39 protein-coding genes and 1 pseudogene (1 of these 40 cut by a window edge) are annotated in these 49906 nt (G+C 70.4%); 21 read left to right on the forward strand and 19 right to left on the reverse strand.

The window, feature by feature from the left end:
- The 9 genes from MMF93_RS33080 to MMF93_RS33125 all read left to right on the forward strand — a co-directional run.
- Positions 1-832, forward strand: partial view of a carbohydrate ABC transporter permease gene (locus tag MMF93_RS33080; RefSeq protein ID WP_242757084.1) — the 3' portion only. Its footprint begins 53 nt before the window's first position; 832 of the gene's 885 nt are visible here — the last part of the coding sequence; its start codon lies beyond the left edge, outside the window; it ends in the stop codon at positions 830-832.
- 179 nt (positions 833-1011) lie between these two features.
- Positions 1012-4008, forward strand: coding sequence for an alpha-mannosidase (locus tag MMF93_RS33085; RefSeq protein ID WP_242757889.1), 2997 nt, complete (start codon positions 1012-1014; stop codon positions 4006-4008).
- A 93-nt stretch (positions 4009-4101) separates the two neighbouring features.
- A complete protein-coding gene (locus MMF93_RS33090; RefSeq protein ID WP_242757086.1) occupies positions 4102-6033 on the forward strand; it encodes a glycoside hydrolase family 2 protein in 1932 nt (643 codons plus the stop codon).
- Positions 6030-7835 carry a sulfatase gene (locus tag MMF93_RS33095; RefSeq protein ID WP_242757088.1) on the forward strand — a complete coding sequence of 602 codons (1806 nt, stop codon included), beginning with the start codon at positions 6030-6032 and terminating at the stop codon, positions 7833-7835. Before MMF93_RS33090 ends, MMF93_RS33095 begins: the two co-directional genes overlap by 4 nt.
- Positions 7836-8827: 992 nt before the next feature.
- Entirely contained in the window at positions 8828-9568 is a 741-nt protein-coding gene (locus tag MMF93_RS33105) for an SDR family NAD(P)-dependent oxidoreductase (protein ID WP_242757090.1), read from the forward strand.
- Positions 9569-9638: 70 nt separating this feature from the next.
- Positions 9639-10949 carry an MFS transporter gene (locus MMF93_RS33110; RefSeq protein ID WP_242757092.1) on the forward strand — a complete coding sequence of 437 codons (1311 nt, stop codon included), beginning with the start codon at positions 9639-9641 and terminating at the stop codon, positions 10947-10949.
- Positions 10946-12145 (forward strand): C45 family autoproteolytic acyltransferase/hydrolase, encoded by a 1200-nt coding sequence (locus MMF93_RS33115; RefSeq protein WP_242757094.1) that lies wholly within the window; start codon positions 10946-10948, stop codon positions 12143-12145. Before MMF93_RS33110 ends, MMF93_RS33115 begins: the two co-directional genes overlap by 4 nt.
- On the forward strand, positions 12142-12978 hold the full coding sequence (locus tag MMF93_RS33120) for a polysaccharide deacetylase family protein (RefSeq protein WP_242757096.1): 837 nt from the start codon (positions 12142-12144) through the stop codon (positions 12976-12978). The genes MMF93_RS33115 and MMF93_RS33120 overlap by 4 nt, the downstream gene beginning before the upstream one ends.
- Positions 12975-13697, forward strand: coding sequence for an SDR family NAD(P)-dependent oxidoreductase (locus tag MMF93_RS33125; protein WP_242757098.1), 723 nt, complete (start codon positions 12975-12977; stop codon positions 13695-13697). Before MMF93_RS33120 ends, MMF93_RS33125 begins: the two co-directional genes overlap by 4 nt.
- Positions 13698-13725: 28 nt before the next feature.
- On the opposite strand, the gene MMF93_RS33130 is transcribed toward MMF93_RS33125, so the two are convergent.
- Entirely contained in the window at positions 13726-15423 is a 1698-nt protein-coding gene (locus MMF93_RS33130) for an ABC transporter substrate-binding protein (protein ID WP_242757100.1), read from the reverse strand.
- Between the two features lie 819 nt (positions 15424-16242).
- Between MMF93_RS33130 and MMF93_RS33135 the strand changes: the two genes are divergently transcribed.
- Entirely contained in the window at positions 16243-16389 is a 147-nt protein-coding gene (locus MMF93_RS33135; RefSeq protein ID WP_242757102.1) for a hypothetical protein, read from the forward strand.
- A 62-nt stretch (positions 16390-16451) separates the two neighbouring features.
- Here the strand turns inward: MMF93_RS33135 and MMF93_RS33140 are convergent, their stop codons facing one another.
- Both MMF93_RS33140 and MMF93_RS33145 read right to left on the reverse strand, forming a co-directional pair.
- The gene (locus MMF93_RS33140) at positions 16452-18530 is read right to left on the reverse strand and encodes a tetratricopeptide repeat protein (RefSeq protein ID WP_242757104.1); all 2079 of its coding nucleotides are present in this window, start codon (positions 18528-18530) and stop codon (positions 16452-16454) included.
- On the reverse strand, positions 18446-19447 hold the full coding sequence (locus MMF93_RS33145; RefSeq protein WP_242757106.1) for an ATP-binding protein: 1002 nt from the start codon (positions 19445-19447) through the stop codon (positions 18446-18448). Before MMF93_RS33145 ends, MMF93_RS33140 begins: the two co-directional genes overlap by 85 nt.
- A gap of 151 nt (positions 19448-19598) precedes the next feature.
- Here MMF93_RS33145 and MMF93_RS33150 point away from each other — a divergent pair, with 151 nt between their 5' ends.
- A complete protein-coding gene (locus tag MMF93_RS33150; RefSeq protein ID WP_242757108.1) occupies positions 19599-20219 on the forward strand; it encodes a hypothetical protein in 621 nt (206 codons plus the stop codon).
- A gap of 1235 nt (positions 20220-21454) precedes the next feature.
- On the opposite strand, the gene MMF93_RS33155 is transcribed toward MMF93_RS33150, so the two are convergent.
- From MMF93_RS33155 to MMF93_RS33165, 3 genes are all read right to left on the reverse strand, one after another.
- Positions 21455-22051 carry a hypothetical protein gene (locus MMF93_RS33155; protein WP_242757110.1) on the reverse strand — a complete coding sequence of 199 codons (597 nt, stop codon included), beginning with the start codon at positions 22049-22051 and terminating at the stop codon, positions 21455-21457.
- Between the two features lie 582 nt (positions 22052-22633).
- Positions 22634-23143 carry a hypothetical protein gene (locus MMF93_RS33160; RefSeq protein ID WP_242757112.1) on the reverse strand — a complete coding sequence of 170 codons (510 nt, stop codon included), beginning with the start codon at positions 23141-23143 and terminating at the stop codon, positions 22634-22636.
- 230 nt (positions 23144-23373) lie between these two features.
- Positions 23374-24021, reverse strand: a complete 648-nt coding sequence (locus tag MMF93_RS33165; RefSeq protein ID WP_242757114.1) for a transposase — start codon at positions 24019-24021, stop codon at positions 23374-23376.
- A 520-nt stretch (positions 24022-24541) separates the two neighbouring features.
- Between MMF93_RS33165 and MMF93_RS33170 the strand changes: the two genes are divergently transcribed.
- The 6 genes from MMF93_RS33170 to MMF93_RS33190 all read left to right on the forward strand — a co-directional run bounded on the left by MMF93_RS33170 (position 24542) and on the right by MMF93_RS33190 (position 31693).
- The gene (locus tag MMF93_RS33170; RefSeq protein ID WP_242757116.1) at positions 24542-24739 is read left to right on the forward strand and encodes a hypothetical protein; all 198 of its coding nucleotides are present in this window, start codon (positions 24542-24544) and stop codon (positions 24737-24739) included.
- A gap of 61 nt (positions 24740-24800) precedes the next feature.
- On the forward strand, positions 24801-25253 hold the full coding sequence (locus MMF93_RS33175) for a hypothetical protein (protein WP_242757118.1): 453 nt from the start codon (positions 24801-24803) through the stop codon (positions 25251-25253).
- A 98-nt stretch (positions 25254-25351) separates the two neighbouring features.
- Entirely contained in the window at positions 25352-26809 is a 1458-nt protein-coding gene (locus tag MMF93_RS33180; RefSeq protein WP_242757120.1) for a multicopper oxidase family protein, read from the forward strand.
- Between the two features lie 180 nt (positions 26810-26989).
- Positions 26990-27373 carry a class I SAM-dependent methyltransferase gene (locus tag MMF93_RS33565; RefSeq protein ID WP_341483320.1) on the forward strand — a complete coding sequence of 128 codons (384 nt, stop codon included), beginning with the start codon at positions 26990-26992 and terminating at the stop codon, positions 27371-27373.
- Positions 27370-28362 carry a class I SAM-dependent methyltransferase gene (locus MMF93_RS33185; RefSeq protein ID WP_341483321.1) on the forward strand — a complete coding sequence of 331 codons (993 nt, stop codon included), beginning with the start codon at positions 27370-27372 and terminating at the stop codon, positions 28360-28362. Before MMF93_RS33565 ends, MMF93_RS33185 begins: the two co-directional genes overlap by 4 nt.
- A 70-nt stretch (positions 28363-28432) precedes the next feature.
- Positions 28433-31693, forward strand: a complete 3261-nt coding sequence (locus tag MMF93_RS33190; protein ID WP_242748350.1) for an AfsR/SARP family transcriptional regulator — start codon at positions 28433-28435, stop codon at positions 31691-31693.
- Here MMF93_RS33190 and MMF93_RS33195 read toward each other — a convergent pair.
- Genes MMF93_RS33195 through MMF93_RS33205 form a run of 3 tightly spaced genes read right to left on the reverse strand, consistent with a single transcriptional unit; the run spans position 31659 to position 34569 of the window.
- The gene (locus MMF93_RS33195; RefSeq protein WP_242748348.1) at positions 31659-32807 is read right to left on the reverse strand and encodes a nucleotide disphospho-sugar-binding domain-containing protein; all 1149 of its coding nucleotides are present in this window, start codon (positions 32805-32807) and stop codon (positions 31659-31661) included. The two genes, MMF93_RS33190 and MMF93_RS33195, sit on opposite strands and share 35 nt — an antisense overlap.
- Before the next feature lie 11 nt (positions 32808-32818).
- Positions 32819-33640 (reverse strand): ABC transporter permease, encoded by an 822-nt coding sequence (locus tag MMF93_RS33200; RefSeq protein ID WP_242748346.1) that lies wholly within the window; start codon positions 33638-33640, stop codon positions 32819-32821.
- Positions 33637-34569 carry an ATP-binding cassette domain-containing protein gene (locus tag MMF93_RS33205; protein WP_242757122.1) on the reverse strand — a complete coding sequence of 311 codons (933 nt, stop codon included), beginning with the start codon at positions 34567-34569 and terminating at the stop codon, positions 33637-33639. Before MMF93_RS33205 ends, MMF93_RS33200 begins: the two co-directional genes overlap by 4 nt.
- Before the next feature lie 299 nt (positions 34570-34868).
- On the opposite strand from MMF93_RS33205, the gene MMF93_RS33210 reads away from it, so the two are divergent.
- Genes MMF93_RS33210 through rfbH form a run of 3 tightly spaced genes read left to right on the forward strand, consistent with a single transcriptional unit; the run spans position 34869 to position 38321 of the window.
- Positions 34869-36071, forward strand: coding sequence for a nucleotide disphospho-sugar-binding domain-containing protein (locus MMF93_RS33210; protein WP_242757124.1), 1203 nt, complete (start codon positions 34869-34871; stop codon positions 36069-36071).
- Positions 36068-37018 (forward strand): NAD-dependent epimerase/dehydratase family protein, encoded by a 951-nt coding sequence (locus MMF93_RS33215; protein ID WP_242757126.1) that lies wholly within the window; start codon positions 36068-36070, stop codon positions 37016-37018. The genes MMF93_RS33210 and MMF93_RS33215 overlap by 4 nt, the downstream gene beginning before the upstream one ends.
- Positions 37019-37022: 4 nt before the next feature.
- Complete coding sequence (gene rfbH, locus MMF93_RS33220; RefSeq protein ID WP_242757128.1) at positions 37023-38321, forward strand: lipopolysaccharide biosynthesis protein RfbH; 1299 nt, start codon at positions 37023-37025, stop codon at positions 38319-38321.
- Positions 38322-38437: 116 nt separating this feature from the next.
- Here the strand turns inward: rfbH and MMF93_RS33225 are convergent, their stop codons facing one another.
- The 6 genes from MMF93_RS33225 to MMF93_RS33250 are packed head-to-tail and all read right to left on the reverse strand — an operon-like array spanning position 38438 to position 44739.
- Positions 38438-39598 carry an acyl-CoA dehydrogenase family protein gene (locus tag MMF93_RS33225; RefSeq protein WP_242757130.1) on the reverse strand — a complete coding sequence of 387 codons (1161 nt, stop codon included), beginning with the start codon at positions 39596-39598 and terminating at the stop codon, positions 38438-38440.
- Complete coding sequence (locus MMF93_RS33230; RefSeq protein WP_242757132.1) at positions 39585-40112, reverse strand: flavin reductase family protein; 528 nt, start codon at positions 40110-40112, stop codon at positions 39585-39587. The genes MMF93_RS33225 and MMF93_RS33230 overlap by 14 nt, the downstream gene beginning before the upstream one ends.
- Entirely contained in the window at positions 40109-41110 is a 1002-nt protein-coding gene (locus MMF93_RS33235) for a Gfo/Idh/MocA family protein (RefSeq protein WP_242757134.1), read from the reverse strand. The genes MMF93_RS33230 and MMF93_RS33235 overlap by 4 nt, the downstream gene beginning before the upstream one ends.
- Positions 41107-42552, reverse strand: coding sequence for an NDP-hexose 2,3-dehydratase family protein (locus MMF93_RS33240; protein ID WP_242757136.1), 1446 nt, complete (start codon positions 42550-42552; stop codon positions 41107-41109). The genes MMF93_RS33235 and MMF93_RS33240 overlap by 4 nt, the downstream gene beginning before the upstream one ends.
- Before the next feature lie 3 nt (positions 42553-42555).
- Positions 42556-43770 (reverse strand): AMP-binding protein, encoded by a 1215-nt coding sequence (locus MMF93_RS33245; protein WP_242757138.1) that lies wholly within the window; start codon positions 43768-43770, stop codon positions 42556-42558.
- Between the two features lie 48 nt (positions 43771-43818).
- Complete coding sequence (locus tag MMF93_RS33250; protein WP_242757140.1) at positions 43819-44739, reverse strand: NADP-dependent oxidoreductase; 921 nt, start codon at positions 44737-44739, stop codon at positions 43819-43821.
- 83 nt (positions 44740-44822) lie between these two features.
- On the opposite strand from MMF93_RS33250, the gene MMF93_RS33255 reads away from it, so the two are divergent.
- Complete coding sequence (locus MMF93_RS33255) at positions 44823-45392, forward strand: TetR/AcrR family transcriptional regulator (protein WP_242757142.1); 570 nt, start codon at positions 44823-44825, stop codon at positions 45390-45392.
- 611 nt (positions 45393-46003) lie between these two features.
- On the opposite strand, the gene MMF93_RS33570 is transcribed toward MMF93_RS33255, so the two are convergent.
- From MMF93_RS33570 to MMF93_RS33265, 4 genes and pseudogenes are all read right to left on the reverse strand, one after another.
- Positions 46004-46261: a hypothetical protein gene (locus MMF93_RS33570; RefSeq protein WP_341483322.1), complete on the reverse strand. Its 258-nt coding sequence runs from the start codon at positions 46259-46261 to the stop codon at positions 46004-46006.
- Complete coding sequence (locus MMF93_RS33575; protein WP_341483323.1) at positions 46246-46599, reverse strand: hypothetical protein; 354 nt, start codon at positions 46597-46599, stop codon at positions 46246-46248. Before MMF93_RS33575 ends, MMF93_RS33570 begins: the two co-directional genes overlap by 16 nt.
- 460 nt (positions 46600-47059) lie before the next feature.
- Positions 47060-47268, reverse strand: a pseudogene (locus MMF93_RS33580) (hypothetical protein); the annotation flags it as partial.
- Positions 47269-47441: 173 nt separating this feature from the next.
- Positions 47442-48248 carry an LGFP repeat-containing protein gene (locus tag MMF93_RS33265; protein ID WP_242757144.1) on the reverse strand — a complete coding sequence of 269 codons (807 nt, stop codon included), beginning with the start codon at positions 48246-48248 and terminating at the stop codon, positions 47442-47444.
- Positions 48249-49906: the final 1658 nt, after the last annotated feature.

Below are 49906 nucleotides of genomic sequence, written 5' to 3' on the forward strand. Positions count from 1 at the left end.
GCGTCGCCGCAAGCCCATGTGGGCGGTGGTGCAGCGGGTGCTGCAGTACGCGCTGATGGTGCTGCTGGCGCTGTTCTGCGTCGTACCGTTCGCATGGGTGGCACTCACGGCCGTGGACGCCGACGGCGGGCCCACGGTCAGTCTTCCGGCATTCACCCTGGACAACTTCGTCCGGTTCTTCACCGACGGCGCCACCCCGCGGCTGTTCCTCAACAGCGTCATCGTCTCGTTCGCCGCGACCGCGCTGAATCTGGCCTGCGGTGTCCTCGGGGCCTACGCGCTCTCCCGCTACCGGTTCCGTGGCCGCAGAACCTTCATGTTCGCGATCCTGCTGATCCGGGTGATCCCGCCACCCGCGACGATCGTCGCCCTGTACCTGCTGATGGTCAGGATCGAACTGGACGACAGCTACCTCGGTTTGATCCTGGTCGAGGCGTCGGCGGCGCTGCCGATCACCCTGTGGCTGCTCAAAGGCACCATCGACGCCATTCCGTATCAGCTGGAAGAGGCGGCGTGGCTCGACGGCTGCAGCCGGTTCGGCACGATCCGGCGCATCATCCTGCCGCTGGTAGGGCCGGGGCTCGGCGCCGCCGCCATGCTGACGTTCATGGCCGTGTGGGGCGACTTCCTCACCCCGCTCGTGCTCTTGCAGTCGCCCGACCTCTACCCGCTCTCGATCGGCCTGTTCCGCTCGTTCACCGCCTTCAACCAGGTCGACTGGGGGGTCCTCGCCGCGAGCGCCGTCGTCTACATGGCACCGCCCGCCGTGCTGTACCTCTTCCTGCGGCGACACCTGATGCGCTCCAGCCTCGGCGGTGCCGTCAAGGCCTGACCCCACGCCACCAGCCCGTCACCTCACGGGGGCAGACCGCTCCCCTCTGCGCCTGAAGCAGCCTGAAGCACCCCTGCGGCACTCACGACCGAAATCACCGGCAGTACGAAGAAGGAGACGCTCTCTTGGCTGACGACAATCCGCACGGCCGGGTGCAGCTCGACGCCACCGCCTTGGCGATGCAGCGCGTCCGGCGGTTCACCAGGTTCCGGATCCGGCCCGCTGTCCACCGCGACACCCGTGAGGTCCGGATCGCCGCGTGGACGGTCGGGGGTGAGCCCGTGCCGTTCGCCGAGGCGGTCAAAGAGCGGTTCGCGCCCTTCACCCTCGGCCAGGCGTGGGGCAGGCCCTGGGACACCACCTGGTTCGAGGTCAGCGGCGAGGTACCGGGGGAGTGGGCCGGCGAGGAAACCGAACTCGTCGTCGATCTGGGGTTCACCGGAGATCAGCCCGGCTTCCAGGCCGAGGCGATGGTCTACCGCCCCGACGGAGAGATCGTCAAAGCGATCGAGCCCTACAATTCCTGGGTCCCCCTCCCCGAGGCCGGCCCCTTCAGGCTGCTGATCGAGGCCGCAGCGAACCCGATCGTGCAGGTGCCCTACGAGTACGAGCCCACGTCGATGGGCGACAAGGCCACCGCGGGCGAAGAGCCGCTGTACCGCCTCAAGCAGCTGTCGGTCGCCGTGCGTGAGCGGCAGGTGTGGGAGCTGCTGCAGGACGTTGCCGCCCTCGACGGACTGGTCGACGTCCTGCCGGAACAGGGCTCACGGCGCGCCGAGATCGTCGTTGCGCTGGAGCGGATGGTCGACGTCATGGACCCCGAGGACGTGGCGGGCACGGCGGCGCGCGGCCGCGAGGTCCTCGCCCCCGTACTGGCGGGCCGAGCCGCCGACAGCTCCCTCATCGTCTCCGCTGTCGGCCATGCCCACATCGACTGCGCCTGGCTGTGGCCGGTACGCGAGACCGTACGCAAGGTGGCGCGGACGTTCGCCAACGTGCTGGACCTGAGCGAGAGCCACCCGGAGTTCGTGTTCGCCGCCTCCTCGGCGCAGCAGTACGCCTGGCTCAAGGAACACCAGCCGGCTCTGTTCGAACGGGTCAGGGCGGCGGTGGCCGCGGGTGTCATCCGACCGGTCGGCGGCATGTGGGTCGAATCCGACACCAACATGCCCTCGGGTGAGGCGCTGGCCCGCCAGTTCGTACTCGGCAAACGCTTCTTCGCCGAGGAGTTCGGCGTGGACAGCGAGGAGGTCTGGCTGCCCGACTCCTTCGGGTACACCGCCGCGCTGCCGCAGATCGCCAGGGCGGCGGGCGCCCGCTACTTCCTCACCCAGAAACCGTCCTGGAACGAGACCAACGCGATGCCCCACTCCAGCTTCCTGTGGGAAGGCATCGACGGGTCCCGGCTGTTCACCCACTTCCCGCCCGCCGAGACCTACAACTCCGATCTCGGCGCCGCGGACCTCGCACGTACCGAGCGGACGTTCCGGCAGAAGGGCACGGCCCGGCACGTCCTCGGACTGTACGGGTGGGGTGACGGCGGTGGCGGCCCCACCAGGGAGATGCTGGCAGCGGCCCGGCGCAAGCACGACCTGGACGGATCGCCGCGCGTGCGGATGGACGACCCGGACAGCTTCTTCCGCACCGCCGAGGCCGAACTGCCCACGCCGCCCGTGTGGGTCGGCGAAATGTACCTCGAACTGCACCGCGGCACGCTCATCTCGCACGCGCGGAGCAAGCGGGGCAACCGGCGCAGCGAGGCCCTGCTGAGGGAGGCCGAGCTGTGGGCGGCGACGGCTGCTCTGCGCGGCAACGCCCCTTACCCGTACGACGAGCTGCGGCGGATCTGGGAGACGGTGCTGCTGCTCCAGTTCCACGACATCCTGCCGGGCACGTCGATCGCCTGGGTCCACCAGGACGCCGAGCGGGACTACGACCGGGTGGAGAGCGAGCTGCAGGCCCTGGTGACGAGCGCGCTCGACGCACTCGGCGGCACTGACAGCGGGGGAGAGGGGGAAGGCGGCGACGGCCGCGCACCCGTCGCCGCCAACGCGGGCCCCTACCCGCTGCACGGCGTACCGGCGGCGGGCATCGGCCCCGCCTCGCCGCCCCAGGCGGCCGCCCCCTATCAGGTGAACGACCGGTTCGTGCTCGACGACGGGGCGCTGCACGTCGAGATCGACGGGCGCGGCACTCTCGTCTCGGTCGTCGACACCGCCGCAGAACGGGAGCTGCTGCCGCAGGGCGTCGCGGGCGGAGTCCTGCAACTCTTCCGCGACACCCCGCGCGAGTGGGACGCGTGGGACATCAACGACGAGGACAAGCGCGACGGCCACGACCTCGTGGAACCGGTGTCCGTCGGCATCGCCGACGACGCGGTCGTGGTGCGGCACGAGCGCGGCGAGACGGCGATCGCCATGTGGGTGCGGCTGTCCGAAGGCAAGCTCACCTACAACTTCGACATCGACTGGCACGAGTCGCAGAAACTGCTCAAGCTCGCCTTTCCGCTGGACATCAGGACGGACCGGTCCACCTCGGAGATCCAGTTCGGTCACCTGCACCGGCCGGTCCACCAGAACACCTCCTGGGACACCGCCCGCTTCGAGACCGTCGCGCACCGGTGGGTCCATGTCGGCGAGCCAGGATACGGCGTCGCCCTCGCCAACGACGTCGTCTACGGACACGACATCCGCAACGCGCAGGCCCCCGCGGGCCGCCCGATGACGACGGTGCGGCTGTCCCTGCTGCGCGCGCCGCGCTATCCCGACCCGTCAGCGGACCAGGGGCGGCACACCTTCTCCGTCAGCCTGCGGCCCGGAGGGATCCCCGACGCCATCGCGGACGGGTACGCGCTGCAACTGCCCCTGCGCGCGGTGCGCGGCGCCGCGGCGCAGCCGTTGCTGGAGGTCTCCGACCCCGCTGTCGTGGTGGAGAGCGTCAAACTCGCCGAGGACCGCTCGGGTGACCTCGTCGTGCGCCTCTACGAGGCCCATGGCAATCGCTCCCGCGCCACCGTGCGCACCCGATTCTCCTGGCGCGAGGCTGTGGCCACCGACCTCCTGGAGCGTTCCGTGGACAGCGAGGCGCTCTGCGAGGCAACCCCCGAGGGCGGGGTCGCACTGGAGTTGCGCCCGTTCGAACTGCTCACCCTCCGGTTCCGCGACCCGGTGGCCTGAGAGCCGGCGGGTGGCGGCACCTGCCGGCAAACCGCCGACGAACTGAGACGAACTGAGACGAACTGAGACCAGCTGAGTGGAAAGGTGGCTCCCATGCCGGCTGACGATCGGACCGACCCGCCCCGGCCGGAGTATCCGCGGCCGCAGTTCCAGCGCGACCGCTGGCAGAACCTCAACGGCAGCTGGGAATTCGAGACCGACCGGTCCGACACCGGCCGGGAGCGCGGGCTGACCGGGCGGGAGCTGTCCGGCGAGATCGTGGTGCCCTTCGCCCCCGAGGCCCGGCTCTCGGGGGTCGACGAGCAGGACTTCCTGCGCGCCGTCTGGTACCGCCGCACCATCACCGTCCCACCGCAGTGGGCAGGCGACCGCGTGCTGCTGCACTTCGGCGCGGTCGATCACGACGCGACGGTGTGGGTGAACGGCACCGAGGTGGGCCGGCACCGCGGCGGCTTCTGCGGCTTCAGCTTCGACATCACCGACGCCGCACCCGCGGGAGAGCCGGTGCCTCTCGTGGTCCGGGCCCGCGACGACCCCGAGGCACCACAGGCCAGAGGAAAGCAGTCGGTGCGCTACACGCCCCGCGCGGCCACCTACAGGCGCACCACCGGCATCTGGCAGACCGTGTGGATGGAACCGGTGCCGCCAACCGCCATCCGCCGCCCCCGCATCACACCGAACGTGGCAGCAGGAGCGTTCGACGTGGAGGTGCCGCTCTCGGCGAACCTGCCCGGCGGCGTGGTCCACGTCCGCGTCAGTGACGGCGCGGGCGAGGCGGTCAGCGGCACCGTGCGCGCCGACCTCGACCTCACACCCCGGCTCAGCCTGGTGCTGCCAGCCGAGCGGGTCCGGCTCTGGTCGCCGGCCGACCCCCACCTCTACGGGCTCGTCGTCGAACTGCGCGACGCGGACGGACGTGTCGTCGATACGGTGGAGTCGTACGCAGGGCTGCGCAGCGTCGCCATCACCGGCAAGCAGATCAGGCTCAACGGCGATGTCGTCTTCCAACGACTGGTACTGGACCAGGGCTACTACCCCGACGGGCTGATGACCGCGCCCACCGACGCCGATCTCGTGCGCGACATCCAGCTCGGCCAGGCGGCCGGCTTCAACGGCGCACGACTGCACCAGAAGGTCTTCGAAGAGCGCTACCTCTACCACGCCGACCGGCTGGGCTACCTGGTGTGGGGCGAGTTCGGCGACTGGGGCTGCAACACGGGCGAGGGCCAGTCCACCAACCAGCAACCGGACGCGTCGTACGTCCAGGAATGGCTGGAGGTACTCGAGAGGGACCACTCCCACCCGGCGATCATCGGCTGGTGCCCGATGAACGAGACCTGGCAGGACTACGGCGACAGAATCACCGCACTGGATGACGTGATGCGCGCCATGTTCCTGGCCACCAAGGCCCACGACACCTCCCGGCCCGTCCTCGACACCTCCGGCTACGCACACCGGATCGCCGAGTCCGACGTGTTCGACAGCCACGACTACGAACAGGACCCGGAAGCCTTCGCCGCCGCGCACAGCGCACTCGCCGACGGCGAGCCCTACGTGAACCGGTCGGACACCACTGGTCAGTCCTGGTCCATCGGCTACCGGGGACAGCCCTTCTTCGTCAGCGAGTTCGGCGGCATCTGGTGGAACCCCGTCGAAGCCGGGCGGCCGCAGACGGCCACCGGATCCTGGGGCTATGGCGACCGCGTACGCAGCGTCGAGGAGTTCCACACCCGGTTCGACGGACTCGTCGGTGTGCTGCTCGGCCATCCGGACATGTTCGGCTACTGCTACACGCAGCTGACCGACGTCTTCCAGGAACAGAACGGAATCTACGGATTCGACAGATCGGAGAAGTTCGACATCCAGCGCATCCGCGCGGCTCAACTCCGCCGCGCGGCCATCGAAGCCGACGCAAGGCAGCAGCGCGCCGGCAACGACGCCTCCGACGGCAGGGACGGGCGACGCCCCGCGGAAGCGCCAGGCCCCACGGAAGGACCAGACCCGGCGGGAGGAGCACACGCATGAAAGCCGTCATGGTCATGTTCGACAGCCTGAACCGGCACATGCTGCCTCCCTACGGCGCGGACTGGATCCACGCCCCGAACTTCGCGCGCCTCGCCGCCCTGTCCACCACGTACGACAACTGCTACGTGGGGTCGATGCCCTGCATGCCGGCGCGCCGCGAACTGCACACGGGCAGACACAACTTCCTGCACCGGAGCTGGGGCCCGCTGGAACCGTTCGACGACTCCATGCCCGAGATGCTCAAGCAGCACGGTGTGTACACCCACCTGGTGAGCGACCACCAGCACTACTGGGAGGACGGCGGCGCCACCTACCACGGGCGCTACAACACCTGGGAGTTCTTCCGGGGCCAGGAGGGCGATGCCTGGAAAGGGCAGGTGGCCGACCCCGTGCCGCCCGAGGACCTGCACAGCAACCGCAACGATCTGTGGCGCCAGGACTGGATCAACCGCGCGCACATGGACACCGAGGACAAGCACCCGCAGACGCTCACCTTCGACGCGGGGCTGGAGTTCCTGCGCGCCAACCGGGACCAGGACAACTGGTTCGTGCAGATCGAGACCTTCGACCCACACGAGCCCTTCTTCACGCACAAGAGCTACAAAGACCTCTACCTGCACGACTACGAGGGCCCGCACTTCGACTGGCCCGACTACACCAAGGTCACCGAGACCGAAGAACAGGCCACCCACGCACGCTTCGAGTACGCGGCACTGCTGTCCATGTGCGACAACTCGCTGGGCCGAGTCCTGGACGCGATGGACGAGCACGGCCTGTGGGACGACACCCTGCTGATCGTCTGCACCGACCACGGGCTGTTGCTCGGCGAGAAGGGCTGGTGGGGCAAGCTCGTCCAGCCCTGGTACAACGAGCTGTCGAACATCCCCCTGTTCGTGTGGGACCCGCGGCGCCCCGCACACGCGGGCAGCCGCCATTCCGGCCTCGTCCAGACCATCGACATCGCCCCGACACTGCTGGAGTTGTTCGGCGTCGACCGCACCCCCGACATGCAGGGCCGCCCCCTGGGCGAAGCGACCGACGGCTCCCTCGGCGAGGTCCCGCTGCGTGAGTCCGCGGTCTTCGGCATGTTCGGCGGCCACGTCAACATCACCGACGGCCGCTGGGTCTACATGCGCTCCTGCCACGACGCGACGAACCAGCCCCTCTACGAACACACCCTGATGCCCACACACGGGCGGGGCCGCTTCACCCCCGCAGAACTGGCCGACGCGGAACTGGCGGAGCCCTTCGACTTCACCAAGGGCGTCCGAACACTGCGGGTCCCCGCCAGAACAGCACCCGGCTTCGACCCCTCACGGTTCGGAGCCCTGCTGTACGACCTGGCCGACGACCCCCAGCAGGAGCGGCCGGTCGTGGACGACGACGTGGAGCTGCGCATGATCCGCCTGCTGGTGGAGCAGCTTCGCGACGGCGACGCTCCACCGGACCAGTACGAGCGCCTCGGCCTGCCCCACACGCCGGGTGAGGTGACCACGGCACACCTTCAGCTCGCCGCGCACCGGGGGCAGCCACGGCAGTCGGCGGCGCTGGAGCACGCGCCGCGGGCCGACGAGTTCCCCGAGGGCAGACTCGGCCTGCGTACGCCGCTGGCCGTACTGCTGTCCGACCCGGTGGCCGTCGAAGCGGTGCGCCGTTTCGTGCCCGGCCTCACCGACTCCGAACTGCTGACGATCCGGGGTTCCACGTCGCTGCTCCAACTGGCCGCCGCCACCGGACAGCCCGGCCGCGACCAGCTGACCGGACTGGCGAACGAACTCGCGCGCCTCTTCCCCCGGAACTGAGACGACGAAGATGCGCGACGCGGTCTCCGGGCGGATTCCGTCCGTCGGAAGCGAGGGCAGGCGGCCACACATGGCCGCCTGCCACCACCGGCGCGAACGCCTTGGCCGCGAACCAGGCCCCGTACCTGGACACGGATGGAGGGGCACGAGTACGTGAAGGCTTACCGGCCTGGAAGCCGCCGCCGCCCGCACCTTCGCCTCCAGGGCCGGGCACACGGACACGCCCCCGCCCGAGCTCACCCACCTCTCCGTCCAGCCGCCCGCCGGCCGTTCGGCCAGGGGGCGGCGAGCAACACGGCGCTGGACGGGCAGGTGACCTGGCCGACTGGCGCACCGCACTTCTGACGGAGACAAGCTTGTCTTCGCCCCCCGCCGCCGACCCCCGGCTTGGCCGGCGTCGTGGCCGTTGGCGTCCATCGTGCCCATGACGCCGTCGTGCCCGATGATCTGGGCGCGGTAGTGGTCCTCGCCCTGTTCGGTGACCTTGGCCTTCCAGCCGCCCCAGCCATGCGCGCATCGCCATGGAGCCGTAGCCCTCGTCGCCGATGATGTGGTCGGGGCCGCCCGGTCCCAGCGGGGTAACCGGATCGTTTCCATCACGGCGGTGAACCAGGTCGAGTCGTTGGTGTTCCCGCCGGTGATGGTGCAGGCGGGCGATCGCCCCGGGGCGTCGCGGGCCAGGTGGATTCTGTGCTGGTCAGGCCGCCTCTGGACCGGCCGAGTCCAGGGCTGCGAAGCCCCCCTTTTCCGCGCTCCGGCCGCGTGCTGGTGGGCCCGGGTGTTCGTGGAGTCGACCGACACCAGCCATTCGATGTCCCCGACCGCGTCGGCCCGGGCCTGGGCGGCTCGAAGCATCCATGTGAGCGTTGCATTGCCCCTCCCCCCTCTCACCTGCCCTTGGTCTCCGCTGCACGCCCGCACATCGGTCAGATGACCGATGTTGTGCCCTCTGCCCGAACCTACTGTCCCCACCATCAGCAACAGCAGGAGAGATGAGCATGAAACTGGACGGCAAGATCGCGGTAGTGACGGGCGCGGCCGGGGGTATCGGTGCCGCCGCGGCCGAGCGGCTCTCGTGCCTCGGGGCCGTCGTGGTGCGGGCCGACGTCCAGTACGCGGAGGACGCCGAGCGGGCGGACCGGGCCTACCTCGACGTCACCGATCCCTCGTCGTGGGACCGGCTGCGTGAACACGTCCGCGCGGAGTTCGGGCCGGTCGACCTGCTCGTCAACAACGCGGGCGTCAGCGCGCGCGCCGACCTGCTCGGCACCAGCGACGAAGACTTCACGCGGGTGCTTCAAGTGAACGCCTTCGGCCCGTGGCGGGGCATCAAGACCTTCGCCGACGACCTGGCCAGGAGCCGAGGTGTCATCGTCAACGTGGGCTCGATTTACGGCGTCACCACCCCGCCCGCCGGGGACGGCACAGTCCCCTCCACGGTCGCGTACCAGATGAGCAAGGCCGCGGTGCACCAGCTCACCAAAGTGGCCGCCGTCGAGCTCGCCCCACGCGGCATCCGCGTCAACGCCCTGCTGCCCGGTGTCTTCCGCACGGCGCTCCTTGACGACCTGCCGCCCCAGGCCTTGCGGGCCCGCGTCGAGTGCGCCCCGCTGGCCCGGCCGGGCGAGACGGACGAGCTGGCACACGCCCTGACGTTCCTCGCCTGCCCCGAGTCCTCGTTCGTCACCGGCGTGCTGCTGCCCGTGGACGGCGGCTATCTCGCCGCCTCCTGACCTGCGACCAACGTGGCCTGCTCCGCGCCCCCACCGGACCCCTCAAGAGACTCCCCCGAGAAGAGAGACCATGAAGGCATCAACGACCGAGGCACCCGCCGCCGACACCGGCCCCAGGGCGGGTCTCAAGCTGCGGGCCGTCGTCTCCGGCAGCATCGGCAACCTGCTCGAGCAGTACGACAACCTCGTCTACGCCTACTCGACGGTGTATCTGAGCGCTGCGTTCTTCTCCGGCGGCGGCTCCGTGTCGTCGCTCCTGTCGACCTTCGCCGTGTTCGCCGTGGGTTTCCTCGCACGTCCGCTCGGCACGGTCTTCTTCGGGCACGTCGGCGACAAGCTGGGGCGTCGGCCCGCCTTGCTGGCCAGTGTGATCCTGATGGGCTCGGCGACCGTCCTGATCGGGCTGCTGCCCGGCTACGGGACCATCGGGGTCGCCGCCCCAGTCCTGCTGGTGGTGCTGAGGCTGTTCCAGGGGTTCGCCGTCGCCGGCGAGTGGGCCGGCTCCGCGGCCATGCTGGTGGAATACGCGACTCCGGGCACCCGCGGCAGGTTCGGCAGCCTCAACCAGGTCAGCACCGCCGCCGGGTTCCTGGTGGCCGCCGGTGTGGTGGCGCTGAACTCGCTGTTGTGGAGCGAGCAGGGCATGCAGGGCTTCGGCTGGCGGGTGCCGTTCCTTGTCGGCGCGGTGACCGCAGTCGTCGCGCTGCTGCTGCGATTCGGACTGGAGGACACCCCCGCGTTCCGTGAGCAGGAGGCCGCCGGGGAGACCAGCGCGAGCCCGCTGCGGCTTGCGCTGCGCACCCAGAAGAACGCCATGGCACGCGGCTTCTTCTTCACGGTGAGCTGGACCGTCGCCTACTTCTTCTTCCTGACGTATCTGCCGACACACCTGCGCGAAGAGGTCGGCATCGACCCCGGGGTTGTCGAGGCGTCGAACATCGTGGGCCTGGTTGTGCTGACGGTGGCCATCTTCGGGTTCGGCGTGCTGTCCGACCGGATCGGCCGCAAGCCGCTGCTGCTGATCGGCTCCGGGGGACTCGTGCTCCTGAGCTATCCCGCCCTGCTGGTGTTCCAGACCGGCAACACGGCAGGCGTCTTCCTCGGACAGATCCTCATCGGGCTCATCATCGCCGCGTTCTCCGGGCCGGGCCCTGCGGCGCTCGCCGAACTTTTCCCCACCAATGTCCGCTACTCGGCGCTGGGCATCGGCTACAACTTCTCGGTCATGGCCTTCGGCGGCACCGCTGGCTTCATCGCGACGCTGATCATCGACCGCACCGGCAATGCCGTCGCTGTGGCCCTGCTGCCGACGGTCGCCGCCCTCATCACCTTCGTCACCGTGTGCCGCATGCCCGAAACCTACCGAACCGAACTGAAATGAGAGATGCCACCGTGGTCACCACGTCCGCCCAGACTCCGCGGCTGATCGTCGTCCAGGGCAGCTATCGGCAGATGGGCGAGGCTCTCGGCCACGCCACCGCCGACCTCATCGCCCGCAGCCTTGACACGTACCTCGGCCGCTTCCGCGCCGACGCTGGGCTCAGTGACGCCGATATCGACCGCTGGGGACACACCTACCTGGACATCGCCGCGTCGTATTCCCCTCAGATCGCCGCGATGCTTGACGGCATGGCGAGCGGCTCGCGCCAGCCCGCCCACCGGCTCGCCGCGCTCAACGCGCGCACGGAGATGCTGTACGGCACCGGCTACCGCGACGAGGGCTGCACCTCCCTGTCGGTGCTGCCGAGCCACACTGGCGACGGGCACACCCTGCTCGCCCAGAACTGGGACTGGCACCCCGAGCAGGCGGAAGTCACCTTCCTCCTCGCCACCCGCGACGAGACCGGCTTCAGCGTGCTGTCGCTGGCCGAGGCGGGCATGCTCGCCAAGAGCGGTCTCAACTCCGCCGGGCTCGGAGTGTGCGCCAACCTCCTGGTGTCCGACCGGGACCGGGGCGGCGCCGGAGTCCCCTACCACTACCTCCTGCGCGGGGCGTTGCAAGCGCGGACGATGTCCGGCGCCCACAAGAAGCTGTTGCCCGTCCAACGGATCTCCTCTGGCAACGTACTCCTCGCCGACGGCAACGGCGGAGAAGCCGTCGACTTCGAACTGGCACCGGATGTCTTCGGCACACTGCTGCCCGAGAACGGCCTGATCACCCACGCCAACCACTTCGAGACACCGCTGCCGCTGCACGACAAGAAGGCGGCCACCAGCGCACTCACCACCCTGCGTTCCGTACGGGCCCGGCACCTGCTGGAACCGGCCCTCGAAGACCGCCGGATCGGCCTCACCGACATCGTCGCCACCCTGCGCGACGAGTGGTCGTCTCCGGACGGCATCTGCCGGCACCCCGACCCCGAGGCCCCGGAGGCCGAGCGCAGCGCGACCGTCTACTCAGTGGTCATGGACCTCACCGACCGGGTGCTGTGGATCGCGCCGGGCCCGCCGAGCCGGCACGGCTACGCCCGCTGGGAGCTGGACACATTGTTCGACGACCCCACCCCCGCCCCCCTGGAGTTCCTCCCCGAATCGCAGAACACCGCCACCGCACCGAGCGAGGAGATACCCGCATGAGCCGTGGAACCGTCTGCCTGACCTTCGACTTCGACGCCATCTCGCTGTGGATGGCGCGCGGCCAGACCACCCCGGGCCCGGTCTCCCGCGGCGAGTTCGGCGCCTACGCCATCGACCGCATCCTCGCCCTGCTGCACCGCACCGAGGTACCGACCACGTTCTTCATCCCCGGGCACACCCTGGAGACGTACCCCGCACAGAGCGCGGCCGTCGCCGAAGCCGGGCACGAGATCGCGTTGCACGGGTACGCCCATGAGCCGGTCTCGACGCTGGACCGGGACACCGAGCTGGCGGTCAACCACCGATCGGCGGCGTTGGTCGAGAGGCTGACCGGTGCCCCGCCCGCCGGACACCGCACCCCCAGCTTCGACTTCACCGAGCACACCGTCGACATCCTCACCGAGCTCGGCATCGTCTACGACTCGTCGCTGATGGGCACCGACTTCGAGCCCTACGTCGCCCGCACCAAAGACCGCTGCCCGGCCGACGGTCCTTTCGCGTTCGGCCAGGACTCGGCAGTGGTCGAGCTGCCGGTGTCCTGGACGCTGGACGACTACCCGCACCTGGAGTTCGTGCGCACGCCACCGCTGATGATGCCCGGCCTGCAGGACGCCGATGCGATGTTCGAGCGGTTCCTGCGCGATGTGCGCTACATGACCAAGGCCGTGCCCGACGGGGTGGCGACGGTGACGCTGCACCCGCAGGTCGTGGGCCGGGGCGCGCGGATGGCGGCCTTGGAGCGCTTCATCACGGGCTGCCGCGAACTGGACGTGACGTTCGAGCGCTGCGTCGACGTGGCACGCCGGGTGCGGCCCGCACTGGTCGGGGCGTGAGCGGTGTGACCAGCGCGGAGCGTTCGGTGCTGGTGATCGGCGCGAACGGAGGCATCGGCCGCGCTGTGGTGGACCGGCTCACGGCGGACGGCTGGTCGGTCACCGGCACGGATCTCCCGGAGGTCGACCTGTCCCGCGGGGGAGTGGTGGCGGAGCATGTAGCGCGGCTCTGGTCGCGGCAGGGTGGCTTCGACGCGCTGGTGCACGCGGCGGGGGTGTTCCCCGCCGCGCCCGTCGTCGAGAGCGACGAGGAACTGTTCGATCGGGTCATGGCCGTGAACACACGCTCGGCGCTGAGCGCGGGGACGGAGTTCGTGCGCCGATGCCGGGCCGAGGGGCGCCCCGGGACACTGCTGTTCGTGAGCAGCGGCGCCGCCGCCCGAGCCAGGCTCGGCACAGCCGTCTACGCCGCGTCCAAGGCGGCGCTCGACGCCCTTGTGCGCGGGATCGCGCTGGAGCACGGCCGCGACGGCATCCGCTGCTGCGCGGTGGCCCCCGGCTTCGTTGACGTGCGGTCGGCCGTCAACCCCGTCCCGCGTGCCTACGTGGACGCGCTGACGCAGGCCTCCGTACGCGGGCGGGTCGGGCGCCCCGGTGACATCGCCGCGGTCCTGTGCTGGCTGCTCGGCCCGGACGCCGGCTGGGTCAACGGGCGCACGGTTCCGGTCGACGGAGGCGACGGCGTCGGCACGCTCACAGCACCGAACTGGCTCAGCTGACCACTCCGGCTGAGCCGGTCGCTCCGGCTCAGCCGGCTAGGGGCGGCGCCAGTCGCTGGTGGGAGCCGCCGGTAATCCGGTAGATGAGGTGCGGATGCCCGCTGGCGGGGTCGCCCGTCTCGTCCGGATAACTGAGACCCCGCTGGCCCCGCCCCACGAACTTGTGGGCACCCGTCACACCGAACGATGCTGACGTGCGCAGCTGTTCACGTACGGCAACGAAGTCCCATGGCCGGCTGACACGGCTCCACGCCTGCGCCAGCACATTGACCATGTCGTAGTGCACGGCCGCGGCGGCGGGCCCCGGATCCGCGCCGAACGCGGCGCGGAACCGCTGCTCGAACGCGGTGCACAGCGGGCTGTCCACGTTACCGATCACCGTCGACCACAGCAGTCCCTCGCTGAGCCCACCCAACCGCCGGGAGAACTCCGGGGCGGCCGGGGACCACGCCGCGTGGAACGTGGCGCTCTCCCGCAGCCCGGCGGCGGCCTCCAGGAAGGCGCGCAGGGTCGGCTCCGGAAAGATCGACAGCGACACCAGGTCGGGATCCGCCAGCTCAAGGCGGGAGACGATGTCGGAGAAGTCCAGGGCCGCGTCGGCCACCGACTCCAAGAACACCAGTTCCCACCCGGCGTCGTCGGCCTGCCGCTGCACGCGCTCGACGACACCCGGGTCGAAGGTGCTCTCCCGCTGCAGCACGGCGAGCCGCCGACGCCGCGGCCGGAAAGCGCCACGGTCCTCCAGGTCCCCTACGGTGCGTAGCAGGCCCGGCACGTACGCCGACTCGGTGGAGCAGACCTGGAAGACCGCGCCCAGACCGGCCGGGTCGGCGCGCACCCTCTCGGACAGCGCCTGCCCGGTCATGCTGTGCAGCACCGGCGTACCGGACGCGTTGGCGGCGGCGAGCGCCGGCAAGGTGACCGGCAGCGGGAAGTTCCCGAACACGATGCCGTCCACTCCGCGCTCCATGAGATCCCTCACGGTGCTCAAGAGTTCGTCCGGCGCCACGGACACGGTCACATGCTCGAGCTCACGACCGGACACACCACCACGCGCCGAGATCTCTCCCACGGCCAGACGGGCGCCCCGCCGCATCGCCAGGACCTGGGTATCTGCCAGGGGGTCGGCCGGGTACACGGAGGCGAGGACCGCGGGCCGCCGCGCGGGCGGCCGGGACGTGGCCGGGCGCCGCGCCGGTTCCTCGTCATCGAGCACACCGAGCAGCGCCGGGGGCAGCACGAGGGCGGAGGTTGGCAAGGGGGAGACGTAAGCGTCCTCCGCGGCGATCAGCGTCGCCACGGACGCCCGGGTCCGTACTCCGAGCTTGGCGAAGACGTGCTCGAGGTGGGTGGCGACGGTACGCCGCGAACAGGACAGCACGGTGGCGATCTCCTGATTGCCCAGCCCTCCGGCAACGCAGGTGGCGACCTCCAATTCCCGGATGGTGAGCCCGAACGGTGCCTCGGTGTCGTGGACGTCGAGCCGCACCACGCCACGACCGGCATCCGGCACGTCGAGGCTGACACGGCGCACCGTGTTCCCGGTGATGTCCAGGTAGCGCAGGCTCAGGCCGGGCAGAACATGTGCCGCCCGCCGGGCGACGAGCACCAGATCGGGCCGCGAGGCGAAGAACTCAGGATCACTCCCACTGCCCTGCCCGTCCACCGGCTGCAACCACCGCCGGGACCCGGGCGAAGGAGCGGACGACTCCTCCAGCTTTCTCACCCTGGCCTCCTCTCCACACCCACGGACCGGCCCCGTGGAGACGTCCGCCGGCCGGACCCTCGATCCCTCGTGGTGCTGGGGCTGCCTCTGTCGCGAGCGCTCCCTGTGAGACGGGCGCCTATGGAGGCACCTGGCTCACAAGCGCCCGGAGGACGGCAGTACCCCTCAGGACAGCCACGCGACCACGTTGTGTAACCGACTCTACGTCGGGAAACGGTCGCTTGGGCTCCGAGATCGATGGCTGCTGCGCTGTACGAACGAGCACGAGAAATGGCGTCCGGGCAGCGATCCTACCGGCCGAAGCAGGGGAGGCAACCGACGAGGCCGGGACGGGTCCCAGACGGTGCTGACCTACATCGCCGACGGCAACGTCGAAACCTACGAAGCCCCCGGCGGCAAGACCAGTACCGCTGCGGCGAAGCGAACCGCCTGACCTCCTTGACGGCCTCGGGCGGCAAAACCGTCGACGGCACGAAGATCCGTACCGTCACCGACGCGGTAGAGGACCTCAAGCGCACCCACACCTACGACAGTGCGGGCCGCGGCGGCGAAGAAGCGGCAACAGCATACGGGCGTCGGTCACAGCGGCGCGGCGTGCCTGCCGCTCGTCGCGGCTGCGGTTCGGCTCCTTGGCGGGATTCTCCGGCCGTGACGCTGCGGTGGGACGTGCGCTCTTCCTGCTGGGCTGCTCGGCCCGGGGGCCGGGTGGGGAATGCAGGAGTCGGCGATCGGGCGCGCCCCGGTCGGCGTCGGCGAGCAGGAGGCGGTTCTGGTCGCGGGGCCGGTACGAGGAGGCATTGCGCGACCGCCGAGCCGCACGTGACCGGGCGCGTCGCTGCTGCCAACGGCGGGAACATCCGCGCGGGCGCGGGGAGCAGCGTCATCTGCTGGCTTGACGTCCACCCGGACTGCTCACGCCGCGCCGAGCCCGCCGACATCCTTAAGGCGCTCGGACTGCAGGACTGAGACGGCGCCTCGCGCGGTGAGGCGCACAGGCCGTGCGCCGGCGTCCGGGCCCGGACGCCCGCTCAGCCCACCTCGACCTGCTTGGTCTCGCCCGCGAACGTCAGGCCCATGGTGTTCCGGTAGCCGACGAACGGCGCGACCAGACCGAAGGCCATCCACCATGTTCCCCACGTGAAGTGGACGATGAGCACGCCGATGACGGTGAAGACCACCACCCCCTGCTTGCCGCTCACCCAGCACCCCGCCGCGAGGGTGCAGGCGACGAGCAGCCCCCACGGGCCGCCCACCACATAGGCGGTCACCAGCGCGGCGGCCCCGCACACCGAAAGGCAGCCCTTCACCTGCGCGTAGGCACCCTCCAGCATCGGTTCCGGTATCGACTCCGGCTTCGGGCCTGCCCCCGTACCCCGCCGCGACCGGCGGCTGACTGCGGCGTGCCCCGTACGTACGGAGGCGAGCAGGAGCGACCAGCCCGCCAGCGCCCACCATGGCGCGTCGTAGATCGTCGCGACCACCACACCGATGACGGTGACAACGGCCGCACATCCCGAACGTTTCTCAGAGACGACAGTGGTGACGTAGGACAGTTCCTCGGGCTCGTCCTCGGAATCGGGCGGCAGTTGGGCAACCCAGTCCCGCAGCGCAGCGGCCTCGTCGGCGGCGCCGCTGTCGGTCAGCGCCTCGACGGCCTCGTCGGCCGTACGCCGAGCGGCCGCCAGGCGGTTGACCGCCGCGAACGCCTTCGCGAGCGCCGCGAGCTCGGCGCCCTCCCGGTGCCGGTTGCCCAGGTCCCGCCAGACCTCCACGGCCTTCAGATGCACCTGATAGGCGGCGGTGAGCTTCGCGCGGTCGGACAGCAGCAGCCCCAGGCGGTGCAGCGCGTCGCCCTCGCCGTTCCTGTTGCCCGAGGAGCGGCAGTACTCGACCTGTTGCTGGAGTGCGGATGCGGCGTCCACGTCGTCGGCCATCGCCGTCACCGCGGCGGACAACTGCATCGTCAGCAGGTTCTCGGCCTCCGTGTCGCCGGTCTCCCGCAGGATTGCGACGGCGCGCTGACGGTACGCGGCTGCTTTGCGCTGCCGGCCCGTCTGCGCGTGGAGCAGCGCCAGTTGAGCGCACGCCCTGGCCTCCACCTCGGGATACCCCTCGTTCTTGGCCACCCGCGCGGTGTTCTCGACCCCCGACACGGCCAGGGCGTATCTCCCGTTGCGCGCGTGGAGCGCCGCCAGGGTCACGCCCAGGTGCAGTTCCGACTGGCGCTCGCCCGCGTCGGCGAACAGTGCGGCGCTCCGGCGAGCGGCGGACAGCGCCTCCTCCAGATCGTGCAGCGTGCTCGCGGCTTCCGCGAGGTCGTCGAGGACCTGCGCTTCCCGCAGCGGGAACTCCAGCGCGCGGAACTGCTCAGCGGACTCGCGCAACGTGGACACGGCCTGGCGGTGGCGTGCGGCTTGGACCAGGCACAGGCCGCGGGTGTGCAGCGCTTCGGCGACCTGTTCCGCGTCCGCGACGGCCCGCCAGATCTCGAGCGCGTCGTCGAGGGCGGACAGCCCCTCGCTGAACCGGGCGGCGGCCACCAGTGTGGTGCCGAGCCGCGCCAGCGCCTTGGCCCGGCGCCGGGTGTCCCCCAAGCGTGCCGCGGCCTCGGCCTCGTGCCGGCACAGCACGAGGCGCACGTCCAGGTCGCACTGCTCGGTGAGGAAGGCGCACACGGCCGCCGCCAGGTCGGCGGCGAGGCCGTCCAGGCCCGTCGCGACCGCGACGGGAACCGCTGCCACCAGCGTGACACGCTCGCTCTCGAACCACTCCGTGTCCCGGCGGCTTACGGCTTGCAGGTAGTACTCCAGCAGGCGCGTCAACGCGGCCGCCGGTGCGTCGGCCGGCCGTGGCATCGCGCGTTCCCGCAACTGCTGCCGCACGAGGTCGTGCATCTGCCAGTGGCCGTCGGCCTTGCTCAGCAGGTGCGCCTGGCGCAGCGCACGGAGCGACCCCCGCACCTCGGCCTCGGAACGGCCGTCCAGCGCCTGCGCGGCCTCAGTCTCCAGCCCCGGGCCGGGGTTCAGCGTGCATAACTGGGCGAGCCGCGCCGCCGAGGGATCGCGGGCGAGCAAGCGTCGCCAGGAGACGTCGACCGCTGCGGCCACCGACACCTCGCCGTGCCGCAACTCGCCCCCATGCGCAGTTCGTCCACCAGGGCCGTCAGGGGCAGGTCGGGCTCGTCGGCGAGGATCGCCGCGGCGATGCGGACCGCGAGTGGAAGCGCACCGCACATCGTCACCAGGCGGTCCGCGATACGGGGGCTCTCCGCGACGCGGGGGTCGTCCGGGAGGTCGGCCCGCAGGGCCCGCTCGAGCAGAGTCCGCGCCTCGGCCGCCGGCAGCGCCTTGAGGACGAGCGTGCTTCCGTTCGGCAGCGACAGCCGGTCGCGTGTGGTCACGAGAGCACGATGGGCGGCGTGGCGCGGCAGGAGGTCCCGTACCTGGTCGCCGCTGGAGGCGTTGTCCAGGACGAGCAGCACACGTCTTCCCTTCCGGCCCAGCCGATCCAGCGTCCGGTGGTAGACGGCGGCCTGCTCCGCCCGGTTCTCGGGAATGTCCTCCGCCTCCACGTCCAGAGCGCGCAGGAGCGGGGCGAACACGTCATGCGATGCGACCGTCCTGCCGTCTGGGTCGTAGCCGCGCAGGTCCACCAGGAGCGCGGCACCGGTGAACCACTCCCTCCGCACGGCGAGCGCCGCCGTGTGCCGGGCAAGGGCCGTCTTGCCCACTCCGCCCATGCCCGCGGACACCACCACCGCGCGGCCCTCGCCGTCCGGGTCCAGCCGCGCCAGCACCTCCTCCACCTGTGCGGCGCGCCCCACGAACAGGTCGGCGTGCGCCGAGCCCTGGGCGGCCACGGGTGTGACCATGGGCATCACCGGGGGGCCCGCCGAGTGGAAGTGCACGCCACCGTGGATCGTGTGCGCCTGCACCACGGGGCCGATGACGTTCCCCGAGACGACGTTCCCCGAGACGACGTCTTTCGCGTCGACATCGCCTGCGTCGTGCCGCTTCCCAGTCATGCGGATATCTTCTCGCCTCCGCGGGCGAACCGGACCCCTTTCCGCGCGACTCGGCACCTCCGCCGCCGCACCTCGCAACTCGGTACCTCCGGTGGCCCCTTCCGTTACGCCGGCACCCACGCCCCCGCCCGGCCCGGTCGAACAGGAGGTGATGCCCCCTACTCCCGAGCCGCCAGCACACCCGCCTCTGCCGCCGCAGCCCTCGGCGGTGCTGCACCGGCTCGTCGAGGCCGTGATGGCGCCGGGCTGGGTTCACCGGGACGGGACGGTGACCCCGGCTGGTCTGCTGGGCTGCCGTACCGGTCGCGGCGCGGCGACGGACCGGCTGGCGCTGTGGCTGCTGGTGCTGGAGGCCGACCGGGCCGGGCAGGTGCGGCTGTGCGGGGGCCGGGTCGATACGCACCGCGGCCGCGCAGCGGCGACGCTGGCTCGCCTGCTGGGCTGCAGGCCCGGGGGAGCCGAGGCGGTGGTGGGCCGGTTGGAGGTGGCTGGGCTGGTCGAGCGGCCTCGGCGTCGGACCGCCTCGGGCATGCACCACAGGGCCCGGCTGCTGGTGTCCGCGGTGGCGGCCGCGCACCGGTCTGTCACCGGCCGGGAGGACCGCCAGCCCGCGCCCAAGCCCTCTACCGCAGACCCCGACGGTACGGTCGGGCCGATTCAGCCCCCGACCCCGCGTGCGGAACCCCAGTTCAGCGCGGTGGCGGAGCAGGAGCAGCCCCGAGGTGCAGAGCCCGGCGATACGCCCCTCTTCACGCCCATCACTCTCCTGTAGCTGGGGGGAGCGAAGAGGGTGACGGTGTCGGTGGGTTTTCCGGCGTCTCGCCGTCGGGGCCCGCAAGTCGGCCGGAGCGCGCAGGCGCGCATGGGGGGGACAGCGCGCTGCCCCCCGTCGACTCGAGTAGCTCCACGACCTGCGTGTTCCTGGGTCAGGTCGCCAGGCATCTGCCACGCACCACCGAGATTCTCCGGCCGTTGCTTCCGGAGCCCAGCGCCCACCAGCGGGAACTGTTGGACCGGATGCTGGGCGGGCTGCGGCTGAGGGAGACGACGACGCCATGATCGCCGCGCGGCTTCGCCAGCCCTCGCCCCGCTGGCCACCGGCGACCCCGCACGGCCGTACCAGTTCCGGCGTGACGCCCTCTCCTGCGCGGTGAGCATCGGCCTGCCCGCCACCCCGGCGGCAAGACCCTCGTCTCCTGCGCTGTCGGCGGCTGCCCAGGCCGCACCTACGGCAAGGGTCACGGACCTGAGTTCCCGTTGCGACCAGTGCCAACTCGCCGCCCAGGATCACCTCGAAGCTGATCAGGCTTGCTCCGCCATCGAGGCCGCCCTGGCCGCACCACTCCCCGTGCAAATTGCCCCGCACAGCCTCAGGGCCTGGCACCGTGGCCGCAGCCAGAAAGGTCCCTGCCGCAGGCTGTCCGTGAACAGATCGACCTGATGGAGCAGATCGACCCCATCGCCGGGCGCACGGCCCGCCAGGCCGCCACCATCATGCACGCCTCCGTGAGAGAGGACGGTCCATGAACAGGAAGAAAGCAGATACCCTCTACGTGCCCTTAGCGGTGATAGCGCTCGTGGGGTGCGTGGTTACGAGCATTATCGCGGGCGATGCCCATACCTCGGTGAGAAACGCAGCGATAAGCTTCGGTGCGGTACTCGCAGGGTGCCTCGTGATCTACAAACTCACGACCGCTAAGCGGAAATAAGGATTTCGGTGTCGCCCAAACGCTCTTTAGTGGTTGGGCGACACCGAATGATGGCCATACGCACCAACGGTCGGACCGCGACCACGGCACCCCTGCCACGGGCATGCTTGCCCGCGTTGCCCAGGGCCTCGCCCGCTTCCTCGCCGCTGCTGTGCGCGGTCCGAGTCGAGGCCGCCGAAGTCCGTCGCGCACCGACTGCTGGCAGACAGCGACCAGCGGATGCTCGCAGCCTGTCTCCTCGGCGGAAATGCAGTCATCCACTGCACCCGCCCCTGGCCCGCCCGGGTGCGTCGGGGTCTCACTCGTGGGAGCTGATGAGGCCGCCGGTGGTGAGGACGATGGATATGCCGTTGGCGTCGAGGCCGGCGTCGTGGCCGTTGGCGTCGATGGTGCCCATGACGCCGTCGTTTCCGATGATCTGGGCGCGGTAGTGGTCTTCGTCCTGTTTGGTGACCTTGGCTTTCCAGTCGCCTTCGAGGTTGAAGGTGCCGGGCCCCTGCTGGCCGGCGTCCATCCACGAGGAGATGTGACCGCCCGGGGTGAGGGTGACGAACATGCCGTTGCCGTCCATCCCCGCATCACGGCCATTTGCGTCCAGTGTGGCGATGACGGCACCGTCGCTGACGATCTCGGCGCGGTAGTGCTGGGCACCGAGCTTGGAGATCTTGGCCTTGCTCCCGTCGACCAGCGTCTGGGTGCGAGCCGCAGAAGCGCTCTTGGACGTGAGGGAGGCGCTCTCGTGCTGCGCCTGGGACTGCGCGCTGGTGCCGGCCTTGTGGGAGCCGGACGCATCGTTGTCACTGCTCTGGCAGGCGGTCACAGAGAACGCCGCGGCGGCGGCCACCGCCACCAGAGTGGCGGAACGGACGGTGCGGCGGGTGCGACGGGTTGTCATGGCGGGAATCCCCCAAGGTCTCAAGGTACGGCCCCGGTCCCTGTCGTGACCGGGGCCGTCCGGGTCTGCTGTTGGCTACACAAGGTGAGATGGCAGTGAGGCGGATCTTGTTCACCGACTTGTGTCCGCACTTGGTAACAGCGAGACGACTGCCTGCCGCAACTGCCCACGACCCTGATGTGGCACCTGGCCTGGAAGCGGGAGGAGGCCCGGGGCCGCGGCGGGTGGAGCTGTCATGCCAGGACGCTACTGCGTTGCGATCGAGTGGCTGACGCCCTACGGCCGGGGGTCGTGCTGACGCTGACAGTTAATGACGAGTTGCACGGTGCTTGGCACTTCTCAGAGGGGGAGCGGCCCAAGGCCCCAGGGCCTACACGCACACCAGTGCGATGCCGAAGATCAAAGCGCCCGGGCAGCGCACCCCAGTGCGTGTAGTCCCTGGGAGGACGGCCGTTGGCCCCGGGCAGTGAAAGCCCCCGGGCCGCCCAAACAGCGCCGTTCCCGGATCCCTGCCGGCCTTCACGGTGGCGCTCCTGGCCAGGCCGTGCCCGCCGGGGGCTGCCCGATGAGAGGTCACCGCGCCTACTTCCCGATCTTTTCCCACTCTTTGACACGCGTGCAGCTCTCCAACCCCAAGCTCTGAGCGGAGGTTCCGGTCGCCTCGGCCTTCTCTTCGACGACGGCCGCGCTCATCGCCAACAGCAGGTCGTCCCCCTGCCGGGCATTGAGGTAGTCGGTGCGCATGGTCTTCAGGCTTTTCGCGTAGGCGTCGAGCGCGGACATCCAGCCCTTGAGGTCGAACCGCTCTGACTCGGGTGGCTGATAGTCCTGCACGTGCCGGCGCAGGTCTCGGATCAGCGCTGCCCGCTCACGCATCTTGTCCTCGTCAGCTGCGCTGATGCTTTGCCCGTAAGCCAGGTCCCCGTCCCCGGTGAAGCGCTCGGTGATCGTCTCGCACTTCTTGTTGGTGCTTTCGGTCAGCTCCTCTTTCGCCGACGACGAGCACCCCGTCACTACAGCGAGCGCCGCGCAACAGACGAGGAGCCACGAGAGGCCTTGCGAGCAGGTGCTCCACCGACTCCCCGTCACCACCGCGTCCAGCCTGCCACCCTGCCGCTTGCCCGTACACGCCTCTGGCATGCTTCCCCCACCCGTTCATCGGCCCCGTCATGGCAGGCGGGGCAGCGCCATCTGCCTCCAATTCAGTGCCTTTTCCGTTTGTTCGGCAACCGCCTCCCCACGCCGAACAACCTCAACGAGCTGGTGCGGCTAGTTCACTCCGAGGGGTTCTGGCTCAACTTCCGTGAAGCCGTCACTGTTCTTCACGACAACAGGGCTCGTTTCCGCAGTAGTCGGAAGCCAGCTCGGCCGAACATCTGCCGTTTGAGCATCTTGATGCGGTTGACGTGTCCTTCGACGACGCCGGAGTTCCAGGGCAGGGTGAGGCCGGCGATGACGGCGTCACAGTCACGGTCGATGCCTGCAGCGAGGGTGTGGAGGCTGGGCAGGTCGTCCTTGCGGACAGCGTCGAGCCAGTCCGGCAGCCGCTCGCCTTGTCGTTCGGTGAGCATGGTCGCGAAGGAGCGGACGTGACCGGTGAGGGCGTCGAGTTCGGGGCAGTTGGCCAGGACGGTCCTGAGTCGTAGTTGTTCGATCTCGGTGAGGGTTTCCGGGCGGCTGAGGATCCACCTGGTCACCACGCGGGGTGCCGGTGGCTTTGCTGTGACCGAACGGGGTGAGGTGCGCTTCTTCTTGATGGAGGCGCTGACGATGCCGTGGCTGCCCTTGTAGCCGAGCGGAATGATCTCTTCCCAGAGCTTCCAGGCGTTGGTGCAGCCCTCGTTCCATCGCTCGTCCAGGTGGGGCTTGTACTCGTCAAGGGCGGAGGTCCGGTTGTACTGCCACTGCCCGCGGAAGAGGTCTTCCGGCTTGGCGGCGTCGGCGAGGCTTTTGACGGTGTGATGGGTCATGCGCAGCTGACGGCCGATCGCGCGGCGGCCGTGTCCCGCTTCCAGCAGAGCGTGGACAGTTGCGTGCCGGGACCGGAGGCGGTTGGCGAACCGGTCGCTCTTCCACGGCGAGGCCGGCGGTTTCTGGGGCGGAGTGGCCTGATTCGTCTCCTTGACTGGTTCGGGGACCAGGACTCGCAGGCACTGACGGTGGCGGGCGACACCCCGTTCGGCGGCCTCACCGAGGTTGTGCCACAGATGCCACCGGTGCGCGACCTGGACGGCCTGGGGCGCCCCGGCCGCGCTGGGAACATCAGCGGGAGACCGCAGGTAAGAGCTATGTATTCGGCTGGACGAGATCCCGCTGTCGCTGGCAGCCCCGGAGGCCTGGCCACGCCCAAAGTCAGCGACCTTGCCGGTGCCGCTGGCAATGGCTCACGTGGATCCCTTCGCACGCCGGCGCTCCACCCACCCGGGGTCGGGCTCTTGAGAGCAGCCAACGAACGGGGCGAGGTCCCGGCGGACACCGACCCCCGTCGAGGTGATCGCCGCGCTCGGTGCGCCGCTCTCCTACCGGCTCCTCGTCACCCGCGGTGCCCTCGACGCCCGCCTCGTCCACGCCAGCGCCGAGGCGGCGTACCACGCCGCCCTGGCAGGGGTGTTCGTGCCCGCCGAGGACGCGTGGCACCCGTGCCGCTCCGTCTGCCCCGGGATTTACCTGATCCAAAGCCGTGCTTGAGGTCCAGCACATACTCTGAGCCCGTTCGCTCACATGTGAGGTCTAGAACAGGGGGTCCCGTATGCACACAGAACTCACCGACGAGGAGACCGCGGACCTGGCGGAGGGGGGAAGACGCCCAGGTCGCGGCCTGCGTGTTTATGCGTGGTTGTATGCGGGGGTGATGTATGTGGTGGCTGTGGTTTATTGTTTGCAGGCTGTTTTGGCGGGTCAGTTTCTGTCGGGTGTTTATGGTGCGTTGAGTTGGCATCAGTATGGGGCGACGTTTTCGGATGTGTTGCTTTTTTGTGGGGTGGTTGTGGGGGTGTTGTTGCGGTGGCGTGGTAGGGGCCGGGTGTGGCCGTTGTGGGTGGCTGTTGGTTTGTTGGTGGCGAATCAGGTGCAGAATGCTGCGGGTGCGGGCCGGTTGGTGTCGTTGCATGTTCCGTTGGGTGTGGCGATGATTGTGGTGGCGGTGTTGGTTGCGTTGCGTGTGCATCGTGTGGGGCAGCGGTCTGGTGGGGGGGAGGGGTGATGGGGGGTCGTGTCTCGCGTCGTTCTGTGGTGTTTGGTTCGGGTGCGGCTCTCGCGGCGGTGGGGGGTGGGGGGTTGTTGGCTTTCCGGTATCGGGGTGTGGATTCCACGGGCACGGTGGTGCGTAGTCAGGTGCCGTTGCCGGAGGCGTTTCGTAGGCCGTTGAGTACGCCGCCGGTGTTGAAGCCGGTGCGTTCGGGTGGTGGTACGGACCGGTATGAGATTGTGCAGAAGGAGGGTACGGCCGAGATTATCGAGGGGGTGCGTACCAGGGTCTGGGGGTACAACGGGATCATGCCCGGGCCGACACTGGTGTCCCGGCGTGGGCGCACGACCGTTGTCGAGCACCGTAACGAACTGCCCGTGCCTACTGTCGTCCATTTGCATGGTGGCCGTACTCCGCCTGAGCACGACGGGTATCCCACGGATGCGATCATGCCGGCGGGTGGTTTCCCGCATGGTGCGCACCACAAGGAGGGCGAGATCACCCAGGGCAGCCGCACTTACCGTTATGAGGTCGATCAGCGTGCGGCGACGCTGTGGTATCACGACCACCGTATGGATTTCACCGGCCCGAGTGTGTGGCGGGGGCTGGCTGGTGTGCACCTGGTTACCGATGGTGAGGAGCGGGCGTTGCCGCTGCCCGACGGGGACCGGGATGTGCCGCTGGTGGTGATGGACCGGGCGTTTGCGGATGATGGCCAGTTCCTCTATCCGAGTGTGGATGAGGGGTTGGTGAAGACGCCGGGTGTCACCTCGCCGCACGAGGCGGGTGTGATGGGTGATGTGATTTTGGTCAACGGGGTGCCGTGGCCCAGCCATGAGGTCGATGCCGTGCGTTATCGGCTGCGCCTGTTGAATGCGTCCAACGCCCGACGGTACCGGCTGCGGCTCGATCCGTTGCCTGAGGGTGGGGGTGAGCCGCTGGTGCAGGTGGGTTCGGATGGAGGTCTGCTGGCGCGGCCTGTGGCGCATCCGTATGTGGATATGGCGCCTGCCGAGCGTCAGGATGTGGTGGTTGATTTCTCCGGTTACCGGGTGGGGCAGAGGGTGCGGCTGGTCAACGACTTCGGTGAGGGCAGTACGAGCAGGGTGATGGAGTTTCGTATTGCCCGCAGGGCGAAGGACGAGAGTCATGTTCCCGCGCGGTTGTCGAGGATCGAGCCTCTTGATCCGGCGGGGGCTGTCCGGGAACGTGACATGGTCTTCCAGTCCCAGTCGATTGAGGGGCATCACGGCTGGACGATCAACGGGCGGCCGTTTTCCGTGGACCATGTGCATGCCTCGCCGGGTCTGGGGGATGTCGAGGTGTGGAACCTCTACGGCGATTTCCACCACCCGATCCACCTGCATCTGGTCCATTTTCAGGTGCTCAACCGAGGGACGGGGAAGCCGGGCCGGTTCGACGGGGGCTGGAAGGACACTTTGGACCTTCGTCCGGCGGAGCAGGCGCGGATCATCATGCGGTTCGACGGTTTCCGCGGCAAGTATGTCTTCCACTGCCACAACCTGGAGCACGAGGACATGATGATGATGGGCAACTTCCAAGTCCGCTGACCGGACCGGACCGGACCGGACCGGACCGGCCCGGCCCGGCGCGGTCCGGGCCGGGCCGGTCCGGGCCGCGTTCCGTGTGTGTCCGGGCCGCCCCCTGGGGGGTTTCCACCCTGCCTCGAGTGCCCCTCGTGGGGTGGCTTTTAGGTTCGTGGGGCCGCGGATGACGTGGCACTGCCGGCAGTGCCGGTACTGCTGGTGCTGCCGGTGCTGCCGGTGCTGCCGGCAGTGCTGGTACTGCTGGTACTGCTGGTACTGCCGGCAGTGCTGGTGCTGGCGGTGCTGGCGGCGGTGCCGGCCGACGGTCGACGACCTGGAGAAGCGATGACCATGACCGAGTGCCGCGTGTGCGGCAACCGCACGTTGCTGCCGATACTCGACCTGGGCAGTCAGGCACTGACCGGTGTTTTCCCGCGCAGCCGGCAGGAGCGTGTGGCGGCTGTGCCGCTGGAGTTGGTGCGCTGCTCGCCGGATGGGTGCGGTCTGGTCCAGTTGCGGCATACCGCTGATTTCGGGCTGATGTACGGCCAGGGGTATGGGTACCGCTCCGGCTGGGCGAGTTCATGATCGGGCATCTGGCGGCCAAGGCCGCCTGGCTGACCTCGCTGGTCGGGCCCGCTCGCGGGGATCTGGTGCTGGATATCGGCAGTAACGACGCGACGCTGCTGCGCGGCTATGCGAAGGACGGTCCGACGCTTGTGGGGATCGATCCGAGTGGTGACTATCTGCGCGAGTACTATCCGGCGCATGTGAGGCTGCTTTCGCAGTTTTTCACCCGGGAGGTCTTCGAGCGGGAGTTCGGCCCCCGCCGGGCGAAGATCGTCACGTCGGTGGCGATGTTCTACGATCTGCCCGATCCTTTGCGGTTCATGCAGGATGTGCACGACGTGCTCGATGAGGACGGGGTGTGGCTGCTGGAGCAGAGCTATATGCCGGCGATGCTGGAGGCGAACGCCTACGACGTCGTCTGTCATGAGCATCTGAAGTACTACGCGTTGCGCCAGATCGAGTGGATGGCGCAGCGGGTGGGGCTGACCGTGATCCGGGCCGAGGTCAACGACGTGTATGGCGGGAGCTTGTGTCTGGTTTTGGCCAAGAGGCCCGGCCGGTACGGCGTCGATGAGGCGGCGATCGGGCGGATCAGGGCCCGGGAGGCCGCGCTGGGTCTGGAGACGATGGCGCCGTTCGAGGCGTTCGCGCGGGCGGCTGTCGAGCGCCGGGACGCGTTGGTGGAGTTTCTTGACTCCTCTCGCAGGGCGGGCAAGCTCACGGTCGGCTACGGTGCCTCGACGAAGGGCAACGTGATCTTGCAGTACTGCGGTCTGAGTGAGCGGGACCTGCCGTGTATCGGGGAGGTCAACAAGGACAAGGACGGCAGTTTCACGCCCGGCACGGGTATTCCCGTCGTCTCCGAGGCTGAGGCCAAGTCCCATGCGCCCGACCAGTTGCTGGTGTTGCCCTGGATCTACCGTGAGGGTTTCATCGAGCGGGAAGAGGCGTATCTGCGTGGTGGTGGCAGGCTCGTCTTCCCCCTTCCCGAGATCACCACCGTGTAGCCGCCGGCCGGCGAAGACAGGGGCGGGCAAGGCGCCCGGTGCCCGGCCGGCGTGCGGCAGAATGAGGGCCATGCCAGCCGGTATCGCCGTCAGCGTCCTGGGTCCTTTCCAGGTGCGTTCTCCCTCCGGCCCTGTCGATGTGCGCGGTTCCCGGCTGCGGACACTGTGCGCGGTGCTCGCGCTGGGCGCCGGCCGTGAGGTCTCCCGGGCTCAGCTGCTGGAAGCCCTGTGGGATGAGGAGCCGCCCGCGGCCCCGGACAACGCCCTGCAGGCGCTGGTCTCCCGGCTGCGCAGGTCGCTGCCCGGGGTGGCCGTCGAGTCCGGGGCCGGCGGCTACCGTCTGGTGCTCGAGCGCGCGGCGGTCGATGCTTGGTGTTTCGAGGCGTTCGTGCAGGACGCCGCCTCGGCGCGTGGCGAGGGTGGGCGGCGGCTGGATCTGTTGCGTGAGGGTCTGGGCCTGTGGCGGGGCCCGGCCCTGTCGGGTCTGATACAAAGCCGCACGGTCCGCGCCCACGCCGCCCGCCTGGGCGAGTTGCGCTGGCGCGCCCTTGAGGACCGTATCGAGGCCGAACTGGAGGCGGGCGGCGGCGCCTCGCTGGTGGCCGAGCTGAGCGGACTCGTCTTTGAGGACCCCTACCGGGAACACACCCGCGCTTTGCTGATGCGGGCCCTGCAGGCGGCGGGCCGCCAGACCGACGCGCTGGCCGTCTACGACGACGCCCGAAAGCGGCTCTCCCAGGCGTTCGGTATCGACCCCTCGGCCGAGCTCCAGCAAACCTACCTGGAGGTACTGCGGGGCCAGGCCGTCTCCCCACCCACGCCGGCACCGCCGCCGGCGGCGGCACCCGTGGTCGCGGGCGGGGGCCGGCGGCGGCTGCCCACGCCGCTGACTCCCCTGGTGGGCCGGGAAGCGGACGTGTGCCGGGTGGGGGAACTGCTGGACCGTGCCCGGCTTGTCACCGTCGTCGGGCCGGGCGGTGTGGGCAAGACGCGGGTGGCGGTCGCCTCGGCGCGCCGCGTGGAGGAGGCGGGTGATCCGGTGTGGATGGTCGAACTGGCCGCCGTAGGCGACCCCTCGCACGTGCCGGGTACCGTCTTGCGCGCCACCGGGATCGGTGAGGGCGGACTGCTGGGGGCCGAGTTCGCGCAGGCGCCGCACGAGCTGGTGATGCGGCGGCTGACCGGTCTGCTCGGTGAGGGCCGCGGGCTTCTCGTCCTGGACAACTGCGAGCATCTGGTGGGCGCGGTCGCCCAGATCACGGCCGAAGTGCTGGCCGCCTGCCCCCGGCTGCGGGTACTGGCCGCCAGCCGCCAGCCGCTGGGTGTGCACGGCGAGCGGCTGCACCACCTGGGCGGGCTGCCGCTGCCCCCGCGCGATGGCTCACTGGCCGAGGCGGCCGCCGCGCCGGCCGTCCGGCTTTTCACCGACCGCGCCACGGCCGTGCGCCCGTCCTTCGTGCTGGATGGGGAGACCGCCGGGCCGGTCGTGGAGATCTGCCGGTCCCTGGACGGTCTGCCGCTGGCCCTGGAGCTGGCCGCCGCCCGGTTGCTGTCGCTGTCCGCCCAGGAGATCCGCAGCCGTCTGCATGACCGCTTCCGGCTCCTTGAGCCGCAGGGCGGCTCAGGCGAGCGCAGGCAGCGCACTCTGCGTACGGTCACGGACTGGAGCTGGGAGCTGCTCGAGCAGGCCGAGCAGACCCTCGCCCGCCGTCTGGCGGTCTTCGCCGGCCGTGTCGAACTGCCGCTCATCGAGCGGGTCTGCGCCGGCGCGCCGGGGGCGGCAGACCCCCCCGTCCCCGGCGAGCTGGAGCAGCTGCTGTCCTCACTGGTGGCCAAGTCCATCGTGTACACCGACCAGGCCGAGGGGCGCAGTGGCTACCGCATGCCGGAGACGGTGCGGCTGTATGCGGGCGAGCGGCTCACGGCGGCCGGCGAGGAGAGCGCGCTGCGCCAGCGGCACGCCGAGACGCTGCTGGAGATCGCGCAGGCCGCCGAGCCCCGCCTGCGCCGCGGGGAGCAGACACGGGAACTGGCGGCGCTCACCCTGCTGTGGGACGACTTCCATGCCGCCTTGCGCTGGTCGCTGGCCAAGGCGCCGCCCGAGCTGCCGCTGCGCCTGGTGGCCTCCCTGGAGTGGTTTTGGCTGCTGAGCGGCCGGCGTACGGAGGGGGCCGAGTGGACGCGGCGCGTGCTCGCCCGCACCGGCGGCACCAGGCCGGTGGAGCGGGCCATCGTCTGCGTGGTGGGAGGGCTGCAACAGGGGGCGCTGCTGGGCCGCGAGGAGGGCGTGGCCTACCTGTTCGAGGCGCTGGAGCTGGTGCAGCGGCTGCCCGCCTCCCAGACGGCCGAGCATCCCGTCCTGGTGGTGGCCGGCGTCCTGGGCTCGCTCGCGTCCGGCTCCCCCGAGCGGGTGGGTGAAGTGCTGCGCCGGCTGGCAGGGCACGCCGATCCGTGGCTTGCGGCACTGGCCCGTATGCTCCGTGCCCGGATGCTGGCCAACGCGGGGCAGCCGAGTGCGGCGCGGGGCGAACTCCTCGCCGCTTTGGAGGGTTTCCGCCAGGTCGGCGAACGTCTCGGCCTGGCCTACACGCTCTCGGCGCTGGCCGAGTCGGACAGCGCGCTGGGGGACCACGTCGGGGCGGTGAGCGCGCTGCGGGAGGCGTTGCAGGCGGTCACCGAGCTGGGCGACGCGCAGGACGCGCCGATGCTGCTGGTGCGGCTGGCCACCGAACACGCCAGGGTCGGCGCCTTCCGGTCCTGCGAGGGGTGCCTGACCGACGCCGAGAGGGAGGCCACGCGGCTGGGCCTGGGCGAGGTGCTGGGCGTGGTGCACCATGCGCGCGGTGACCTGCGGCGCGCCGAGGGCAGGCTGGAGGAGGCACGCGGCCTGCTGGACCGCGCCCTGGCGCAGGTGACGCGGCACGGCAGGGGGGTGGGCTACCGGCCGGCGGTGCTCGTCAGCCGGGGACACCTGGCCGTGGCCGAGGGCCGCACGCAGGCCGCGGCGGAGGCGTGCGCGGCGGCGGCACAGTTCGCGCGCACGGTCGGCGAGGCCGGGCTGCGGGCCCGGGTGCTGGTGCTTGCCGCGGACATGGCCCTGGGCCAAGACGAGCCCGAGCGGGCGGCGGCCCTGCTGCGCACGGCCTGCGAGGTGCGGGGCGAGGCTATGGAGACCGAGCCCGACGTACGGCGGATCACCGCGGCCGCCCGCAGCGCCCTGGGCGCCGAACGGTACGCGGCCACCGGCCCCCTCACGGTGGCCGCCGCCGAGGCGCTGGCCGCGTCAGGAGGGGGACTCAGCCGCTCACCGGCGCCTCCGCCAGCTCGGTGAGGAGCGGCACGATACGCGCGGGGGAGGGCAGGTCGCGCATCTCCTGCGCCACCTGGGCGGCGGCCTGGCGGTAGCCGGGCTCGGTGAGGACCTCTTCCACGGCGCGGCGCAGCCCGTCCGGCGACTCGTGCGAGAGCACCGCCGTAGGCTCCAGCACCAGGCCGGTGCCGCGCGCCGCGATCCGTTCGCCGACCGCCGCCCACGACGGGTTCGGCTGGGCCACCACCAGCTGCGGCACGCCCAGGGCGAGGCCGGTCAGGGCCGTGCCGGCGCCGCCGTGGTGCAGCAGGGCATCGCAGCCGCCCAGGAACAAATCCAGCGGCACCCGCCCGCAGGCGCGTACGGAGTCCGGGAGCGCGCTGTGGCCCTGCGGCACCGCGGTGACCAGCGACTCCAGGCCGGGCACCGACGCCAGCCGGTCGACCAGCGCCTTCCACACCGCCGGCTCGCACAGCATCGGCGTCTGCCCGCCGAAGGAGACACACAGCCTGTGCCGGCCTTCCCTGCGCTGCGCCCACCCGGGCGGCGAGCCGGCTCCGTTGAACGGCACGAAACCTACCGGCTGCGCCGCCGAAGCCTCCGGGCACTGGAGGCTGGGCGGGCAGGGGTCGAGCACCATCGCCGGTGCCGCCGGGCCGTCGGCGACGCCGCGGGCGGCGGCCACCGCGGCGAGCGCGTCGCGGGCCCGGGGGATCGACTGGGAGCTGATCCGGTCCGGTCCCCAGCGGTGCACTACCGCGGGGACGCGCAGCGCCGCGGCGATGATCAGGCCGCTGAACTCCAGCGGATCGACCAGGAGGAGGTCGGGCTTCCAGGCGCGGGCCGTCGCCAGGTGCGCGTCCAGGACGCCGTCGACCCGTTCTCGCCAGCGCTCCTCCAGCACGCCCCAGTCGGGGGCCGCGTTCGCCAGCCCGGAGGGCGCGGCCGACCGGCGCACGCGGCGGCCGGGCGGCTCGTTGACGGCGACGCCGGACAGCCCGGCGCACGCGGCCTCTTCCACCACCGCGGGCGGCCCGGCGACCAGCACCTGGTGGCCGGCGGCCCGCAGGGCCCAGGCGGTCGGGACCATGGACACAAAATGGCTCGGCACCAGGCCGACGATGAGCGTACGCATCCCCGGCTCCCTCAGCGCTCGCGGTGGTAGGCGCGCAGCGCCAGCGGAGCGAAGACGACCAGCAGGAGAGCGGAGGCGATCAGCGTCTTGGTCACCGGCTCGGCCACGGGTCCGGCGACCAGGAGGCCGCGGATGGAGTCGGCGAGCATCGAGACCGGGTTGTAGGTCACGATGGCCTGCAGCCAGCCCGGCATCGTCTCCACGCGCACGAACGCGTTGCTGATGAAGGTCAGCGGCAGCATCAGGCCGAAGGCCAGGGCCTGCACGTTCTCGGGGTTGGAGGCCAGCAGGCCGGCGAGGACCGAGGCCCAGGACAGTGCGAAGGTGAAGACGAGCAGCAAAAGGAACATCGGGATCAGCCGCGTCCAGCTCGTCTCGATGCGGAAGCTGAGCAGCATGCCGGCGGCCAGCAGCAAGACCACCGACCACACCAGCATCACGTAGTCGGCGGCGATCCGGCCGATCAGCGGCGCCGTCCGGGAGATCGGCAGGCTGCGGAACCGGTCGAAGAGCCCCTTGGTCACATCGGTGTTCGTCGCGATGGCGGTGCGCGCGGTCACCAGCACGGCGCTTTGCACGATCAGCCCCGGCACCACGAACTGCAGGTAGGCGTGGCGTGAGCCGGCCATCTGCCCGGCCAGTACGAAGGCGAACAGCACCACGAACATCACGGGCTGGATACCGACTTCGACCAGCTGCTCGGGATTGTGCTTGATCTGTACCAGCTGCCGCCAGGCCACCGTGGCGCTCTGCCGCATGGCGTGCCCCGGGCCCCGTCTGCCGCCTGTGCCCTGGGCGGGTGGCGCGCTGCGGGCTGTGGGGAGGGCCGTCATACCGTCGCTCCTGTCACTGTCAGCTGCTTGAAGACCTCATCGAGGCTGGGCTCCCTGATGGAGAGTTCGGCGACCTCGATGCCCGCGTCCTCCAGGGCGCGGGCGAGGCTGGAGAGCGCCCCGGTGTCGTGCACGCGGGTTTTGACGAGGCGGCCTTGCAGGGTGTGCTCGCCGGTGGTCTGCGTGACCACCTCGGCGGTGCGTGCCAGGTCGCTGCCGTGGAGGGGACGCACCTGCAGGGTGGGCCGGCCGACCTCCTGCTTGAGTGTCTGCGGGGTGCCTTGAGCGACCACGGATCCCTGGTTGAGGACGACGATGTCGTCGGCCAGCTGGTCGGCCTCCTCCAGGTACTGGGTGGTCAGCAAGACGGTCACCCCGCGGCCCACCTCGCCGCGGATGATCTCCCACAGCTCGTCACGGGCGTGGGGGTCCAGGCCGGTGGTCGGCTCGTCGAGGAAGATCACCTTGGGCCGGCCCACCAGGCAGGCCGCCAGGTCCAGCCTCCTGCGCATGCCGCCGGAGTACGTCTTGGCCGGACGGTCGGCGGCATCGGTGAGGCTGAAGCGGTCCAGCAGGCTGCGCGCCGTCTCGCGCGCCTGGGAGCGGGGGATACCCAGCAGCCGGCCGAGGAAGAGGAGGTTCTCGATGCCGGTGAGCCCGTCGTCGACGGCCGCGAACTGGCCGGTGAGTCCGATGATCTCGCGTACGCGGTCGGCCTGGGCGGTGACGTCGTGCCCGTGCACGAACGCCTGCCCCGCGTCGGGGCCGAGCAGGGTGGCGAGCATGCGGACCACGGTCGTCTTGCCCGCGCCGTTCGGGCCGAGCAGGCCGAGCACGGTGCCCGCCTCGACCTCCAGATCGACGCAGGCCACCGCCGTCGTCTCGCCGAAGCGTTTGGCCAGGCCCATAGCCTGGATTGCGGCTGTCACAGGTATCTCCCTCTCCGCTTGCCGGTGTGCGCGAGAGCAGGTGCGCAACGAGTCCTTCCGCACGCTAGGAAGCAGGCCTGGCGCAGCGCTGACACGCCGCTGACACGGCCCCACGCCCGGCACACGGGCCCCCGGGAACGGCCCCGGCCCCGCCCCCCGGCCCGCCCCCCGGCCCGGCCCCCGGGCGGCGTCGGTGCGGCCCTGGATCGCCGTTCCAGGGCCGCTTGAGCCGCGGCGATGAAGCTGGGGCGGCACGGCGCCGACCGGGTGCCACATGTTCCGGGCGAGGTGTGGACGTTATGCGCGTGCTGTTCGTGACCTGGGCGGCGCCCGGGCATCTGCTGCCCATGGTGCCGCTGGCCTGGGCCTTCCAGGCCGCCGGTCACGAGGTGCGGGTGGCCGGCCCGCCCTCTTGCCACAAGGCCGTGCTCGGCAGCGGCCTGTCCTCGGTCAGCGTCGGTGACCAGGCCGCGCTCGCGGCGCTGCCGGTAGCGCCCGAACTGGCCCAGTGGGGCCGGCCCGCACGCTGGCCCAGCGGCTGGTCGGCACACCTCGACCTGCTCGATCCAGGCCGGCGGCGGGTGGTGCGGGCACTGTATGAAAAGCAGTGCGCCGCCGCCCACCTGGTCTTGGACGACCTCGTGGCCTTCGGCACCTCGTGGCGCCCCGACCTCGTCGTACACGACGTGCTGGCCATGGCGGGGCCCGTTGTGGCAGCCGTACTCGGGGTGCCTGCCGTGGGCCACGGCTGGGAGATCGGCAGCACCCTGCACAGCCCCACCGCCGACCGCGACGACCAGCCGCTGCCGGCCTACCTGCGGCTGTTTGAGAAATACGGCACCACCGCCGTCGAACCGGCCGGATGGGTGGACCCGTGCCCGCCCGCGATGCGGCCGCCGGACGGCGCCCCCGTGCGGCGGCTGCCGGTACGCTGCGTGCCCTACAACGGCGCCGGCACCCACGAGGAGTGGCTCACCCGCCGCCGCGGCCGGCCCAGGGTGTGCGTGACGGCGGGGATCGCCGGCGCCCGCTACCGGGACCCCGCGGTGCGGGACGTGTTCGCCCTGACGCTGGAGTCGCTGGCGGCCACCGACGCCGAGATCGTCCTGGCACCGGGCGGCCCGCTCGAGGACAACCGGCTGCCCGACGGAGTGCGGGTGGTGCGCGGCATGCCCTTCCGGATGCTGCTTCCCGAGTGCGACCTGGTCGTGCACCACGGCGGGGCCGGCACGGCCCTGACGGCGGTCGCCTCAGGCGTTTTGCAGATCATCGTGCCCCCCTCGCCCATCTGCACGGAGATCGGGCACGGCGTGGAGCGGGCCGGTGCCGGCGTGATGACCGGCCACAGCGACAGCGGCGCACTGCTGGCCAAGACGGTCGCCGACCTGCTCGCGGCACCCGAGCCGCACCGCCGGGCGCTGGCACGGCTGCAGGCACAACTGGACGCGCTGCCGGCCCCGGCCGCACTGGCCGACCGCCTCGCGGCGATGCCCGCGTCGTGACACCGCCGGACGCGCACGGCACCGCCGTCCTGGGAGGCAGCGGGTTCCTCGGGCGGCACATCTGTGCCGCCCTGCGGCACAGCGGTGCCCGGGTCGTGTCCGTCGCACGGCGCCCCGCCCCCGGCTTCGCCTCGGTCCGCGCCGACCTCGCCCGCGAGCCCGTCACCGCGCTGAGCGCACTCCTGCGCAGGCACCGGATCGCGACCGTGGTCAACGCCGCCGGCGCGGTCTGGGGCTACGACACCGCGGCTCTACAAGAATCCAACGTGCGGCTCGTGGAACGCCTGCGCGAGGCGGCCGCGGCAGTGCCCTGGCGCCTGCGCTTCGTCCAGATCGGCACGGTGTTCGAATACGCGCCGCCCCGGTACGGGCAGCGGCTGACCGAAAAGGCACCCCTGCAGCCCTCGACGGCCTACGGAGCCAGCAAACTCCAAGGCGGCGAGACCGTCCTGGCCGCCACGGCCGACGGACTGTGGGACGGCCTGGTCCTGCGGGCCACCACGTGCATCGGCCCGGGCCAGCCGGCCGAGGGGCTGCTCGGACGGGTGGAGGCGGCGCTGCGCACCGCGCACCGCGCGGGAGGCACCGCACACCTACGGCTCACCCCGCTGAGCGCCGAACGCGACGTCGTGGACTGCAGGGACCTCGCCGCTGCCGTGACCGCCGCCGCCGCCTCCCCCGCGGCGGGCTGCGCGGTCAACATCGGCAGCGGCTCCGCCGTACCCGTACGCCGGCTGGTGGACCTGCTCGTCACCGCCAGCGGGGTGCCCGCACGCATCGTCGAAGAAGGACCGGCCACCGGCAGGAGCGCCGGAATCGACTGGCTCGCCGTGGACACCGGGCGCGCCGGGGAACTGCTCGGGTGGCACCCGAGCTACAGCCGCAGCCAGACGGTCCGGGACATGTGGAGCGAGGCCATCACCAACGCCGAAGAAGGGCCTGACTGAGCCGATGGACACACGCAGCACACTGCTGGAACTGACCAGGAAACTGCACCAGGAGGAGACCGAGGAGACGTTCGTGCCCGGCCGGACACCGATCCTGACCTCGGGAGCGGTCCTGGACGAGGAGGACCGGGTGGCCTACGTCGGGGCCGCACTGGACATGCGGATCGCCGCGGGAGGCCACGCCCGCACCTTCGAGAGCCGTTTCGCCCGTGCGATGCACACGCGCAAGGCGCACCTGACCAACTCCGGCTCCTCCGCGAACCTTCTCGCGCTGAGCGCGCTGACCTCACCACAGCTGGGGGAGCGCCGGCTGCAGCCCGGCGACGAGGTGATCACGGTCGCGGCGAGTTTCCCGACCACGGTCAACCCGATCCTGCAAAACGGGCTGGTGCCGGTCTTCGTCGACATCGAGCTGGGCACCTACAACACGACGGCGGAACGGATCGAGGAGGCCATCGGCCCGCGCACCCGCGCCATCATGATGGCGCACGCGCTCGGCAACCCGTTCCCGGTGGCCGAGGTCGCCGAACTGGCCGACCGGCACGGGCTGTTTTTGATCGAGGACAACTGCGACGCCGTGGGCTCCTCCTACCAGGGCCGCCTCACCGGCGGCTTCGGAGACCTGGCGACGGTCAGCTTCTACCCGGCCCACCACCTCACCATGGGCGAGGGGGGCTGCGTCCTGACCCGCAACCTGACACTCGCCCGGATCGTCGAGTCGATCCGGGACTGGGGCCGCGACTGCTGGTGCGAGCCGGGCGAGGACGACCGCTGCCAGCGCCGCTTCGACCAAAGCTTCGGCACGCTGCCGCCCGGCTACGACCACAAATACGTCTTCTCGCACGTCGGCTACAACCTCAAGACCACCGACGTGCAGGCCGCGCTCGGCCTCTCACAGCTGCGCCGGCTCGAGGAGTTCGGCGCCGCGCGGCGCCGCAACTGGCAGCGGCTCCGCGACGGACTCAGCGGGGTGCCGGGGCTGCTGCTGCCCGAGGCGACGCCCGGCAGCGACCCGAGCTGGTTCGGTTTCGTCCTCACGGTGCTGCCCCAGGCGCCCTTCACCCGCAAGGCACTGGTCGACTTCCTGGAGGCCCGCAAGATCCGTACCAGGCGCCTGTTCGCGGGCAACCTCACCCGCCACCCCGCCTACCGGGGCCGCCAGTTCCGCGTCGTCGGCGAGTTGACCAACAGCGACGTGACGACCACCTCGACGTTTTGGATCGGCGTCTTCCCCGGCATCACCGCGGAGATGACCGACTACATGGCGGCCTCCGTCCGCGAGTTCGCCGCCGCCGGCGGCTGAGACCGGCCCACGGCGGGCAGACCCGCAACGCCCGCAGACCGGCTGCCCCGGCAACGGGGCGGCCGGGTGCGCCGGGCCGCCTCTGCGGCACCCCTGCGCGCACCCGGCCCCTGCGGTCAGTCTTGGCCCAGCGCGTACCGGCCCCAGCCCTCGGCGTTGACATCGGGCTGCAGCGCACCGTGGCCCGCCATGCAGTGCACGTCGCGCCACACCCGCTGCACCGGGCTCGACTCCGACTGGCCCCGGGCGCCGCTCATCCGCAGCAGCCCGTTGACACCGTCGAGGAGCAGATCGACCGCGGTGGAGTAATCACGCGTCAAACGCAACGTCAGCTCCTCGGTCACCTCGCAGGCGTCCGCCTGCGCCGCGGCGCGCTCCACCAGCAGGCGCGCCGCGCTCACGCGTGCGGCCGCCTGCGCGAGGGCGATCCGCACACCCGGCCGCAAGGTGGTCTTCGAGCCGTTGATCTCCACGCGCCGGGAGGTCCACTCCGTCCACCGGGCCAGGGCCCCCTCGGCCGCGCCGACGCCGGGCCCGACGAAGAACAGGCCGTTGATCAGCTTCAGCGGCAGACGGTGCGTGCGGGGCGCCTGGCCATCGGTCTCACCGGCGAGCATGGAGGCGTGCGCGAAGCTGCGGTGCTCGGGAACCAGGACGTCCTCCAAACGCACGCTGTTGCTGCCCGTGCCGCGCAGGCCGACGTTGCGCCAGGTGTCCAGGACCTCGTACTGGTGCCGGGGCACTACGAAGTGCCGGAGCGCGGGCGGCCCCTGGTCACCGGCCAGCAGCGCGCCCACCATCGTCCACTTCGCGTGGTCGACGCCGCTGGCGAAGTCCCACCGGCCGCTCAGCCGCCACCCGCCCGGCACGCTGCGCACGGTGCCGGCGGGGGCCAGGGACCCGGCGAGCGGCACGTCGGGCCCCTCGCCCCACAGCTCCTGCTGCCCCTGCAGAGGCAGGTGGGAGCACATGCGGCCGACCGCGGTGAGCACCCCGGCGCACCAGGCCGCGGACATGCAGTGCGCACCGACCGCCGTCAAAGCCGCCAGCAGGTCGCCCACCGCCCCCGGCGCGGCGGCCGACCCGCCCCAGCGCGGCCCCACCAAGTGCCGGGCGAACCCGGCCTCGACCAGGGCTTTCGACACCTGTGGGGCAAGGCGGTGTTGGTGATCGGCCTCGGCGGCGGACTCGCCGGCGAGCGCGGCGGCCTTGGCCGCGGCCTCCACCAGACCGGTGGACGAGGCAGGGGCGTGGGGTGTCCCATCAGTGCTGGGCATGGCTGTCCGCCTCTCTGGCAGGGGAATCGGCCGGCAGGCTGTGGAAGGTGCGGGAGAAATAGACCAAAGGCCGCCCACCGAAGGCCGTGCAGCGCTCCACCCGGCCCACGAGGATGATGTGGTCCCCCGCATCGATCCGCCGCTCCAGGACGCACTCGATCGTCGCCAGCGCCTCGGTCAGCAAGGGCACCCCCGCCAGCCCCGAAGACGTGTGCAGGCCCTCGTACTTGTCGACGTTCTTGGTGGCGAACCGGCCGGCGACCGCCACCTGGTCGTCACGCAGCAGGTGCACCGCCATCGCTTCCGCCGCCTCGAAGACGGGCCGGCAGTCCGCCTCGCGGCCCAGGCACACCAGCACCATCGGCGGCTCGGCCGACAGGGAGGAGAAGGCGGTGGCGGTGAACCCGTACGGCCGCCCCCCACCGTCCCGCGCGGTGACGACGGCGACGCCGCTGGGCCAGCGGGCGAGCGCCGCACGGTAGCTGACCAGCTCCCCCCGCGGTGGCGCGGTCACCCCACACCTCCCCGGGCACGCCCGGCCGCCGTGCGTACGGCGTCGACGAGCTCGGCCTGGCCTACGGCGGCGCTCCGTTCCGCGGCCGGGTCCCCGGCACCGCGCACAAGCGCGGCGAACCGCTCGGCCGTCCGCGCGAACTGGTCGTCGGCCGGCAGCCTCACCTCCTCCTCCGCACCGTCCTGGCGCCGGACGCGTACGACCGGCCGGTGCTCGGGCGCAGGCGTGAACGCCCGGTCCAGGACGAGGCTGCCGGTGCTGCCCCACAGCGTGTAGACGCACCGGTAGGCGTGGCGGAAGCCGAAGGAGACGTGGGAGACGGCGCCGCCCGCCCCGGCCAGCAGCGCGTGGCCCGACACGTCCACACCCGTGCCGGGGTCGACGCTCAACTGCGCGCCCAGCACCGCCGGCACCGCCCGCAGCAGCAGGCTGGAGGCACGCAGGGTGTAGACGCCGGCGTCGAGCAGGGCGCCTCCCCCCAGATCCGGCCGGTAGCGGATGTCGCCGGCGGGCAGCGGAGGAAAACCGAACTCGGCGGTGACCGAACGCAGTTGGCCGATCGCCCCCCGGTCCACGAGCTGTGCGACCGCCGCGTGCTGCGAGTGGTGCAAGAACATGAAGCTCTCCATGAGCACCGCACGCCGCTCCTCGGCCAGAGCGGCCAGCTCGCGCGCCTGGTGTGCGGTGGTGGTCATCGGCTTCTCGACGAGCACGTGCTTGCCCGCTCGCAGCGCCCGTGCCGTCCACTCCGCGTGCAGCCCCGGCGGGAGCGGCACATAGACGGCGGTGATGTCCTCGCGTGCCAGCAGACGCTCGTACCCGTGCACCGGTTCGGCCCCGAACCGGGCCGCCGCGGACTCGGCCCGTGCGCGCTGACGGCTCGCGACCGCCGCGACCGCCACGCACGGCGTGCGCGCCATCGCCGGCAGCATCCGCCGCATGGCGACGCCCCCGCACCCCAGCACGCCGACGCGCACCGGCGCCTCCCGCGCGCTCACCACAGGCTGTGCAGGCAGGCCACCAGGGTACGGGCCTGGACGTTCAGGTAGTGACTGTGCTCGAGCAGACGTGTCACCTGGTGCGCTGCCAACCACCGGTAGCCCTCCGGCACCTTGAGGGGGACCTCGTCCCCCGCCTCCACGATCATGTAGCGGCACTCCGCCCGGTGGAACCTGCCGCCCTCCTCCGACTGCACGGCATCAAAGCGCACCCGGTCTGCCGGCACGGCCTCGATGTGCTCGAGGAAGCGCGGCCGGTCCCCGGCGGGCAGGCCGCGGTAGTTGTCCGGGGTGCACTGCACGGTGGGGGCGAGTTCGACCCCGTGCAGGTGCCCGGCCTCCGGGCGCGCGTGCAAGAGCAGGTGCGCCACCCCGTGCACGCGCTTGACCACGAGCGCCGCGAGACCGAGCCCGTGCGGCGCCAGCAGCGGCTGGGTCCACTCCCGTACCTCTCGGCTGCCGGCCCGCACCCGCGCCCCGATGACGGAGAAGTACCGCCCCTGGGCATGGCTGATCGCCTCGGGGGTGCGCCTCCAGCCCTCGATCCCGGCCAGCGGTACGCGCTCGGTGCGCAGGTCGTGCCGGGCGGTACGGTCGGTGAACCAGTGCAGCAGCTCCCGCATCGGGTGCAGGGCGTACTCGAAGTCGGTCACCGAACGGCGCAGAGCCGCGCGGGGGTGTGTCGCCTCCCCGCCGCCGGGCGGAGTGGTCGGGCGGGCCAGCGGCATGCACGAGAGCACCGTGCGGGCGTCCATGTTCACCGCGTTGTCGCTGTGCAGCAGCTCCAGCACGGTGCCGACGGGCATCCAGCGGTAGTCCTCGTGCACCTCGACGTCCCCCTGCACCTCGACCACGATGTTGCGGTTGCGCTTGCCCAGGAACCAGGAGCCCTGCTCGGACTGGAGGACGTCGACCAGGACGGTGGAGCGGCCCGGGTCGGTGAAGTACTCCAGGTAGCGGACCGCCGCCCCGCCGTGCACCCGCGAGTAGTTGCTCCGGGTCGCCTGCACGGTGGGCGAGAGCTGGACGACGTTGGCGTTGCCCGGCTCCATCTTGGCCTGCATCAGGCACTGCACGACCCCGTCGATCTCCTTGACGAGGAAACCCAGCACGCCGACCTCGGGCTGGTTGATGATGGGCTGCTCCCAGCGGGGGATTGGCCCGTAGTCGCTGTGCACGCGGTGGCCCTGGACCGTGAAGAAACGCCCGCTGGCGTGCCCCAGATCGCCCGTGTCCGCGCGGAACGACCAGCCGTGCAGCTGGGCGAAGGGCACCCGCTCCACCTCGAAGGTGTGCGCCGCCCTGCGGGCGGCCAGCCAGCGCAGTGTCTCCTTGACCGGCTCCGGGCCCCGGCCGGCGGCCGCCGACTCGGTCAACCGGGGCGACGGGTCGGGCGGCGCGGGCGCCCGGCGGGCAGCGGCGCCTGGTGTGCCGGTAGTCATCTGTCACCTCACGACGGGTTGGACGAGCAGGTCCCGCAGGGCCTTCTTGTCGGGCTTGCCGACGGCGGTGTGGGGCAGCTCGTCCACGAGTTCGAGCCGTTCGGGGATCTTGAACGCGGCCAGGCCCAGCCCGGTGAGCGCCGCCGCCACCTCCTCGAGGGTGAGCGTGGCGCCCTCGTGCACGCGGACGAACAGGCAGGCGCGCTCGCCCAGTTCCGGGTCGGGGACCGCGACCGCGGCCACCTCGGCCACCTGCGGCAGCCGCTGCACGAGCGTCTCGATCTCCCCGGCCGCGATCTTCTCGCCGCCCCGGTTGATGAGGTCCTTGACCCTCCCGCACACCACGACGTGACCCTCGCGGGTGAGCCGCACCTCATCACCGGTGCGGTACCACCCGCCGGGGGTGAAGGAACGGGCGTTTTGCTCCGGCGCCCCGAAGTAGCCGCGCGGGGTGTAGGGGCCGCGGATGAGCAGTTCGCCGACCTCACCCGGCCGCACCGGCCTCCCGTCGCCGTCCACGACCAGCAGCTCGTCCCAGGGGCTGATGGGCGGGCCCTGGGTGGTGTGCGCGACATCGTCGGCAGCGTCCGGCGGCGTGTAGCAGATCAGCCCCTCGGCCATGCCGTACACCTGCTGGATGCGGCAGCCCAGCGCCGGCCCGACGCGCGCGGCGAGTTCCGGCGCGAGCACGGAGCCGCCCACCTGCACGTGGCGCAGGCTGGACAGGTCGCGCCCGCAGTGCGCCGCCGCCTCGGTCCACTTCAAGGCGACGGCCGGGACCGCGGAGGTGACAGTGACCGCCTCGCGCTCGACGGCCTCGAAGAAGGCGTCGGGGCGCGGCGAGGGCAGCAGCACCACCCGCCCGCCGGCGTCCAGCGTGCCCAGGATGCCCGGGCTGGCCAGCGGGAAGTTGTGCCCGACGGGCAGGACGGCCGCATACACGGTGTCCTGGCCGAAGCCGCAGGCGGCGGCGCTGCGCCGCAGGTTGTAGGTGTAGTCGTTGTGCGTGCGGCCGATCACCTTCGGCAGCCCGGTGGTGCCGCCGGACAGGAGGAAGACGGCGACGTCACCGGCCTCGGGCGCCAGCCGGTCCAGCCGCCGGCGGCGGGCCTGCCCCGCGCCGTCCGGCTCCAGCAGCTTGCGCACGTGGTTCGCGAGCTTGGCCTGGCGGGCGGCGGCAGCCGCGGCTTCGGCGGCGCGCTCGCTGGTCGCAGCCATCGGCCAGTGGCTGTGACCAGCACTTCACTACAGACCCTCAGCGCCGGTTCACAGCGCGATCACTATTTTGCCGTGGACATGCCTCTTAGCCTGGGTCGTCACGGCTTCGCGGATCCGCTCGACCGGGAAGGTCGCCGCGATCGGCACCGTGATTCGGCCGGAGTGGACCGCGTCGGCGATGCGCTCCATGGCGCCCGGAGCCGCGTCGAGGGCGCCCGCGGTGTGTACACCGGGCGGCGGGGCGGGGCCGTCGGCCACGACGGAGATGCGCTGGGGTGCCACGCCGAGCTTGAGGGCGGCCTCGGCTGCCTCTCTGGCGAACAGGTCGGTTGCGGCGGTGATGCCCTCGGGTGCCAGGGCCCGCACCCGGTCCACCAGGCCGGGGCCGTACGCGACGGGCTCGACGCCGAGACCGCGCAGGAATCCGAACGTGCCCTCGGAGGCGGTACCGAGCACCCGGGCGCCCGCGAGCTTCGCCAGCTGCACGGCGAAGATGCCCACGCCGCCCGCCGCCCCGCCGACCAGGACGGTGTCTCCGCTGCGGAGCCCGATCGAGGCGAGCGCGGCGGAGGCCGTCAGGCCGGAGACCGGAAGCGTGCCCGCCACCTCGTCGGCGACGCCCTCCGGGGTGGGCCATATCGTTGTCGCCGGTGTCTTGACCAGCACGAAGTCGGCGACGGACCGGCCAATCGCACCGCCGTACACCCGGTCGCCGGCCGCGAATCCCGTCGCTTCGGCGCCCACTTCGTCCACGACTCCGGCGAAGTCGCTGCCGAAACCGGCGGGCAAGGTGATGCCGAACCGCGCTGCCATGTCGGGCTGTGTGGTGATCTGCCAGTCCATCGGATTCAGCCCGGCGGCCGTGACCCGGACGCGGACCTCGTCCGGTGCGGCGTGCGGCTCGTCTATCTCCTGCAGTTCGAGCACCTCAGGGCCGCCAAATCGCCGGTAACGGACAGCTTTACTCATAGGTGACCCCTCTTGGCCAGTGATGGGACTTGGTCTCATCAACCCTACATCAGTGATGAGACCAAGTCCCGTAGACTGCTCTCATGGCTCGCTGGCAACCCGACGCACCAGGACGACTCGCCACCGCCGCCCTCGACCTCTTCGAGGAGAACGGCTACGAGAACACGACCGTGATCGAAATCGCGACGCGTGCAGGGCTCACCAAAAGCACGTTCTTCCGCTACTTCCCCGACAAACGCGAAGTGCTCTTCGACAGGGGCACAGTGACCGACTTCCTCATCGAAGGAATCACCTCGGCACCCCCGGCGGCCGGACCACTCGACACGGTGGGAAACGCCCTCGACACGCTCGGCCGAACGTTCTTCACCCCCGACCGCCGCGAGTTCAGCAGCCGACGACAGGCCGTACTCAACGCCAACACGGAACTGCGTGAACGCGAAGCCCTGAAAAGACTCGACCTCACCACCTCGATGACCGAAGCCCTCACCCGCCGCGGCACCCCGAACCTCACCGCGCGCGTAGCCGCCCAACTGGGCGGACTCAGCTGGGAAATCGCCTTCAACCAGTGGATCGACACCAACAACAACGAAGACTTCGGCCCACTCGCACAGCAAGCACTCACCGAAGTACGCACGGCCGGAGCCCTACACTGAGACCCCTACCACGCCGCGCTCGCTCTATGGGGCCACCCGCCCTCCCCACACCCCACAGAACATGAGTCAACCACCTGACCGACCCCACCATGCGGAGAAAAACGACGACACCGCGTACCCGCATGCTCCCCGCGAACAAGAACTCCGATGACGGAAAAAGCCTCAGCCCCTTCTACAAAAACAATCGCCTCCTGGACGGGGACGAGCAGAAAGGTCTCGGCGCGCCATAGCGCAGGAGGACGCTGAGCCTCCCCACAACTCCTCGACCCCGAACGGGCTGACCTTCTCCCAGCCCGGGTGCGCCGTCATCCTGGTCAGCGCCAGCATCGACGAGATCAACGTCGAAACCGAAGTCCGCGGCCAGCCGCCGTCCAAGGACGACACCGCCTACAAGCAGACCGACGAACACAGCGCGGCCAGGCACAACCAAGAAACCGAGCCGCCACCCCCTCGGGGCCACCCCAGCCCAGGCGAGACCGGAGCAACCCCCCTCCACCGCCGAACAGACAGACGAGACCACCCACCCGCGGATCTGCCGCACGGCCAATGACACACCCAGCCCCAACTCCGCCAGCCACCCCGAACCGAGGTGGCCGAGCCTCGTCGACGTCTTACTCGTGGGAGCTGATGAGACCACCGGAGGTAAGAACGATAGACACGCCATTGGCATCGAGCCCGGCATCGCGACCGTCAGCATCCATCGTGCCCATGACACCATCGTGCCCAATGATCTGAGCGCGGAAATGCCCCTCGCCCTGCTCGGTGACCTTGGCCTTCCAACCACCCTCAAGGTTGAAAGTACCGGGCCCCCGCTGACCGGCATCCATCCACGAGGAAATGTGACCCCCCGCAGTCAGAGTGACGAACATGCCGTTCCCGTCATCCCCGCATCACGCCCGTCGGCATCCAACGTCGCGACCACAGCACCATCGCTGACGATCTCAGCACGGTAGTGCTGGCCACCGACCTTGGAAACCTCGGCCTTGCTCCCATCGACCAGAGTCTGAGTGCGAGCCGCAGAAGCACTCTTGGACGTAAGGGAAGCGCTCTCGTGCTGCGCCTGACCCTGCGCGCTGGCACCGGCCTTGTGAGAGCCGGACGCATCGTTGTCACCGCTCTGGCAGGCGGTCACAGAAAACGCCGCAGCGGCAGCCACCGCCACCAGAGTGGCCGAACGAACGGTACGACGAGCGCGACGGATTGTCATGGCGGAAAACTCCCAAGGTCTCGATGCGCGGGCCCCGCCCCTGTCATGACCGGACCCACCCGGATCTGCTGTTGGCTACACAAGGTGAGATAGCCCTGAGACGGATGTTGTTCACCAGCTTGTGTCCGCACTTGGTAACAGCAATACGGCCACCTGCCGCTGTCCTACGACCAGGCCCCTGCCTACGAACTGCCCGCGATCAAGGCAAACACGGCGATCCTCGGTAGCCGGCCTTCGCCCGCCGCTACGGTTTCGACCCGCCCCGCCCGACGCAGTGGGAGGATGCCGGAGCCGGCCGAACTCCAGCACGTAGCCCTCGCCGCCGTCGCCCCTCACACCGACCGCGGCCTTCTCGCCCGGCAAGTCGCCCGCGAGAACGCCCAGCGTCACACCCTGGCCGCCTTCCTGAACGGCTGGGACGCGACGGGCAGGGAGCACCGACGTAGCGCTGGACGGGCGCCCGCAGGGAGGCGAGCGGAGAGCGCCGGCCCTTCTCCACCGCGCGCAACTGCACCCAGTCGACCTCAGGGGACGGGCGGGGACGACCGCGTCGACGGACGCCGTGGTGCAGAGCGCGACATCAAAGGCTCCGGCCCAGCTGGTGCCGAAGCGGACCTCGATCGACTGCGGGGAGCGGACCCAGCCGAGCCACACCATGTGGTCGAACTCCCGCTCACCGAACGTGACGCTACCCGTATCAGTACGTACCTGAAGCGATGCATCGCGTGTGTGTCGACCAGGGCCTCCCTGTACCTCCCCGGGCGTTTTTCATTCAGCCCATGATCACGTCCAGTTGCACTTGTGGATCGCCACAAACAGGGCGTCCGTGGCGTACGTCCAGCTCACGTTCGGCAGGTGCGACTCCAGATCCCACGAATTCCCGGTGTTCCAACTGCCGTCGGACTCCTGGTGCGCGTATGCGGCGTGACACGCGTACTGCTTACGCAGAGATTCCGCCTCGTCGGTCGTGTCCAGGCGCAGCGGATTCGGCGTGTTCGTCCATACCTCCTGCCATCCGTCGACGGCCTTGTCGATACCGCCCGGAATCCGGCATCCGTCGGGAAGACCATCAGTACGAACTTGTCCGAGTCCGTCGGCAGGTTCACTTGCACGCGCTTGACTAGGCTGCCCGGGGCCTCCACGTTGTAGCCGGTGCACTCGCCGTCGCAGCCCTCCGTTGCGCCCCCCGGAATCCAGAACAGCGTCGCACCTGAGGCGAACTGCTGCGTCACCTGCCGGTACGTGTGGACACCCCCTCGGCCATCTGTCCACGAGCCGGTACCGTCCGTCTCGTCGGACACCGGGTAGCCGAACGCGCTGTTCTCCCAGCCGTACTCGCCCCACGTCGCACCGATCTTCCCCCATACCGGGTGGGCGCCGGTCGCCGCCGACCAGTACACGGTGCCGCCCTCGAACTCCTGGCGCACCCCCTTGCCGTCCGCGTTCTTCAACTCGTCCGACTTCGGTAGCCGAGCGCGGATGTCTCCCAGCCCATCGCCTGCCACTTGTCCGCGCACCGCCCCCCATACCGCGTGGGAACCAGTCGCCGCCGACCAGTAGATCGAGCCACCCTGGAAGTGGGTGTACCGGCCGCGCCCGTCGGGAGCAGTCACCTCGTCCGTCACCGGGCATTTCAGAGGCGAGGACACCTCACCCACCTCGATGTACTTGTCGAGGATGGCGCCGAGACGGTCTTCCCGCAGAAGTCCCCGTCGGCTGCGACTGCCGGGGACGACGTAAGGAAGGGGGCGGCCAGGCAGACTGTAGCGAACAGAGCGAGTTTCCGAAGTGTTTTCACCTCGGAAAGGTACTGGCGAAAGATGTGCGCGAGGAGAGGAAATCCGGCTGGGCTGCACCGGCACGCTCCTCATCCAGCTGCCGGCCCCCAACCTTGGCGAGCCCTGGCCAACCTCGACCAGGACGGCGTCGACGTCCAGAACTTCCACGGCAGCCCGGGCCACCAGGACGACGACACATGGGGAGCGAGCGTGAAGTGCCAGTAGCGTGCCCGTGGCTACGTTCCATCTCTCCACCATCGTCAGTTTCCGGAAAAGGCGCTCGATCTGCCACGCCTCGAGCGTGGTTGATGGCAGAGTCCTGAGAGGAGCCGCTGGCGCGGAGTGGTACCGGTGTGGACACGGTGCTGGCACGGCGCAAGGACAACACCCTGTACGGGGCTCGAAATCGGCCCCCACGGCTTGCCCTGCGGGGTCTCCTGGGAGGCCTTTTCTGAACGCACAGCGGCCAGACCATCGCGTGTAACCCAACCGATCCCCACTCTGCACTGGGCCGCGAGACCCGCTGACGCCCCGCACGCTCATCCTGGACGGCTGGCAGAAAACCAAGACGGAACTGACCACAGCGGCAGGACGGTGCTCCGCTGCGGGCCCAAGGTCAACGTCTTTGAGTGGCGCACCTCCACCACAAGGGCTGGAGGATCCTCCAGGTGCGGGACCGAGGGCCCAGCGCCGAAGAGTTTTCTATGCATTCTGTGCGAGGAGCCCCGGCCTGCCTCCTACTGGGATTACTGTCATTTACCCGGCCACGGCCTCGTTCGTGGACCCTGTGCGTCGGCTGCAACGGCAAGGAGTGGCAGAGCAAGGAATTTTCAAAAGCCGAGGTAGCGTCAAGCACCTGTTGCACTGCAACCGCTGCCGGACACAGAACACCCTTCCGGAACACCACTGGGCTGGGGTGGTACGCCAATATGTGCACGACTAGGTCACCGCCGGAAATTGTGAGTGGCCCACCCATATGGAAGTAGACCTAACAGCTCGCGAGGACGGCTGGTATGACTACACCTGCACTGCCCGACTGCGAGATCCGAGGCCAGACAGGAACGGTATCGACTGTCGAAGTACGGCGAATCATTGACGATCTTATCGAGAAAGCGTGAGCTGCTGAGCTGACATTGTTTCGGTTTTCCGGATGGCGGCATTATGGGATGGGGGACGGCGCACTGTGCCCCCAATTCCGACCCCCCGTGCATACTTGAGTTGGCGTCAGGAATCCTGCCGAGGGGGCGGGGGATGTGCCCAAGGACCAATATGCACTCTCCAGTGCATATTGGGGGAGTGGGTCGGGGCACCGCACTCCTCCTCTCCGTAGCCCGCCTCGTGTGGCCCCGGAGGGGGACACAGCGTCACTGAACCTAGGGGGTGAAGCAGACCGGGAACAAGGGAAATACCAGTCCAGTGAGCCCGGTTGGCTCCGGCCGGAGGCCGGGGCCCCGCCCCGGAGGGGCGCGGTCGGCGCCCGGAGGGTGCCGGTTTTCCGACGCGCAGCGTCGGCGCGTCGTGTCTGCGAG

The organism is Streptomyces tubbatahanensis, from assembly GCF_022699385.1.
GTDB classification, from domain to species: domain Bacteria; phylum Actinomycetota; class Actinomycetes; order Streptomycetales; family Streptomycetaceae; genus Streptomyces; species Streptomyces diacarni.

Coding starts and splice junctions, on each gene's coding strand:
- MMF93_RS33085 (WP_242757889.1), top strand. CDS start 1,012: ATGCAGCGCGTCCGGCGGTTCACCAGGTTCCGGATCCGGCCCGCTGTC.
- MMF93_RS33090 (WP_242757086.1), top strand. CDS start 4,102: ATGCCGGCTGACGATCGGACCGACCCGCCCCGGCCGGAGTATCCGCGG.
- MMF93_RS33095 (WP_242757088.1), top strand. CDS start 6,030: ATGAAAGCCGTCATGGTCATGTTCGACAGCCTGAACCGGCACATGCTG.
- MMF93_RS33105 (WP_242757090.1), top strand. CDS start 8,828: ATGAGCATGAAACTGGACGGCAAGATCGCGGTAGTGACGGGCGCGGCC.
- MMF93_RS33110 (WP_242757092.1), top strand. CDS start 9,639: ATGAAGGCATCAACGACCGAGGCACCCGCCGCCGACACCGGCCCCAGG.
- MMF93_RS33115 (WP_242757094.1), top strand. CDS start 10,946: ATGAGAGATGCCACCGTGGTCACCACGTCCGCCCAGACTCCGCGGCTG.
- MMF93_RS33120 (WP_242757096.1), top strand. CDS start 12,142: ATGAGCCGTGGAACCGTCTGCCTGACCTTCGACTTCGACGCCATCTCG.
- MMF93_RS33145 (WP_242757106.1), bottom strand. CDS start 19,447: ATGACTGGGAAGCGGCACGACGCAGGCGATGTCGACGCGAAAGACGTC.
- MMF93_RS33150 (WP_242757108.1), top strand. CDS start 19,599: ATGCCCCCTACTCCCGAGCCGCCAGCACACCCGCCTCTGCCGCCGCAG.
- MMF93_RS33155 (WP_242757110.1), bottom strand. CDS start 22,051: ATGACAACCCGTCGCACCCGCCGCACCGTCCGTTCCGCCACTCTGGTG.
- MMF93_RS33165 (WP_242757114.1), bottom strand. CDS start 24,021: ATGACCCATCACACCGTCAAAAGCCTCGCCGACGCCGCCAAGCCGGAA.
- MMF93_RS33175 (WP_242757118.1), top strand. CDS start 24,801: ATGCACACAGAACTCACCGACGAGGAGACCGCGGACCTGGCGGAGGGG.
- MMF93_RS33185 (WP_341483321.1), top strand. CDS start 27,370: ATGATCGGGCATCTGGCGGCCAAGGCCGCCTGGCTGACCTCGCTGGTC.
- MMF93_RS33190 (WP_242748350.1), top strand. CDS start 28,433: ATGCCAGCCGGTATCGCCGTCAGCGTCCTGGGTCCTTTCCAGGTGCGT.
- MMF93_RS33195 (WP_242748348.1), bottom strand. CDS start 32,807: ATGCGTACGCTCATCGTCGGCCTGGTGCCGAGCCATTTTGTGTCCATG.
- MMF93_RS33200 (WP_242748346.1), bottom strand. CDS start 33,640: ATGACGGCCCTCCCCACAGCCCGCAGCGCGCCACCCGCCCAGGGCACA.
- MMF93_RS33210 (WP_242757124.1), top strand. CDS start 34,869: ATGCGCGTGCTGTTCGTGACCTGGGCGGCGCCCGGGCATCTGCTGCCC.
- rfbH (WP_242757128.1), top strand. CDS start 37,023: ATGGACACACGCAGCACACTGCTGGAACTGACCAGGAAACTGCACCAG.
- MMF93_RS33225 (WP_242757130.1), bottom strand. CDS start 39,598: ATGCCCAGCACTGATGGGACACCCCACGCCCCTGCCTCGTCCACCGGT.
- MMF93_RS33240 (WP_242757136.1), bottom strand. CDS start 42,552: ATGACTACCGGCACACCAGGCGCCGCTGCCCGCCGGGCGCCCGCGCCG.
- MMF93_RS33245 (WP_242757138.1), bottom strand. CDS start 43,770: ATGGCTGCGACCAGCGAGCGCGCCGCCGAAGCCGCGGCTGCCGCCGCC.
- MMF93_RS33250 (WP_242757140.1), bottom strand. CDS start 44,739: ATGAGTAAAGCTGTCCGTTACCGGCGATTTGGCGGCCCTGAGGTGCTC.
- MMF93_RS33255 (WP_242757142.1), top strand. CDS start 44,823: ATGGCTCGCTGGCAACCCGACGCACCAGGACGACTCGCCACCGCCGCC.
- MMF93_RS33570 (WP_341483322.1), bottom strand. CDS start 46,261: ATGTTCGTCACTCTGACTGCGGGGGGTCACATTTCCTCGTGGATGGAT.
- MMF93_RS33575 (WP_341483323.1), bottom strand. CDS start 46,599: ATGACAATCCGTCGCGCTCGTCGTACCGTTCGTTCGGCCACTCTGGTG.